65 protein-coding genes (2 of these 65 cut by a window edge) are annotated in these 57119 nt (G+C 43.6%); 9 read left to right on the top strand and 56 right to left on the bottom strand.

Translation table 11 applies throughout. The annotated features are described in order from the left end of the window. Positions 1–554, top strand: the final stretch of a protein-coding gene (locus tag NCY57_RS01720; protein WP_250789421.1) for an MATE family efflux transporter. It extends 832 nt beyond the left edge of the window; only the last 554 of its 1386 coding nucleotides appear in the window; its start codon lies beyond the left edge, outside the window; its stop codon occupies positions 552–554. 89 nt (positions 555–643) lie between these two features. Here the strand turns inward: NCY57_RS01720 and NCY57_RS01715 are convergent, their stop codons facing one another. The 4 genes from NCY57_RS01715 to NCY57_RS01700 form a co-directional block, all read right to left on the bottom strand. Further along, positions 644–1369, bottom strand: coding sequence for a GGDEF domain-containing protein (locus tag NCY57_RS01715; RefSeq protein WP_250789420.1), 726 nt, complete (start codon positions 1367–1369; stop codon positions 644–646). Further along, on the bottom strand, positions 1366–2109 hold the full coding sequence (locus tag NCY57_RS01710; RefSeq protein ID WP_250789418.1) for a cache domain-containing protein: 744 nt from the start codon (positions 2107–2109) through the stop codon (positions 1366–1368). The genes NCY57_RS01715 and NCY57_RS01710 overlap by 4 nt, the downstream gene beginning before the upstream one ends. Positions 2110–2302: 193 nt before the next feature. Further along, positions 2303–4039, bottom strand: a complete 1737-nt coding sequence (locus NCY57_RS01705; protein ID WP_059085490.1) for an adenine deaminase C-terminal domain-containing protein — start codon at positions 4037–4039, stop codon at positions 2303–2305. A gap of 15 nt (positions 4040–4054) precedes the next feature. Beyond that, positions 4055–5359 (bottom strand): NCS2 family permease, encoded by a 1305-nt coding sequence (locus NCY57_RS01700; protein ID WP_021650670.1) that lies wholly within the window; start codon positions 5357–5359, stop codon positions 4055–4057. 114 nt (positions 5360–5473) lie between these two features. Here NCY57_RS01700 and NCY57_RS01695 point away from each other — a divergent pair, with 114 nt between their 5' ends. Continuing rightward, a complete protein-coding gene (locus tag NCY57_RS01695) occupies positions 5474–6382 on the top strand; it encodes a LysR family transcriptional regulator (RefSeq protein ID WP_059085489.1) in 909 nt (302 codons plus the stop codon). A 216-nt stretch (positions 6383–6598) separates the two neighbouring features. After that, entirely contained in the window at positions 6599–7981 is a 1383-nt protein-coding gene (locus tag NCY57_RS01690) for an alanine/glycine:cation symporter family protein (RefSeq protein WP_021650672.1), read from the top strand. 107 nt (positions 7982–8088) lie between these two features. Here the strand turns inward: NCY57_RS01690 and NCY57_RS01685 are convergent, their stop codons facing one another. From NCY57_RS01685 to NCY57_RS01675, 3 genes are all read right to left on the bottom strand, one after another. Beyond that, complete coding sequence (locus tag NCY57_RS01685; RefSeq protein WP_059086860.1) at positions 8089–8592, bottom strand: gamma carbonic anhydrase family protein; 504 nt, start codon at positions 8590–8592, stop codon at positions 8089–8091. A 100-nt stretch (positions 8593–8692) separates the two neighbouring features. Further along, the gene (locus NCY57_RS01680; RefSeq protein ID WP_110102991.1) at positions 8693–9724 is read right to left on the bottom strand and encodes a LacI family DNA-binding transcriptional regulator; all 1032 of its coding nucleotides are present in this window, start codon (positions 9722–9724) and stop codon (positions 8693–8695) included. 225 nt (positions 9725–9949) lie between these two features. Further along, the gene (locus NCY57_RS01675) at positions 9950–11440 is read right to left on the bottom strand and encodes an AAA family ATPase (RefSeq protein WP_015524474.1); all 1491 of its coding nucleotides are present in this window, start codon (positions 11438–11440) and stop codon (positions 9950–9952) included. Between the two features lie 289 nt (positions 11441–11729). On the opposite strand from NCY57_RS01675, the gene NCY57_RS01670 reads away from it, so the two are divergent. Then, entirely contained in the window at positions 11730–13103 is a 1374-nt protein-coding gene (locus tag NCY57_RS01670; RefSeq protein ID WP_250789417.1) for an MATE family efflux transporter, read from the top strand. A 122-nt stretch (positions 13104–13225) separates the two neighbouring features. Here the strand turns inward: NCY57_RS01670 and NCY57_RS01665 are convergent, their stop codons facing one another. The 3 genes from NCY57_RS01665 to NCY57_RS01655 are packed head-to-tail and all read right to left on the bottom strand — an operon-like array spanning position 13226 to position 15623. Further along, a complete protein-coding gene (locus tag NCY57_RS01665) occupies positions 13226–13606 on the bottom strand; it encodes a prenylated flavin chaperone LpdD (protein ID WP_015524472.1) in 381 nt (126 codons plus the stop codon). Beyond that, the gene (locus NCY57_RS01660) at positions 13591–14160 is read right to left on the bottom strand and encodes a UbiX family flavin prenyltransferase (protein WP_044960990.1); all 570 of its coding nucleotides are present in this window, start codon (positions 14158–14160) and stop codon (positions 13591–13593) included. The genes NCY57_RS01665 and NCY57_RS01660 overlap by 16 nt, the downstream gene beginning before the upstream one ends. Beyond that, entirely contained in the window at positions 14157–15623 is a 1467-nt protein-coding gene (locus NCY57_RS01655; protein WP_118608922.1) for a UbiD family decarboxylase, read from the bottom strand. Before NCY57_RS01655 ends, NCY57_RS01660 begins: the two co-directional genes overlap by 4 nt. Before the next feature lie 171 nt (positions 15624–15794). Here NCY57_RS01655 and NCY57_RS01650 point away from each other — a divergent pair, with 171 nt between their 5' ends. Continuing rightward, positions 15795–16670 (top strand): LysR family transcriptional regulator, encoded by an 876-nt coding sequence (locus tag NCY57_RS01650; protein ID WP_118608921.1) that lies wholly within the window; start codon positions 15795–15797, stop codon positions 16668–16670. Positions 16671–16680: 10 nt separating this feature from the next. Here NCY57_RS01650 and feoB read toward each other — a convergent pair whose 3' ends face one another. The 31 genes from feoB to NCY57_RS01495 form a co-directional block, all read right to left on the bottom strand. Further along, the gene (gene feoB / locus NCY57_RS01645) at positions 16681–19059 is read right to left on the bottom strand and encodes a ferrous iron transport protein B (protein ID WP_173739524.1); all 2379 of its coding nucleotides are present in this window, start codon (positions 19057–19059) and stop codon (positions 16681–16683) included. A 410-nt stretch (positions 19060–19469) separates the two neighbouring features. Next, positions 19470–20915 carry a glycogen synthase GlgA gene (gene glgA, locus NCY57_RS01640; RefSeq protein ID WP_015524465.1) on the bottom strand — a complete coding sequence of 482 codons (1446 nt, stop codon included), beginning with the start codon at positions 20913–20915 and terminating at the stop codon, positions 19470–19472. A gap of 58 nt (positions 20916–20973) precedes the next feature. Beyond that, a complete protein-coding gene (gene spo0A / locus NCY57_RS01635) occupies positions 20974–21780 on the bottom strand; it encodes a sporulation transcription factor Spo0A (RefSeq protein ID WP_015524464.1) in 807 nt (268 codons plus the stop codon). Between the two features lie 324 nt (positions 21781–22104). Further along, positions 22105–23310, bottom strand: a complete 1206-nt coding sequence (spoIVB, locus tag NCY57_RS01630; protein WP_110102998.1) for a SpoIVB peptidase — start codon at positions 23308–23310, stop codon at positions 22105–22107. A 150-nt stretch (positions 23311–23460) separates the two neighbouring features. Continuing rightward, a complete protein-coding gene (recN, locus tag NCY57_RS01625; RefSeq protein WP_092070415.1) occupies positions 23461–25146 on the bottom strand; it encodes a DNA repair protein RecN in 1686 nt (561 codons plus the stop codon). 42 nt (positions 25147–25188) lie between these two features. Beyond that, positions 25189–25650: an arginine repressor gene (gene argR, locus NCY57_RS01620; RefSeq protein WP_021650687.1), complete on the bottom strand. Its 462-nt coding sequence runs from the start codon at positions 25648–25650 to the stop codon at positions 25189–25191. A gap of 16 nt (positions 25651–25666) precedes the next feature. Beyond that, positions 25667–26527, bottom strand: coding sequence for an NAD(+)/NADH kinase (locus tag NCY57_RS01615; RefSeq protein WP_173739525.1), 861 nt, complete (start codon positions 26525–26527; stop codon positions 25667–25669). Between the two features lie 23 nt (positions 26528–26550). Beyond that, complete coding sequence (locus NCY57_RS01610) at positions 26551–27360, bottom strand: TlyA family RNA methyltransferase (RefSeq protein ID WP_173739526.1); 810 nt, start codon at positions 27358–27360, stop codon at positions 26551–26553. Positions 27361–27444: 84 nt separating this feature from the next. Next, complete coding sequence (gene dxs, locus NCY57_RS01605) at positions 27445–29331, bottom strand: 1-deoxy-D-xylulose-5-phosphate synthase (RefSeq protein WP_173739527.1); 1887 nt, start codon at positions 29329–29331, stop codon at positions 27445–27447. Positions 29332–29353: 22 nt separating this feature from the next. Further along, the gene (locus NCY57_RS01600; protein WP_044960972.1) at positions 29354–30241 is read right to left on the bottom strand and encodes a polyprenyl synthetase family protein; all 888 of its coding nucleotides are present in this window, start codon (positions 30239–30241) and stop codon (positions 29354–29356) included. Then, entirely contained in the window at positions 30231–30449 is a 219-nt protein-coding gene (xseB, locus tag NCY57_RS01595; protein ID WP_021650691.1) for an exodeoxyribonuclease VII small subunit, read from the bottom strand. The genes NCY57_RS01600 and xseB overlap by 11 nt, the downstream gene beginning before the upstream one ends. Beyond that, the gene (xseA, locus tag NCY57_RS01590; RefSeq protein ID WP_173739528.1) at positions 30449–31654 is read right to left on the bottom strand and encodes an exodeoxyribonuclease VII large subunit; all 1206 of its coding nucleotides are present in this window, start codon (positions 31652–31654) and stop codon (positions 30449–30451) included. Before xseA ends, xseB begins: the two co-directional genes overlap by 1 nt. Then, complete coding sequence (gene nusB, locus NCY57_RS01585) at positions 31651–32127, bottom strand: transcription antitermination factor NusB (protein WP_015524454.1); 477 nt, start codon at positions 32125–32127, stop codon at positions 31651–31653. The genes xseA and nusB overlap by 4 nt, the downstream gene beginning before the upstream one ends. 32 nt (positions 32128–32159) lie before the next feature. After that, the gene (locus NCY57_RS01580; RefSeq protein WP_015524453.1) at positions 32160–32546 is read right to left on the bottom strand and encodes an Asp23/Gls24 family envelope stress response protein; all 387 of its coding nucleotides are present in this window, start codon (positions 32544–32546) and stop codon (positions 32160–32162) included. A gap of 80 nt (positions 32547–32626) precedes the next feature. Continuing rightward, the gene (locus NCY57_RS01575) at positions 32627–34216 is read right to left on the bottom strand and encodes a peptide chain release factor 3 (protein WP_022426368.1); all 1590 of its coding nucleotides are present in this window, start codon (positions 34214–34216) and stop codon (positions 32627–32629) included. Positions 34217–34303: 87 nt separating this feature from the next. Then, positions 34304–35128: a SpoIIIAH-like family protein gene (locus NCY57_RS01570; RefSeq protein WP_173739529.1), complete on the bottom strand. Its 825-nt coding sequence runs from the start codon at positions 35126–35128 to the stop codon at positions 34304–34306. 378 nt (positions 35129–35506) lie between these two features. After that, positions 35507–36058, bottom strand: a complete 552-nt coding sequence (locus NCY57_RS01565) for a peptidoglycan-binding domain-containing protein (protein WP_250789416.1) — start codon at positions 36056–36058, stop codon at positions 35507–35509. After that, on the bottom strand, positions 36003–36875 hold the full coding sequence (locus NCY57_RS01560; protein WP_250789415.1) for an AAA family ATPase: 873 nt from the start codon (positions 36873–36875) through the stop codon (positions 36003–36005). Before NCY57_RS01560 ends, NCY57_RS01565 begins: the two co-directional genes overlap by 56 nt. A 307-nt stretch (positions 36876–37182) precedes the next feature. Next, positions 37183–39141, bottom strand: coding sequence for a DUF927 domain-containing protein (locus tag NCY57_RS01555; protein WP_250789414.1), 1959 nt, complete (start codon positions 39139–39141; stop codon positions 37183–37185). Further along, positions 39098–39595 (bottom strand): CHC2 zinc finger domain-containing protein, encoded by a 498-nt coding sequence (locus NCY57_RS01550; RefSeq protein ID WP_250789413.1) that lies wholly within the window; start codon positions 39593–39595, stop codon positions 39098–39100. Before NCY57_RS01550 ends, NCY57_RS01555 begins: the two co-directional genes overlap by 44 nt. Continuing rightward, a complete protein-coding gene (locus NCY57_RS01545) occupies positions 39592–40089 on the bottom strand; it encodes an ERCC4 domain-containing protein (RefSeq protein WP_250789412.1) in 498 nt (165 codons plus the stop codon). Before NCY57_RS01545 ends, NCY57_RS01550 begins: the two co-directional genes overlap by 4 nt. After that, positions 40090–40710 (bottom strand): hypothetical protein, encoded by a 621-nt coding sequence (locus NCY57_RS01540; protein ID WP_250789411.1) that lies wholly within the window; start codon positions 40708–40710, stop codon positions 40090–40092. 15 nt (positions 40711–40725) lie between these two features. Then, entirely contained in the window at positions 40726–41337 is a 612-nt protein-coding gene (locus NCY57_RS01535; protein WP_250789410.1) for a hypothetical protein, read from the bottom strand. Positions 41338–41342: 5 nt separating this feature from the next. Continuing rightward, positions 41343–41777 (bottom strand): HNH endonuclease, encoded by a 435-nt coding sequence (locus NCY57_RS01530; protein WP_250789409.1) that lies wholly within the window; start codon positions 41775–41777, stop codon positions 41343–41345. A 77-nt stretch (positions 41778–41854) separates the two neighbouring features. Continuing rightward, positions 41855–42496, bottom strand: a complete 642-nt coding sequence (locus NCY57_RS01525) for an AAA family ATPase (RefSeq protein ID WP_250789408.1) — start codon at positions 42494–42496, stop codon at positions 41855–41857. Between the two features lie 2 nt (positions 42497–42498). Next, the gene (locus NCY57_RS01520; RefSeq protein WP_250789407.1) at positions 42499–42699 is read right to left on the bottom strand and encodes a hypothetical protein; all 201 of its coding nucleotides are present in this window, start codon (positions 42697–42699) and stop codon (positions 42499–42501) included. Continuing rightward, complete coding sequence (locus tag NCY57_RS01515; protein ID WP_250789406.1) at positions 42692–42862, bottom strand: hypothetical protein; 171 nt, start codon at positions 42860–42862, stop codon at positions 42692–42694. Before NCY57_RS01515 ends, NCY57_RS01520 begins: the two co-directional genes overlap by 8 nt. Then, positions 42846–43103 (bottom strand): hypothetical protein, encoded by a 258-nt coding sequence (locus tag NCY57_RS01510; protein WP_250789405.1) that lies wholly within the window; start codon positions 43101–43103, stop codon positions 42846–42848. Before NCY57_RS01510 ends, NCY57_RS01515 begins: the two co-directional genes overlap by 17 nt. A 269-nt stretch (positions 43104–43372) precedes the next feature. Continuing rightward, on the bottom strand, positions 43373–43555 hold the full coding sequence (locus tag NCY57_RS01505; RefSeq protein WP_250789404.1) for a hypothetical protein: 183 nt from the start codon (positions 43553–43555) through the stop codon (positions 43373–43375). Beyond that, positions 43548–43727: a hypothetical protein gene (locus NCY57_RS01500; protein ID WP_250789403.1), complete on the bottom strand. Its 180-nt coding sequence runs from the start codon at positions 43725–43727 to the stop codon at positions 43548–43550. Before NCY57_RS01500 ends, NCY57_RS01505 begins: the two co-directional genes overlap by 8 nt. A gap of 128 nt (positions 43728–43855) precedes the next feature. Continuing rightward, positions 43856–44185 (bottom strand): hypothetical protein, encoded by a 330-nt coding sequence (locus tag NCY57_RS01495; RefSeq protein WP_250789402.1) that lies wholly within the window; start codon positions 44183–44185, stop codon positions 43856–43858. A gap of 52 nt (positions 44186–44237) precedes the next feature. Between NCY57_RS01495 and NCY57_RS01490 the strand changes: the two genes are divergently transcribed. Beyond that, positions 44238–44426, top strand: a complete 189-nt coding sequence (locus tag NCY57_RS01490) for a hypothetical protein (RefSeq protein ID WP_250789401.1) — start codon at positions 44238–44240, stop codon at positions 44424–44426. 105 nt (positions 44427–44531) lie between these two features. On the opposite strand, the gene NCY57_RS01485 is transcribed toward NCY57_RS01490, so the two are convergent. Then, a complete protein-coding gene (locus tag NCY57_RS01485; protein ID WP_250789400.1) occupies positions 44532–44684 on the bottom strand; it encodes a hypothetical protein in 153 nt (50 codons plus the stop codon). Positions 44685–45269: 585 nt separating this feature from the next. Between NCY57_RS01485 and NCY57_RS01480 the strand changes: the two genes are divergently transcribed. Next, a complete protein-coding gene (locus tag NCY57_RS01480; RefSeq protein ID WP_250789399.1) occupies positions 45270–45632 on the top strand; it encodes a helix-turn-helix domain-containing protein in 363 nt (120 codons plus the stop codon). Between the two features lie 209 nt (positions 45633–45841). On the opposite strand, the gene NCY57_RS01475 is transcribed toward NCY57_RS01480, so the two are convergent. The 4 genes from NCY57_RS01475 to NCY57_RS01460 all read right to left on the bottom strand — a co-directional run bounded on the left by NCY57_RS01475 (position 45842) and on the right by NCY57_RS01460 (position 47663). After that, entirely contained in the window at positions 45842–46165 is a 324-nt protein-coding gene (locus NCY57_RS01475; protein ID WP_250789398.1) for a hypothetical protein, read from the bottom strand. 127 nt (positions 46166–46292) lie between these two features. Further along, positions 46293–47015, bottom strand: coding sequence for a Rha family transcriptional regulator (locus tag NCY57_RS01470; protein WP_250789397.1), 723 nt, complete (start codon positions 47013–47015; stop codon positions 46293–46295). Positions 47016–47133: 118 nt separating this feature from the next. Further along, positions 47134–47298 (bottom strand): hypothetical protein, encoded by a 165-nt coding sequence (locus NCY57_RS01465; protein WP_250789396.1) that lies wholly within the window; start codon positions 47296–47298, stop codon positions 47134–47136. A 119-nt stretch (positions 47299–47417) separates the two neighbouring features. Continuing rightward, positions 47418–47663, bottom strand: a complete 246-nt coding sequence (locus tag NCY57_RS01460; RefSeq protein WP_330638944.1) for a plasmid mobilization protein — start codon at positions 47661–47663, stop codon at positions 47418–47420. A 134-nt stretch (positions 47664–47797) separates the two neighbouring features. On the opposite strand from NCY57_RS01460, the gene NCY57_RS01455 reads away from it, so the two are divergent. Both NCY57_RS01455 and NCY57_RS01450 read left to right on the top strand, forming a co-directional pair. Continuing rightward, a complete protein-coding gene (locus NCY57_RS01455; RefSeq protein WP_250789394.1) occupies positions 47798–48361 on the top strand; it encodes an OB-fold putative lipoprotein in 564 nt (187 codons plus the stop codon). A 55-nt stretch (positions 48362–48416) separates the two neighbouring features. Beyond that, a complete protein-coding gene (locus NCY57_RS01450) occupies positions 48417–49592 on the top strand; it encodes a tyrosine-type recombinase/integrase (protein ID WP_250789393.1) in 1176 nt (391 codons plus the stop codon). Between the two features lie 86 nt (positions 49593–49678). Here NCY57_RS01450 and NCY57_RS01445 read toward each other — a convergent pair whose 3' ends face one another. The 10 genes from NCY57_RS01445 to NCY57_RS01400 form a co-directional block, all read right to left on the bottom strand. Beyond that, entirely contained in the window at positions 49679–50008 is a 330-nt protein-coding gene (locus NCY57_RS01445) for a hypothetical protein (protein WP_250789392.1), read from the bottom strand. Next, positions 49974–50546: a stage III sporulation protein AF gene (locus tag NCY57_RS01440; RefSeq protein ID WP_161206330.1), complete on the bottom strand. Its 573-nt coding sequence runs from the start codon at positions 50544–50546 to the stop codon at positions 49974–49976. Before NCY57_RS01440 ends, NCY57_RS01445 begins: the two co-directional genes overlap by 35 nt. Next, on the bottom strand, positions 50543–51685 hold the full coding sequence (locus NCY57_RS01435) for a stage III sporulation protein AE (RefSeq protein WP_059085478.1): 1143 nt from the start codon (positions 51683–51685) through the stop codon (positions 50543–50545). Before NCY57_RS01435 ends, NCY57_RS01440 begins: the two co-directional genes overlap by 4 nt. Next, positions 51682–52068, bottom strand: a complete 387-nt coding sequence (locus NCY57_RS01430; RefSeq protein WP_021650699.1) for a SpoIIIAC/SpoIIIAD family protein — start codon at positions 52066–52068, stop codon at positions 51682–51684. Before NCY57_RS01430 ends, NCY57_RS01435 begins: the two co-directional genes overlap by 4 nt. A gap of 15 nt (positions 52069–52083) precedes the next feature. Beyond that, positions 52084–52278, bottom strand: a complete 195-nt coding sequence (spoIIIAC, locus tag NCY57_RS01425; RefSeq protein WP_021650700.1) for a stage III sporulation protein AC — start codon at positions 52276–52278, stop codon at positions 52084–52086. A 58-nt stretch (positions 52279–52336) separates the two neighbouring features. Beyond that, positions 52337–52855 (bottom strand): stage III sporulation protein AB, encoded by a 519-nt coding sequence (locus tag NCY57_RS01420; protein ID WP_158526436.1) that lies wholly within the window; start codon positions 52853–52855, stop codon positions 52337–52339. Continuing rightward, entirely contained in the window at positions 52840–53772 is a 933-nt protein-coding gene (gene spoIIIAA, locus NCY57_RS01415) for a stage III sporulation protein AA (protein WP_015524435.1), read from the bottom strand. The genes NCY57_RS01420 and spoIIIAA overlap by 16 nt, the downstream gene beginning before the upstream one ends. 84 nt (positions 53773–53856) lie before the next feature. After that, on the bottom strand, positions 53857–55005 hold the full coding sequence (locus tag NCY57_RS01410; protein WP_022426373.1) for a YncE family protein: 1149 nt from the start codon (positions 55003–55005) through the stop codon (positions 53857–53859). 17 nt (positions 55006–55022) lie between these two features. After that, the gene (locus NCY57_RS01405) at positions 55023–55571 is read right to left on the bottom strand and encodes a 4'-phosphopantetheinyl transferase family protein (RefSeq protein ID WP_110103006.1); all 549 of its coding nucleotides are present in this window, start codon (positions 55569–55571) and stop codon (positions 55023–55025) included. After that, a protein-coding gene (locus NCY57_RS01400) for an ATP-dependent helicase (protein ID WP_330409222.1) crosses the window boundary here: on the bottom strand, positions 55568–57119 show its 3' portion. Its footprint extends 311 nt past the window's final position; the window shows 1552 of its 1863 coding nt (coding positions 312–1863); its start codon lies beyond the right edge, outside the window — the gene reads right to left on this strand; it ends in the stop codon at positions 55568–55570. The genes NCY57_RS01405 and NCY57_RS01400 overlap by 4 nt, the downstream gene beginning before the upstream one ends.

The following is a 57119-nucleotide window of genomic DNA, read 5'->3' as shown; positions in this document are numbered from 1 at the left end:
AGTTCACAGTCACTGCAACTGCAGTATTTGGTGTTTACTTCAAATTGCAGAGTTTTTTCTTCATGCCTGTATTTGGACTTAACAACGGCATTACACCGATCATTGCCTATAATTATGGTGCACGCCACAGAAAGCGTATGCTTAAAACTGTCAAAGTCAGCATGTCCATCGCATTCTGTTTTACATTCATTGGTTTCCTTGCCTTTGAATTTATTCCGAAAACATTGCTGGGACTGTTCAGTGCTTCCGAAGATATGCTTACCATCGGAATCCCTGCACTTCGTATCATAGGAATCCACTATCTGATCGCATGGTTCTGTATCATTGCGGGGACTGTATTCCAGGCACTCGGAAAAGCTGTATTCAGTATGATCGTGTCTATCATGCGTCAGCTGTTTGTCCTGATACCTGCAGCTTATATCCTTGCTTCCATCGGTGGACTTCACGCAGTATGGTGGTCTTTCCCCATTGCGGAGATCATTTCTCTGATCGTGTCCGTAACTTTCCTAGTTGTCATAAACAGAACGATCATTCAAAAAATTCCGGAAGCATAAGGATATCAAAGCTTCCCATTCCAATTTATACAAAAAATGACAGAAGATTTCCTTTTTTCTCTTCAGGATATCTTCTGTCTTTTTTATTGTTATTTATAGATCCTGTAGCCATTCCTTCCGGAGCGTTTCACCTGATAAAGGGCAAGATCTGCTTTTTGATACAGTTCCATAAAGGTATCTCCATCCTGTGGTGCAAAAGCAATTCCTGCACTAAAAGTAAATGTATACTCTCCCATTCCTTCCATTCGGATCTCCCTGAGCTTTTCATGAAGATTTTTTATTCTGCTCTCCATATTTTCCCGTGAACCGATATTACAGAGCAGGATCACAAACTCATCCCCGCCGATACGCCCGATCACATCCTGTTCCCGGAACTGCTCTTTAAGAAAACCTCCCAGCATCTTTAATACATTATCTCCCATGACATGTCCGTAAACATCATTCACTTCTTTAAAATGATCCATATCCAGGATCAGAAAGCCATGAAAGCCTTCCGGAGCTTTTTCTCTCAGAATAGCATCGATCACCTTCTGCGTATTCTCTCTGTTATAAACGCCTGTAAGCGCATCCTTCTGGGCAGAACGTACCAATTCTGCTTTCTCCTGATTATTTCTTACAACAATATACAGGAGCAGGAGAAGCACCAGAATACAGAAGCTTCCCATAAATAGGATTTCATAACCGGAAATGAATTCATAAGCCTGCTGTGCACTTTTTACAGGAATTGCATAACAGATCATCCAGTCGTTGTATCCAAGAGGCATATATGCCAGATACCGGTCCTCTTCTTTTCGCTCTTTGAGGCTAAGCTTCACCAGACCTCTTTCGCCAAATTTAAAATCTTCCTGAATATCCTGAAGAGTATTCTTTCCTTTGAGATTTTTTCTCCGTAATATTTAAAAAGATTGATTCCATATGTGATCTCCGTACCGGACGCCGAACCACTGTCAAAGGCAATGATCTCTCCATCACTTGTAGCCAGAAGACTGTTTCCCGCTCCGTCAAAAAGATCATTAAAAAGCATATGACTCAGCGCTGTAACATTACAGGATCCGCCCAGCACACCGATGACTTTATGATCTTTGTATATCGGCACGCCTAAAACCACCCTCACTTCATGGTCCACACTGCTCTCCAGGGGATCACTGATGGTCTGCTCTCCGCTGATGGCCTCCTGAAAATATCTGCGATGAGAAACATTCTTGGTTACTCCATTGTCGTAGTATGCATCTCCATTCTTATCAATAAGAGCAGCCCTCTCCAGGTCTGTTTTTTCATAAATGGATACCAGTCGTTCTTTATTTTCTTCTGAAAAAAGTTCTTCTGATTTTCCCATTGCAGAGGCAATCTCATTCAGATATTGATAATTAATATCCAGTATCGTCTGCAAGTGTTCACTTTGTCTCTGCACATTTATCTTCAATGTATTCTGAGAATTCACCTGTACAGCCCTCTGCACACACTCGAAAAAAATAAGAATCCCTGCTACAACCGCCAAAATAAAAACACCGGTTGCCATAACATAATTTTTTAATTCAAAGTGATTCTTTTTCATATGTTTTCTCCTAATTTGACCTTTTATATCATGTATTTTTATTTTACCATGATTTTTGTTTTTTCTCCATAACAAAAAATCTGCAGATTCCAATCATAAGATTGAAATCTGCAGATTTTTTTACAACGATATCTGATTATTATGCTGCCTTCCGCGACTCACGTCCGCTTATATTGCTGCAATAAGAACAATGTTATTTATTTTTCTTTGTGTTTACGATCAGCGGAACAATTTCTCCTTTTTTTACATCCACCAGTCCCTTATCAGTCAGCTTCAGTGCCGGGCTTACCGGTAATCCAAGTGTTGCCACTGACATGATCGGATTATTATGCACATATCCCAGATCTGTAAGGCTTTTTCTTACCGCCTTCAATGCAAGGCCATTCTCCCTGATTGATTTTTCGGATAAAAGCCCACATACCGGAAGTGCAAGTTCAGAAAGGATCCTTCCATCTTTTACTGTCAGAAATCCCCCCTGCAGTTCCCGGATCCTGTTTACAGCAAATAACATATCATCCGGAGAGCTTCCTGCCACAAAGAGATTATGATGATCATGAAAATATGTTGTTGCCACAGTTCCCTTTTTCAAGCAGGAGCCTGTAAGAAATCCATAGCCGATATTTCCGTTCTTCCCATGACGTTCCACCACCATAGCCAGAAGACATCCGCTGTTTTCCCAGCAGATCTTTCCAGCTTTCACCGGCATTTCCACCAGTTTTTCAGTAGTATGGGTACGATCCGAATTGATCTCTATCACACGAACCGTTGCATATCCTTCCTGAAAAGGAGCATTCACTTGAAAATCCTTCAGAAAAATCTCCGGAAGCTGTACACTCCGGTAAAAATCTGCCGGAAATTCATATGTGGAAGCAGACAGCGGCAACTGCGGTTCATCCTTTGCATAAATCGGAACACCATTTTTGAATACAGCTTCCGGTTTAAGAACGGACGGATCTTTAAGCAGCATAAAGTCCGCAAGTTTTCCCGGTGCGATAGCTCCTCTGTCATAAAAATGCATCCGCTGACATGGTGTATATGTGGCACAGTAGATTGCCTGTTCCATCGGAAATCCCATATCGATCGCTTTCTGTACCACTGCATTCAGCGGTCCCTGCTCATACAAAACATCTGCCATAGTATCATCTGTTACAAAGGAACAATACTCGTAGAGCTGGTTCTGGCAGATATATTCCAGGATTTCCGGTTTCAACATTTTATCCTGGATCTCAAAAAACATTCCGTTTTCGATCCGCTGCTTTACTTCCTCAAGAGTATGTTCTGTATGATCACCATTAATACCCAGATAAAGAAACTTTGCAAGATCCAGATCCAGTAATGACGGACAGTGTCCCTCGATCACATATCCCGGATGGTCTTTTTTCAGATATTCCAGAAACCGGCTGATCTCCAGATCATTTTCCCGGATGATCTGCCGGTAATTCATGATTTCGCCTACACATACCACATCTTTTTCTTCCAGCAGATGCTTCATTGCACTGCAGTCAATGATCCCGCCTGTTGTTTCCAGCTTTTCACTGGTTGACGGAACGCTGCTTGGAATCCCGTAAAAAATATCGATAGGTGCATTCTTTGCCGCAGAGATCATTTCCAGAATCCCTCGGATCCCTTTGACATTGGCCATTTCGTGAGGCTCTGAAACCACCGTCGTCACACCATTTTCTCCTGCACATTTTCCAAAAAAAGCCGGTGTGGCCATAGAACTCTCAATATGCATGTGAATATCTGTCAGTCCTGGAATCATGTATGATCCCTTTGCATCGATCACATTGTCAGTCTGAAGATCCGTATCCTGTTTTCTGTCTATGTAATAAAATTTTCCATCTTTCACCGCAACATTGGCAGATATGAATTTCTTAAGATAGGAATTAAATACCTTTGCGTTTTTGATCAGCAGATGAACCTGCTCCATACCATTTCACCATCCTTAGATAATTGAATAAAAATACAACAGACAGACTGCTACCAGTACATACATGACCGGTTCAACCTTTTTGATCTTTCCTGCTGCGATCTTCATAACGAGATAAGCCGGAAGCGCCACGCAGATACCATTTGCGATATTATTTGCAAAAATCGTAAAGGTTACACATAAAAATGCCGGAATATACTCTGTAATATCCGAATAATCAATATTTCTCATAGCACCAAGCATATTGATGCCGATATAGATCAGCACCGGACCGGTTGCCGCAGATGGGATCACAAGAGCCAGTGGTGCCAGAAACAGCGAAAGTCCGAAGAAAATGCTTGTAAAAATAACCGTAAGTCCCGTTTTTCCTCCTGCTTCTACGCCTGCAGATGACTCCAGATAAGTAGTAAGACTCGGCATTCCAAACAATGCTCCAAAGCTTGTTGCAATCGCATCTACCTTAAAGCATTTATCAATACCCGGAAGATTTCCATCCTTATCCAGATAGCCTGCCTTTGCTCCCACTCCCAGAACTGTTCCGAATGTAGAAAAGAAATCCGGTACAAACAGAGCGATCAGAAATGGAATATAAGCAAAATTCAGCGCTCCCATAAAATCAACTTTCAGGAACTGATGGCCGATACCTGCCGGAAATGCAAAAATGGATTCCGGAGCATGTGTAACACCGAAAGGAATTCCTGCCAGAGTGGTCAGCAGGATCGCAAGAATCATACCACCCGGTATATTTCGTACCTTGATCACCAGAAGGATCAGAAATCCGATCACTGCTACGATCACAGATGGAGATGCAAGATCTCCAAAGGAAAGACAGTTTTTTGCATCATTTGCCACAATCAGGCCACAGTTTTTTGCACCAAGAAGTGCGATAAACAGACCAATACCGGCACTAACCGCTTGTTTCAGGCTTACCGGGATCACACGTACCACGGCTTCTCTCAGACCAAAGAATGAAATTATGATAAAAAGAACACCACTCCAGAATATCACACCTGCTGCGATCGGCATACTTACGCCTTCATTGGTAATCATAGATGCAATAATTCCAACGCTTCCAAGTCCCGGAGCCAGAGCAAACGGTCGATTGGTAACCAATGCCATTGCACAGCTGGTCACAATGATCAGAATGATCATAGCTGTCAGAGTCGTGTGTTTATCATAACCGGCGCCTGCCAGAATATTTGGGATCGTAGCAAGCACATACGCCATAGTTACAAAAGTTGTCAGTCCTGCCAGAAGTTCTGTTTTTATATTTGTATTGAACTCAGACAGTCTGAACTGTTTTTCCAGCCAGTTTTTCATTTATTTTTTCCCCCTTGATATGATGATAGGATGTATTGTAAAATATGCATATCAGGAAGTCAAATTCATATTATACATAAAAATTATGCCAAAATGGAATAGTTGGAGGAAAACATGAACTATCATGAACTGAAGTACATTCTCTGCATTGCCAAATATCAGAATCTTACAAAAGCCGCACAGGAGCTTTATATTTCCCAGCCAACCCTGACCAAGCATCTCCAGAAACTGGAACGAGAAATGGGGACCAAGCTGTTCAGCCGCAGCGGAAACAGCTATACACCTACCTTTGCGGGCCGCAAATATATGGAGTATACCCGAAAGATCCTGCAGATACAACAGGACTGGGAAAAAGAGCTGAAAGATCTTACAGAAAATAATGAAGGAGAACTGAATGTTGCTTTCCCACTGATGAGGAGTACCTGTATGGTTCCTCAGATCATGACCTCTTTTTTTCAAAAATATCCTAAAGTAAAGGTCAATATCCTGGAAGAGGCATATTCTATCCAGGAAAAACTTCTGCTCAATGATCAGCTTGATTTTGGCATTTTCAATGAAGTACATAAACACCCCAAGCTGGAATACGAACTGCTGAAAAAAGAAGAAATCCTTCTGATCATGCCTCCGGAGCACCCATTGGCTGCTGCCGGCAGTGTATCCACTCACGGCATATACCCGAAGCTTGATCTCTCACTTCTGGCAGAAGAGCCTTTTATCCTGCATTTTCCGGAACAGACTACCGGACAGCTTTCGCTGGAAGCATTGAAAGCTGCCCATATCAAGCCTTATGTGCCAATACAGAGCCGCAACACAGAAACCTGTGTCAAACTCTGCATGCAAGGACTTGGTATGTGTTTCACCCCGGAAACCTATGTTCAAAATATGGACCTCCCTGTAAAACCAGCCTGTTTTTCCATTGGTGAAGATGGCGTCTTCAGCACACTGACAATTGCATACCGAAGAGGTACCTATCTCCCACAGTACGCCCGGGATTTTATATGTACTGCGAAGAAGGTCCTGTAGTGTTTTGATCAACATATATTGAAGCAAAAAATCTTCTGTTCAGAGGGAATATTTTTATTGCATTATTCTGAATATTCCTGTATAATTGACACAATAATCAAAACTTAAGAGCGTAACGTACAAGGGCGTACAGCACATATTTCCTGTGTCTGTACGCCTTTGTGTTATTTCTGCAGTCCTGCGGATATTTCGCTTTGAGAAAGGGAGGAGATTTCTATGATGAATGCAATCGGAAGTGTGATAAACCAGATCGACAGTCTGGTGTGGGGCTGGTGGATGATCATTTTACTTCTGGGCACCCATATTTTCATGACCATCCGTACCGGTGTGATCCAGCGTAAGATTGGTACCGCCATTCGCCTGTCTGTCACCAAAGATACCAATGCGGAAGGTGAAGTAAGCCAGTTTGGCGCCCTGACAACAGCCCTTGCTTCCACTATTGGAACCGGAAATATCATCGGTGTCGGTACTGCCATTGCTCTTGGCGGTCCCGGTGCAGTCCTCTGGTGCTGGCTTACCGGTGTCTTCGGAATCGCCACCAAATACAGTGAGTCTCTCATCGCTGTAAAATACCGCGTCAAAACCAAAGACGGCCGTATGCAGGGTGGTGCTATGTATGCCCTAGAGCGCGGATTAAATATGCGCTGGCTTGGTCTGATCTTTGCCTTTTTCGGTGGCTTTGCTTCCTTTGGAATCGGATGTGCTACCCAGGTCAATGCCATTGCAACGGTATGTAATGAGAACCTTCATATTTCGCCGGCAGCGATCGGCATTGCTGTGGCAGTTCTTACTGCCCTTGTTATTTTCGGCGGGATCAAATCCATCGCCAATGTATGTGAACGTCTTGTTCCGTTTATGGCATTTTTCTATGTGATCGGATGTATCATCATCCTGGGGATCAATTTCGATTTTATCATTCCCGCAGTAAAAACCATCTGCAAATTTGCTTTTACCCCTGGTGCTGCTGCAGGAGGTCTTGTAGGACGTGGTATCATGATGGCCATGCAGTATGGAATCGCAAGAGGACTTTTTTCCAATGAATCCGGTATGGGTTCTGCCCCCATCGCCGCTGCTGCCGCACAGACAAGAAATCCGGTTCGTCAGGCTCTCGTTTCCAGCACCGGTACATTCTGGGATACCGTTGTGGTATGTCTGATGACCGGTCTTGTTCTGGTAACCAGTATTATGAAAAATCCTTCGATCGACATGGGAAATATCACTGATGGCGGTGTTCTTACTACACTGGCTTTTCAGCAGATCCCGGTTCTTGGTCCTGTGATCCTTGTAGTGGGTATCATTTCCTTCGCATATTCTACAGTCCTTGGATGGGCATATTATGGCGAGCGGTGCGTGGAGTATTTCTCCGGCAAAAAGGGACTCATCCCCTATCGTGTGCTGTATATTGCGGTAGCTGCCATCTCCCCTGTTATTTCTCTGAACCTGGTATGGACCGTAGCGGATATCCTGAATGCACTGATGGCTATTCCAAACCTGATCGCAGTACTACTGCTTTCCAATGTGATCGTAAAAGAGACCAAAAAATATATCAACGATCTGGATGCACGGGATGACACACCGGTGGAAGTGATCGATAAATAAAAAAACGATAAATATAAGCATTTTATATAACAAAGTTACAGCTCCGACTGCTTCTCATATTACAAAGCAGTCGGAGCTGTCCGTTTACAAATGTCTTCTTCACTTTTTTATAATACATCCTGTGCTTTCATCTCTTCGGACACAGCAAGATATTCTTTGCTGTTTTCCACGATACCAAGCTTCTCTTCCCAGGTAAGATTTCGTTTGATCCTGGCCGGACTTCCCATTACCAGAGAACCATCCGGGATCACCGCATTTTTAGTCACAAGACTGCCGGCTCCTATGATACAGTCGTTTCCGATCTTTGCACCATCCAGGATCACGGCTCCCATTCCGATCAATGTCCGGTCTCCGATGGTACATCCATGGATCACCGCATTATGTCCCACAGTAACGTTGTTTCCGATATGGACCGGCATGTTGTGGCTCACATGAATGGTACAGTTTTCCTGGATATTTGTTTCTTCTCCGATCACTACCGGCGCATCATCTCCGCGGATCACCGCATAATATAATACACAGCTGTCACGGCCGATCGTTACATTTCCAAGGATCACAGACTGCTTTGCGATCCTGGCACCTTCTGCGATCTTTACATTTTTATAATTCATTTTTCCTCCTGAATCTGCTTTTTTTCTGTACAGAACCCTGATATATAATCTGACTATAGACTCCGTGCACAACAGCAATTTTAATGTTTATACTGACTTTTTAACCCATATTATATTTCGTCCGGATCACAATATCTGTATACTGGTATTCCTTTTCCGGTGCCTTGCTGTCAAAGAGAAGCTGGAACAAAATAATCACCGGAGAATGTCCCTGTACAGCCGCATCCTGACCGATAAGGAAATTGATCGTCCCCTCTTTCAGCCATTTCAGATTTTCTTCCAGGAAATCATTGGCGATCACATGCATAGTTTTATCCTTTCCAAGCTTCTGCAAGGTCTGGCAGACACCCTTTACACCATGACCCGTAATATAGATCCCGGTCAGCTCCGGATAAAGCTCCAGAAATTCTTCCACAATCTTGGATGCCACCCATTCGTCATCATAAGAATACCTTATATCCACGATCTCGATTCCCGGAAAGCTTTCTTTAATCTCTGTCGTAAATCCTTTCTGCCTGCTGATCAGACCAGGATTGGCAACCTGTCCGGAAATTATGGCAACCTGCCCGTTTCCGCCTGTCATCTCCCCCATCAGACCTGCTGCCGTACGACCGGCCTGAAAGGTATCCTGTCCCACAAAGCATAACCTTTTTGTATCTTCCAGATCCGCATTAAAGGTAACTACCGGAATTCCATACTCTTCCTGATACTGATTGATCCTCGCTCTCAAAAGCTGATCTTCTGATGGAGTCAGCGCGATTCCATTAAAGCCCTCTTCCCGGAGTTCTTCCATTGCAGCCATTACTTTTTCCGGTTCCACGCCCTCGATCTCATAGATCTTTACTGTTCCGCCAAAGCTCTCCACTTCTTCTTTTGCTTCCAGGACCCCATTTAAAACCTGCTGCATAAAAGGAGTCTCCATATACTGAAGGATCACACCGATACGGATCTTTCTCTTTGCCATGGCAAGGGCACGACCGGCACGGCTGGGCTGGTATCCCATCTCCCGGGCGATCCTTTTGATCCTTTCTTCTACTTCCGGGCGGATACGGCCTCTGTTGTTCAGTGCCCTGTCCACAGTGCCTCTTGAAACTCCTGCTGCTTCCGCAATCTGTTGTAATGTTACTGCCATATTTTACCCTCCAAAACCTCTCCTGTGTGCTTTGTGTTCACGCGCACGCTCTTTTATCTCATTATACACATTTACACTTTCTCAGGCAATCCCTGATTTCATTATTTTTATAATTTTCCTTTACGATCAGACAGGCCCGGCATAAACAGGTGCATTCCCTCAGCCAAAAATGCTTCCGAAAAAATCTCCGGAAGCATTTTTATCATTGCAAAACAGATCCCTTTGTCAGTCCAGAAGCTCCTGTACCATCTCGGGGGTAAAGGTTACAGCCTTCACATGATCCACCTCGATCTGATACAGAGCATTGGCCGCAATATGCTCCGCAGCCTGCTCCAGATCACGGATTCCTGTGGTATCTTCAAATTTCTTAATTACTGCGTCCAGCGCCTCATCCGTTACGATACATTCTTCCTGTTTCAGGCTCATACGTTTCAGAACCTTGGGAAGCGCAAATCTGGAAAAGATGATCTTCTTTTCCTCCGGTGTGTAATCCGGAATATCGATCACTGCAAAACGTGACATAAGCGGTGCGCTGATCTGTGCCTTATCATTGGCTGTGGCAATAGGATAGACACCAACTGTCGGAACCATACATTCCATATAGTTATCTGTAAAACCAAGGTTATCCAGCAGTGTCAGAAGCACGTCTGCCGGATTTCCGTTTCCTTTACCTGATGCAGCCTTGTCAAGCTCATTGATGATAAATACCAGATTGGATTCTCCTGCCATGGAAAAAGCCTCCATGATGATTCCAGGCTTGGCATTTGCATAAACACGAGAGCTTCCTGTAAGCTGTTCCGGATCATTGATCGAACTCATATCCAGGGTTGTCCACGGCATTTTCAGGATTCTTGCAACTGCATAAGCGATCTGAGATTTACCGGTACCTGCCGGTCCTACAAGAAGCAGTCCGTAAGCAGGAAGTGTATGAGTACGGTTGATCTGAATGATCGTCTCAATGATCCTCTGTTTTACACGCTCCATTCCATAAAGCTCCTCATCCAGGATACGACGTGCTTCCTTCGGATCAATAGACTCAAAATAATTATGCTTCCACTGAATATTCATCATGATGGAAAGTGCTCTCTGGGCATGGCGTCTTTCCTCCTGAGAAACCTCATGAGAACGGGCAACTGCCAGATTTCTTCTTGCCCAGAGACGGATATTATCCGGCATAGTCTTTCCGGCACAGTTCATAAAGTCGGTGATACTCTGAATACTGGTAAGCTTCATATCGTCACCGTCTTCTTCCTCCTCATCGTTCTCATTTTCTTCTGCCGGCGCACTGCTTGCAAACAGACGCTCGATCATAAACTGAAGAAATCCGTCCTCAGCAGAAAGCTTGGTGCCTCCGCCAAAAGCGATCTCGCGGATTTTGTAAACAGCATATCCTTCTTCTGTATTCTGTCCTGAAAGACGGATGTTGATATGATTTTCTCCGAGCCATTTGATCAGGCTTGTAAAACGGGAATCGATCTTCAGGATGTCTGCCGGAAAAACACCGTCCTCTTCCTTAAACTCAAATGCAGTCTGCTTCGCAGGATTGGAAAAATATCCGCAAGAATGATGTTTCCACTCTCTTTTGCTGTTATCCAGGATCAGCACCGGTTTCTCCGGTGTGGCTTTTGTTTCATTGGAACGAAACGTTGTATATGTGCACTGGCTTTTTGTCTCTTTTTTATCTGCCGGTGCTGCGCTGAAATCAAAAACTGGCATATTTTTTACTCCTCTTTCTCTGAAAAATATCTTCATTCAGTTTATCATGGATTGGAAATCTCAACAACTGCTGATATGGTTTTTTATGCATTTTTTATTCATTTTTTGTATTCGTCATTTTCCCGTAAGTTGTTTAAACAGTTCCACAGTTTGCTGATTGACACTGCCTGCAAACTATGTTATCGTGCAATCATGTCTGCTTTCATTTTTTACAAAAGCTGACACAGTTACCATGTATGTGATCTACTGTTTTTCACGTCATTGTAATTGTATTTTTTTGGAGGAGGAAATGAGAAATCAACTTTCACAGCAGGATGATTTTTATCCACAGATCGTTAAGCTTGTCATCCCCATCATCATTCAGAATCTGCTAAGTGCAGCGGTCAATTCCGCCGATGTTATCATGCTGAACTTTGTAGGTCAGTCATCCATCTCCGCAGTATCCCTGGCAGCGAATTATTCCAATGTCCTGTTTATGGTTTATTACGGTCTTGGTACGGGAGCCACCCTGCTTTGTGCCCAGTATTATGGAAAGGGAGATTACAAAGCCATTCAGATCATCGAGGGAATCGCTCTTCGTTTTTCCATGATCATCTCTGTTCTCGTGGCACTCGTTGCATTTACCATGCCACAGATGATGATGAGACTGTTCACCAACGATCCGGAGCTTCTGGCCATTGGTTCTTCCTATATCCGCATTATGGGTATCACCTATATCTGCTGGGGTATGACGGAGGTTTATCTGGCTGTCCTTCGAAGCATTGGCCGGGTAACTACCAGCATGGCGATGAATATGCTGGCATTTGGACTGAATATCCTTTTGAATGCGACTTTTATCTTCGGATTGTTCGGAGCACCCAAGCTTGGTGCTACCGGTGTGGCTATTGCTACTGCACTTTCCAGAATGATCGAGCTGATCGCCTGTTTTATTGTTTCTGCTTTCAGCAAAAATGTCCGACTGGATCTCCGATGTATGTTCACAAAAAACAAACTGCTGTTCAGTGATTTCGTGCGGCTTTCCCTGCCGGCTCTTGGCAATGATATTTCCTGGAGTATTGGTTTTTCCATGTACTCTGTGATCCTGGGGCATCTTGGTACGGATGCGGTTGCTGCCAATTCTCTGGTTGTAGTAGTCCGTAATATCGGCTCTGTTTTCTGTTTCGGTATTGCCAGTGCAGGAGGTATCCTTCTAGGCAATGTTATGGGGCAGGGCGATCTGGAACGTTCCAAGCGTTATGCTTCCAAAACACTGAAGCTTACTGTTATTGCAGGTTTTTTGGGCGGACTTATCGTTCTTGCCATCACACCGTTCGTAATGAGATTTGCGTCCCTGACACCCACTGCCATGCATTATCTGAAATATATGCTTCTGATCAACAGCTACTATATTATGGGGTCTGCCGTAAATACAACCCTGATCGCTGGTGTGTTCCGGGCAGGTGGTGATACAAAGTTTGGTCTGATCTGTGATACCATTGATATGTGGGTATATGCAGTACCCCTTGGATTCTTCGCTGCTTTTGTACTGAAGCTGCCGGTTATGTGGGTGTATTTTCTGCTCTGTACGGATGAATTTGTGAAGTGGCCATGGGTGATCAAAAGGTATCTCAGTGGGAAGTGGGCTAAGAATATTACCCGCGAGAATATATTTGAAAATAAATAGAATACAGAAACATTTTAGACGGCTGGAATCTGCGTTATTTTTCAAAAATTCGCTGTTTGAGCGAAGAAAGTTTCGGACTTTTGGAAAATAACTTTAGCAGGTTCCGGCCGTTCGTTACTCAACTACCGCTGCAGTCCTTCTATCACCATCTCTGTCAGACGCACAACACTTCCCTGCACCTCCCGGATCTCTTTCTCCGAAATACCATCCTTATGAAATCCCCCGGTGCAAACCACTCTCTTTCCCAGCTCTTTCGAAACCTTCTCCGCCATCCACCGGCAGATCACCTCGTCCTTATGTCCCGGAAAATTCAAAACTGAAGAAGTCGCACTCACAGAACCATCCCCTGTCAGAGACACTCTCGGTTCCGTCTGCACCACACATCCCAGATGAGGTCTCTCTCCGCCTTTCAGACAGATAAGCACATCCTCTCCGATAAATGCAGCACTGACCTCCAGCTCACAGCCTGCAGTCTCCACACACTCTTTTATAATCCATTCCATCTGCGATACTCCTTTGCTTCGATCCCAAACGGTTCCAAAAGCTTTGCCGCAATATGATACACCATATCATCAATGCTCTCCGGTTTATGATAAAACGTCAGCATCGGCGGAATGATCCGCACTCCCGGAAGCATGGAAAGCTCATAAAGATTTCGGAGATGAATCCCGCTTAACGGTGTTTCTCTGGCTGCCAGCACCAGTGTTCTCTGTTCCTTGACCGTCACATCTGCCGCACGCAGAATAAGATTATCCGCATAGCCACTGTGGATCCCCGCGATCGTCTTCATGCTGCAGGGCACGATCAGCATCCCCTCTGTTTTGAAAGAACCACTGGCCGGTTTTGCCCCAATTTCTCCCGGTGCACATACATGATCTGCCAATCGTTTCACATCCTCCGGTTCCAGCTCCGTCTCCTGGCGAAGAGTCAGCTCTGCACTGGAACTCATGATCAGATAAGACTCAAAATCCGGATTCTCCCGGATGATCTCCAGACATTTTACAAGGAGCGGCAGGCCGCTTGCACCTGTCGCACCAACTATAATTCTCTTTTTCATTTTTTCAGCCATTTCTCCGGATCCAGTTCCATAAAACGGGCTCTGTGAAAATCTTCCTTCAGATCATAAGGCACCGTACAGTCAAAAATAGTCTTGCATGCAATTCCATGATCACGGATACTTGGAGAAAATGCAGGATCATTGGACGGATCAAGAGGATGACAACGGACACCCGGAATGGTGATCACATCCACATCCCCCTGGAATCTCGTATTCATCGCCCAAAGTACGTCATTCATATCAAAGCAGTCCACATCTTCATCTACCAGAAATACATTTTTCAGCTCACTGAAGGCGGAAAATGCAAGAAGTGCAGCCTGACGCTGTCTTCCCTCATCACTTTGAGAAAGCTTTTTAAACTGAAGGACAGCCATATACTTTCCACCTCCGGCACTGCTGCAGTATACGTTCTGAAGTCTTCCAGGCATTGCTTTTTCCACCATGCCATAGATGCTGGCCTCTGTAGGGATTCCCGCCATGGATACGTGCTCCTCACTTGGCCCGATACAGGTCTGCATGATCGGATTTTCACGATGTGTCACTGCTGTAACCTTGATCAGCCAGCACTGATCACTTGCAGGCCCTGTATATCCCGGAAACTCCGGCATGGCGTATCCGGTATTGCTGTTCTGATCTTCCTTTACACGCACACCCGGAATCACTTCTCCCTCGATCACGTATTCCGCATTGGCGATGGCACGCTCGTTAACGGTTAAACATTTACAGAGTTTCACCGGCTCTTTGCGCAGTGCACCGGCTACAGACAGCTCATCATACCCCAGTGGTGTTGTAGGCGGCTCAAAACAGGAACCGATCTCAATAGCAGGATCAACTCCGATACTGATAGAAATCGGCAGCCTTTGTCCCAGCTCCTCAGCACGCTCTGCCATTGCTCCGATATGTCTGGCACCAGGTGTAAAGAAAATGGAAAGCTCATCTTTTCCCTGAATGCAAAGACGATGAATGGTCACATCGTGAACTCCAGTATCCGGGTGTGTGGCGTAGCACATGCCAAGTGTGATATACGGGCCCGCATCATCCGGTGTGTTCGTTGGCGCAGGAACCAGCTTATAGAGGTCAAAATCCGGATCTGCTGCCTTATGCACCACCTGCTGACACGGTGCATCACTTTCAAGATCGACCGGTGGAATTGGATTCTCCACGCTTTTGCAGAGCATCTTTCCAAGATTTTCCGGCTGAGTGTCAAGTAAAGCAGCAACCCTTTTTCTGCTTGCCAGAAGACCGATAGCTACTCTTGCATCCGGGTGTCCTTTTATACGATTAAAGATCATGGCAGGTCCTTCCTTTGTGGGACGCTTCACCGTTCCACCGGCTCCTACATAACGATATACCCCTGCAAGCTCTGCCATCGGATCAACTTCCACCTCTGTTTCGATCAGCTGATCTGGCATCTGCTCCAGAAGTGCCAGAGCACTTCTCAGATCTCTTACTTTTTCTGCCATAAAAAACCTCCTGCGTTATCTTTATATTACTGTTCACTCCGTTCTCAGTAACATCTTTATTTTCTTATGTTATTTTATCTCTTTTTTACATGGTGAATCAATTCTTTCTATGATATAATTGTTTCCAATATGGAATGATTTGTCACTATTTTCTAAAAGGCAGGTGTTACCATGACTCTTGAACAGATCGACTATTTTATCTGTGCAGCTCAATCCCGGACTTTTTTTGATGCTGCAGAAGCTATGCATATCTCCCAGTCCTCCCTTTCCAAGCAGATCATGAAACTGGAAAAAGAACTGGAGCTTACCTTATGGGACCGCAGCAAGCGTACTGCTGTGCTTACTCCTGAAGGAGAGTTTTTTTACAAAGAAGCACTTAAGATTTCCAGACAGTATCATCGTTCTCTGGAAGCAGTGTACCATTTTAAGGACAGTAAGCTCCAGGCACTTCATATTGGAACACTTCCTTTTCTTTCTCAGTACCATCTTACTTCTGTGATACACAGTTTTTGTGATACACACCCGGAGCTTTCTTTTTCTCTGAAGGAGGTAGAAGACGAAGAACTTCTTTCCGGTCTTGAAAAAGACTTTTTTAATCTGATCTTTGTACGAAAACACATGATAGACCCGGAGCTCTATACTTTTCATGCTCTCACAGCAGACCGTCTGGTTGCTGTTTTTCCTGAAGCTCATCCCTCTGCGTCCAAAAAATCGGTCTCTCTTTCCGAACTGAAAAAAGAATCTTTTATCCTGATGCCTCCGCACACCTCCATTTACCGTTTCTGTATGCAAAGTTTTCATAATGCAGGGATCCACCCTCAGCTTCTGCGTACTGCCCGCGCAGAATCTATTGTCAGCGCAGTGGAAATTGGCGAAGGGATCAGCCTTCTTACAGAAAGCAGCTTTCAGTTCTTTCGTCAGCCTTCGCTTGTTGCTGTCCCGGTTAATGGACTGAAAAAGCTATCTGTTGGAATTGCCCATAAAAAAAATATGGCTCTCACAACCTCTGCAGAATGTTTTCTGCAGTTTGTGAAAAGCCATATGTAAGGTATTTTTTCTATAATCCAAGCATCATTCCCACACCATGTACCGCAAACGCAACGATCCATGCAGTGGCACACTGTACTGCTACAATACCGGCGGCAGCTCTTACAGTTCCCATCTCCCGACGCACAGTTGCAATAGCTGCAACACAGGGTGTATAGAGCAAGGTAAAAATCAAAAATACGTAAGCAGTAAACGGTGTAAATAAAGTCTGAAGCAATGCCGTATTTCCGCCCAGAAGGACTGTCAGCGTAGACACAACGCTCTCTTTTGCCATAAAGCCCGTGATCAATGCGGTGGATACTCTCCAGTCACCAAAGCCCAGCGGAGCAAAAAGTGGTGCCACGATGCTTCCGATCTTTGCCAGAAGGCTCTGATCTGTGCTGGTAACAAGGTTAAGACCTGCATCAAAGTTCTGCAGGAACCACACGATCAGCGTTGCCGCAAAAATAATTGTAAACGCTTTCTGTATAAAGTCCTTCGCCTTTTCCCAGATCAGCTGTCCTACACTTTTTGCAGAAGGAAGCCGGTAATTGGGAAGCTCCATGACAAACGGAACCGGCTCTCCCTTATATTTCGTCTTTTTCAGGATCAGCGCATACAGGATCCCGCAGAGAATTCCTGCAAAATAAAGGCTGATCATCACAACTCCTCTCCACTGCTTCGGGAAAAATGCACTGGTGAGAAGTCCGTAGATTGGAAGCTTGGCACTGCAGCTCATAAACGGAGTAATCAGGATCGTCATTTTCCGGTCACGTTCACTGGATAATGTTCTGGTTGCCATAATGGCCGGCACCGAACAGCCGAATCCGATCAGCATCGGCACAAAGCTTCTTCCGGAAAGTCCAATCTTTCGAAGGAGCTTGTCCATAACAAAGGCTACACGAGCCATATATCCGGTATCTTCCAGGATTGACAGGAAGAAAAACAAAGTAACGATCGTAGGAAGAAATCCAATCACGCTTCCGATACCGCTTAAAATTCCATCCACAACCAGTGACTGCAGTACTGAGCTGACACCTGCCACCTCCAGTCCCCTGCCAATAAGTGCAATTACCCAGTTCACGACCATAGTCATTCCGTCTGAAAGCCAGGCTCCCAGATAATTAAACGTCATCACAAATACAATTGCCATAATTCCCACAAAACAGGGAATTGCTGTATATTTTCCGGTAAGGATACGATCTATGGCGACACTTCGTTTATGTTCACGGCTTTCTGCCGGTTTTACCACAGTTTTCTCACAAAGCTTTTCAATAAAATTGAAGCGCATGTTCGCAAGAGCTGCCTCACGGTCCAGACCGCCATCCTTCTCCATAACATGTACCAGCCCATCAAGAACCTTTTTTTCACCTTCAGGCAAAGCCAGACGTTTTTCGATCAGAGAATCTTTCTCTACGATCTTCGTAGCTGCAAAACGTACAGGAAGTCCTGCTTTTTTTGCATAGGGTTCGATCAGATGAACGGCTGCATGGATACATCTGTGAAGTGCGCCTACCGGATCCTTCGGTGACTGATTGTCAGTACAGAAATCAATTCTTCCTGGTGCTTCTCTGTATCTTGCAACATGGACTGCATGATCGATCAGCTCATCAATTCCTTCATTCTTCGCTGCTGAAATAGGTACAACCGGAATTCCTAAAATCTCCTCCAGTTCATTGATCCGAACAGAGCCTCCATTTGCCCTTACCTCATCCATCATATTTAAGGCCAGCACCATTGGGATTCCAAGCTCCATCAGCTGCATGGTAAGATAAAGATTTCTCTCAATATTGGAAGCATCTACAATATTAATGATTCCTGTCGGCTTCTCATTCAGCAGAAAATCTCTTGTTACGATCTCCTCGCTGGAATACGGGGAAAGTGAATAGATTCCAGGAAGATCCGTTACCGTTGCCTCCGGATGCCTCCGGATGCTTCCTTCTTTCTTGTCAACAGTTACACCTGGAAAGTTACCAACATGCTGATTGGAACCTGTCAGCTGATTAAAAAGAGTTGTCTTTCCACAGTTCTGATTACCTGCCAGTGCAAACGTGATCGGTTCCCCTTTGGGAATCGTATCACCGATCCGGTTCTTACGATAATCTCGAGCCTTTCCAAGTTCTCCCACACCAGGATGAGCAATCGGCTGATGCCGTTCATTTTCTTTCTTCGTTTCCGTCATGGATTCGATCGATACGATCTCAATCTTTGCAGCTTCCGCCAGCCGCAATGTCAGCTCATATCCGCGCAGCACAAGCTGTACCGGATCTCCCATAGGAGCTGTTTTACGAAGAGACACTTCTGTCCCCGGTGTAAGCCCCATATCCAGAAGATGATGTCTCAGCTCCCCCTCGCCACGAACACTGATGATTCTGCCACATTCTCCAGTCTTTAATTTGTCCAGTGTCATATTGTCACCTCATCATAAGTACAATTTACATGGTCAATACATATATCTGTATTATCCACTGGTACATCGTTTCGTAAATAACTATATCAATCAGATTCACAGACAAGTGAATGGTATAGTTATTTCAAAAACGATGCACTAATATAAATGTAACACAATTTAAGTTATTTGACAATAACTGATTATTCTGATAAGTTTCGTACAAATAATACCAATTCAAAAGTTATTTATCATTAACATTTATATTTTTTCTCACTTTAGCACAATTCCTGTTTGATAAACAAACATCTTCATATTTTTTTTTGCAGACATACAATAACATCCATGTATATTCCCGCAATAAAAAAGCGCAAACGACATATTATCTGTCGTCTGCGCCTTTTTATTGCGAGAACCGCTTCGGTGAATCCTTACTCACCAATTAACCAATTGTACATTTCCTCATACTGACGTGCGGAATTGTTCCAGGAAAAATCTGCAGCCATCGCGCGATCTACCATTTTATTCCATTCACGTTTCTTGTCATAATATACACTCTCTGCATAACGGATCGTAGCAAGCATTTCATGTGCATTGTAATTTACGAAGGAGAATCCTGTTCCGGTTCCCTCGAATTCATTGTACGGGACAACTGTATCCTTCAGACCACCGGTCTCTCTGACGATCGGAAGAGTTCCATAACGAAGGCTCATCAGCTGGCTTAAGCCACATGGCTCAAACAGTGACGGCATCAGAAATGCGTCAGATGCTGCATAAATTCTGTGAGACATTGCCTCATCATAGTAAATCTGTGCAGATACCTTGCCATGATACTTCCAGTCAAAATGACGGAACATATTCTCATAACGTTCCTCACCGGTACCAAGAGCAACGATCTGAACCGCATCCTGACACAGTTCGTCCATGATATAAGCGATCAGATCAAATCCCTTCTGATCTGTCAGGCGGGATACAATACCGATCATCATAGCTTTCGGATCCTGCTCAAGTCCAAGATCTTTCTGAAGCTGGATCTTGTTCTTGATCTTCTCCTTGCGGAAGTTCTTTGCATTGTAGTTCTTGGTGATATTCGGATCTGTCTCCGGATTGAATTCATTGTAATCAATACCATTTACAATACCACGCAGGCTGTTGGCTCTCGCATTGAGAAGTCCGTCCAGCTTCTCACCATAAAACGGTGTCTTGATCTCTTCTGCATAGGTATTACTTACTGTGGTAATGGCATCTGCAAATACCATACCGCCCTTCAGGAAGTTTGCGTCCTTGTATGCTTCCAGTTTATCCGGCGCAAAGTAGTAATCGGAAAGGCCTGTGATATCCTTAACAGTCTTAACATCCCATACACCCTGAAATTTCAGGTTATGTATTGTCATAACAGTCTTGATTCCACGGAAGAATTCATTCTCCTGGAAAGAATCGTGAAGGTAAACCGGAACAAGTCCTGTCTGCCAGTCATGACAGTGGATGATATCCGGTCTGAATCCGATCACCGGAAGAACCGATAACACAGCTTTGGAAAAGAAAGCAAATTTCTCAAGATCCCATGGTGCACTGTCATATGGTTTCGGACCGCTGAAATAATATTCATTGTCAATGAAGTAAAACTGGATCCCGTCATACTGCATCTGCATAATGCCTACATAGCAGTTCTTAAATCCCAGATCCATATAAAAATGGGTCACATACTCCATTTTGTCTTTCCATTCCTGTTTCATGCAGGCATATTTCGGTAAGATCACGCGTATATCAAAATATTTTTTGTCAAAGCACTTAGGCAGTGAGCCGGCAACATCAGCGAGTCCTCCTGTTTTGATAAAAGGTACTGCTTCTGATGTAGCAAACAGAATTTTTTTCATCTGTATTCCCCTCCCTGGGTACACCCGTTTTTATTTATGATTATACTCCAAAATTCATCTAATTTAAAGACCGATTTTTATATTCTAGTCTGATTTTATCTGCGATCAGTGCTATAAATTCAGAATTCGTGGGTTTCCCTTTTCCGGTGCTTACAGTATATCCAAACAATTCATCAATGGTATCCATCTTTCCCCGGCTCCATGCCACCTCGATCGCATGTCGGATCGCCCGCTCCACTCTGCTCGGTGTTGTCTGATGGCGTTTCGCAATGGTTGGATATAATACCTTAGTAATGGAATTGAGCATTTCCATGTCATTGACAGACAAAATGATCGCATCCCTTAAATACTGATACCCCTTGATGTGTGCCGGAACTCCGATCTCATGAATGATATTCGTCACATCGGTTTCCAGATTCCTCTCCGGCTGAGGCTTTTTGGTTTCTGTGATACCTGGCCTTGCAATCTCCCGCACTCTTCTGTCCCCAATCTTCCGAATATGTTTGATCCGGTTTAAAAGTGTGGTGTTGTCAAAAGGCTTCAAAACATAATAGTCTGCTCCAAGACTGAATGCATCCTCTGTAATCCTCTCCTGTCCAATTGCAGATAATACGATAAACACTGGAACTTTTTTGACATTTGCGTTATGGGAAAATTTCTCCATAACGGAAAGGCCGTCCATCTTCGGCATAATGATGTCGAGAATCACCACATCCGGCTCCTTATCTTTGATTATGTTACAGATTTCTTCTCCGTTGTGTGCTTTTCCGACCAGTTCAAGGTCTTTATCTTCTTCGATCATCTGACCGAGCATGTCTGTCATTTTCGCGTTATCATCAGCAATTGCAACATTTAATTTGTCCATGAGGACCCTCCTAACTTCTATCTCCTTGGGTTTCCAGACATACCCCCTGTCACCACGGCAGTAACCGACACTGTTAGCTGCCTGCGCTTTCCCCTTGCTGGCGACAAAATTATTATAGTGGAAATCCTGTAGTAAAATCAAGATAAAAGTAGTTATTTTATCACACTTTCGTACGATATTTTTCGACATTTTTTCTCTTATATATCACAAAATTCACTAAAATGCAGGTATTTCCATCTGTATCCGGCATTTTTCCCCATATAAAAAAGAGGCACTTTTCCCGGACTTTTTCCATGTTTTTGTGCCTCTTTCCTCAACTGCAGATTATGCATTGCCTGTCATATTTTCAATAAAAATCCCATATCCGCCGGTAGAATCCTGCACAAATACATGAGTCACAGCACCAAAGAGTTTTCCGTTCTGAAGCACAGGACTTCCAGACATTCCCTGAACGATCCCACCTGTTTTTTCCAGGAGTTCTTTATCTGTGATCTGGATCACGAAGCTCTTATTAGAATCCTCATGGTTCATATCGATCCTGGTGATCTCTGCGGCATATTCTTTTACTTCGCCGTCTGTGCAGCAGAGAACAGATGCGGGTCCAATTTTCAGATCCTGTTTGTAACCTACAGGAATCTTCTTCAGATCCAGATTTTTCACCTGATCAGCATCCACAGTTCCAAAAATGCCGTTTTTACTGTTTTCGGAAATCTCACCCAGGATATTGTCAGCTTCGTATCGGATCAGGCCAGATAGTTCTCCGGGATTTCCTTTTTCTCCTTTCCGGATCCCCAGGATCTGGGCGTTGTAAAGATTTCCATCTGCGATACTTAAAAGTTCGCCGGTATCCACATCGCTGATCCCGTGGCCAAGAGCACCGAACCCTCCATTTTCGTCCACATAAGTCAGGGTTCCGATTCCCTGTGTATCGTCCCTCACCCAGATTCCAAGCTTGTATTTTCCTTTTTCATCTTTCACAGGCGTTAGGGACAGGGGAATCGTCTCTTTTCCCCGGCGGACCTTCAGTGTTACAGATTCTCCGCAAAGATCTGCAAGATCCTCCAGAAGATCCTGCTTGCACTGGATCCGGTTCTGATCAAAAGCCACAATATAATCTCCCGGCTTTACAATGTCCCGGGCCGGTTCTTCCATCTCCCCACTTTCCGAAAGGATCTCGCCTGTATCAATGATCAGAACTCCTTTCGTCTGCATATAAATACCTACTGCATCTCCGCTTGCATATACTTCTTTTGCAGTTATATTTTTTACCTTCACATCCTTAAAAGGGATCACTCCCAAGAGTCTGCAGTGCAACTTATAGCTGTCTTTTCCTGAAACGGTGATCGCATCATCAAAGCTGATAAAAGGGCGTTTAAGAAGATTGGCTACTTCCCGGCTGTCCTCATGATCCACCAGGATCTGATCCGGGATCTTTCTGTCCAGAAGCCGGTAGCCCAGCCATCCCATCAGAATCAGATCCAGCGCAAGAAATACAAGGAGCCAACATCGATATTTTCTTTTTCTGTTCATCTTACGTCACATCCTTTGTAATTTTCTGATACAAGCAAATCCCCACCCACTGCTTATTGCTTTTCGCAACTGAAGCAGGGGACTGACTTGATTCGGTTAAAAAAGAGGACCGACCTTTCGGCCGTCCTCTCTTAGTATGTAACGTATAAATTATTTCAGTCTTGTATTTTTTTGTTGCTGTGCCAATTCCTTCATCTCTCTTGCATTTCCAAGAACAGCCGGCGTGATCTGGGCACCGCCCAGAAGTCTGGCAAGCTCACGAACAGATTCCTCTCCTTCCAGAGGATGGATCTGGGTGATGGTTTCTGTTCCTTCTACATGTTTCTCAATCTCAAAATGGGTATCTGCCATTGCTGCAATCTGTGGAAGATGTGTGATACAAAGCACCTGCCTGTGCTGTCCGATCACTGCCATTTTTTCAGAGACCTTCTGTGCAGTACGCCCACTGATCCCTGTATCGATCTCATCAAAGATCAGTGTATCGATCTGATCCTTATCTGCAAGGATCGCTTTGATGGCAAGCATGATCCTGGAAAGCTCACCACCGGATACAATCTGTCCCAGCGGTTTTCTGCTCTCACCTGGATTTGTGGAAATCTCATATTCCACCGCATCATAACCATTATCTGTATAATTTTTCCTGCGGTCAAAACGGATAGAAAAATCCACATCCTCAAAATTCAGTTCCTTCAATCCTTCGATAATCTTTTCATCCAGCTGTTTACTGTATTTTTTCCGGATCTCTGAAAGTTCATGCGAAGCTTCCTCAAGAATCTTTTCTGCCTGCATAAGTTTTTCTTTCAGTAACCGGAAATTTTCTTCGAATCTTTGAAGTTTTTCTAATTTTTCCTGCTGTTCCTTCTGATAAGACAAAATTTCATGGATCGTCTGTCCATACTTTGCCTTCAGACTATTGATCAGATCCAGTCTTTTTTCTGTTTCAAAAAAAGTTTCTTCGTCAAAAGTCAAACTATCCATATAAGAGGACAGATCACGGCAGAAGTCACTGAGAAGTGAATCGATTTCCACAAGAGCTTCCTGTAAAGGTGCAAGATCCTTATCGTAATCTGCAATTCTTGAAAACTCTTTCAGGGCATTTCCGGTCATATCTGCGGCGCCCTGTTCATATCCGGTCATCCCACGGACCATTTGTGCTGTTTCCATGATTCTTCTGGCATTGCTCAGCTTCCGGTAGCGATCCTCCAGTGTTTCGTCCTCTCCCGGAATAAGAGCTGCCTCCTCGATCTCATTGATCTCAAATTCCAGAAAGGCTTTTTCACGGTTGCGCTGTTCCTCATCCATATCCAGTGCTTTCAGCTGATCCACACAGTCCCGATACTCCTGATAAGCTTTCCGGACCTTCTCCCTGGCAGGAAGGATCTGTTCCTTTCCATATACATCCAAAATAGCCAGCTGGCGGTCTCCATAAAGAAGTGACTGATGCTCATGCTGTCCGTGAATGTCCAGAAGACAGGCTGCTGCTGCTTTCATCTGGCTGACAGTACTTGTCTCTCCGTTGATCTTGTTGATACTTCTGCCGTCCATGATCTTGCGGGACATCAGCACCTGTCCGTCTTCCGGATAGATGTCAAGCGCCGCAAGGGACTCTCTGGCTTTCGTGTTTTCAACCTGAAACAGCAACTCTACCAGGGCATAGGAAGCATTTTCACGAATCATGCTTCTGGAAGTTTTTCCACCCAGGATGAGCTGTATAGATCCTAACAGAATGGATTTTCCGGCTCCGGTCTCACCAGTTAAGATATTTAAGCCTGGTCCGAATTCCACCTCTGATTCCTCTATCAGTGCAAGATTTTTTACATGCAGATGTACTAACATTGATTTCCTTTCTGGCATAAAGCATTTACATATTCTGTCATTTTATTTTCCTCTGGATAAGATCCCGCCAAGCTTCTGAACTACACCCGGTGCCTGTTCAGAGGTTTTCACCACACACATAATGGTATCATCTCCGGCAATACATCCCAGGATTTCCGGCCATTTCATGGCATCAAGAGCTGCTGCTGCCGCCATGGCCATTCCCGGAATTGTTTTTACCACTACGATATTCTGTCCGATGTTCATAGCGATCACTGCATCTTTCAGAACTCTGGAATATTTATCACTTAACACATCCGGTGTATGTTCTTCCAGGATCGCATATCTGGACTTTCCGTTGCTGCCTGCAACCTTTGTCATTTTCAGAGCACGGATATCTCTGGATACGGTAGCCTGCGTAACCTTAAAACCGGCCTCATTCAGTCTTGCCGCAAGTTCTTCCTGTGTATCGATCTCGTACTGACGGATCAGTTCGATAATTTTTTCATGTCTTGCTACTTTCAAAATTGAACCTCCTGCATCAGCTGTTACTCATTTTCTGTCTCAGAACCTCCACAAAGCTCAGATGGTTCAGCTTGAGGATTTTTGTCCTGACTGTGGCTTTCCGGATCACGATCCGATCACCGGTGACCATGGATATCTGGGTATCCCCGTCGAAAGAGGCCACCGCTTTCTCAATAGTATTATGTCTTCCCTCACCGATCTCTACTGTAACTGCCTCTTCCCCGGAAAGAATGATACTTCGGGTGTTCATGGTATGGGGAGCGATGGGGGTCATGATCATCATACTGGCACTGGGAGAAACCACGGGACCTCCCGCTGACAGACTATATCCGGTAGAACCGGTCGGAGTGGAAATGATGATACCATCTGCATTGTATGAATTCATATATGCATCATTAACATAATTCTTGAAACGGATCACACGGAGATGTCCTTCTCTTCCGATCACAATATCATTTAATGCGATATCTTTTCCAATAAGTTCCTCTCCACGATAGATCTTTCCTTCCAGCATCATACGATCTTCCAGCTCATAGTCATCTGACAGAAGCCGATCCAGAGCCGGATACACGGAATTTTTATCCACCTCGGCAAGAAATCCCAGAGTTCCCAGATTGATTCCAAGAAGAGGGATATCCAGATGCACCACATCCCTTGCAGCCTGCAGAAGTGTTCCATCTCCACCCAGTACAATAATGCACTGTGTATCCTGCGGAATCCCATCCGGGTCCGTATAATGATACGGTCCTTCCATTTTTTCGGTGATCTTCTGCACATGACACTTGGCACCATGCTTCTCCAGATAGGCAATGATCCTATTAGAAAATGTCAGTTCCGGGTCCTTGGCACTGTTTGGAATTATATAAAATCTGTCCATATTGCTTCAGTCCTTTCCAAACATCAGTCCAGCTGTCCGTGGGCTTCCTTTACCACATCCTCTACGGATACGTCAAGACTCACAGGTACTTCTGTTCCTTCCGGATGTTTTTTCAGATGAAGGAGATATTCAATATTTCCTTCAGGTCCCTTGATGGGAGAAAAGGAAAGATGACAGGGCTCCATAAAAATGCTCATGGCATAATCTCTGACTTTCTCAATGACTTCTTCATGGACCTTCGGATCACGGACAACGCCTTTTTTTCCGACTTTTTCTCTGCCGGCCTCAAACTGAGGTTTGATGAGACATACGATCTCTCCGTCCTCTGTGAGAAGGTTTCTTACAGGAAGAAGCACTTTTGTAAGGGAGATAAAAGAAACATCGATCGAAGAAAATGCTGCCGGACCTTCCAGATCGTCCGGTACTACATAGCGGATATTTGTTTTTTCCATGCATACAACTCTTGGATCATTCCTGAGTTTCCAGTCCAGCTGTCCATATCCCACATCAATGGAATAGACTTTGACCGCTCCGTTCTGAAGCATACAATCTGTGAAACCGCCGGTGGATGCGCCTACATCCATGCACACCTTATCCTTCAGCGTCACGCCAAAATTTTTCATGGCTTTTTCCAGCTTCAGTCCGCCTCTGCTGACATAAGGAAGAGTCTTTCCTCTTACCTCCAGCTTGACAGTCTCAGCAAACATGGAGCCAGCCTTGTCTTCCTTCTGACCGTTGACATATACTTCCCCGGCCATGATATACGCTTTTGCTTTTTCGCGTGACGGTGCAAGTCCCTGTTCCACCATCATGATATCCAGTCTTTTTTTCATATTATCCTCCAACAGCCCGGCTCTTTATGTGCCGGGCTGTAAAATGCCTCACAGCTTCGTATTCTTCTGCAAAGGCTATGTCCTTTATTTTCTGTTATTCACAAGATTTTCCCAGCTCTGTTCTACCGCATCCAGGATTCCCTGTACATTTAAACCTATTTTCATTCGCTGACGGTCCACCGTTCCATGCTCAATAAAATGATCCGGTATTGCCAGTGGAAGAACTCTTACTTCCGGATGACAGGCTTCCATATAAGCAGATACATGTTCTCCGAACCCACCGCTTTTTACATTCTCCTCCACAGTGACCAAAAGACTGTGGTTCTGTGAAAGCCGATCAAGAAGCTCTGTATCCAGAGGCTTTACAAAACGGACATTGACAAACGTAGCTCCTGCTATTTTGTGATCTCTTATCTCTTCACAGACCTTCTGACAGACAGAAACCATGCTGCCAACCCCGAGAACTGCAATCTCACTGCCTGGAGTGATCACTTCACTTCTGCCCTTCTTAAGTGGCTCATGACATTCTTCCATATCGGTACATGCCGATCCTTTCGGATATCGGATCGCACAGGGACCATCCAGCTCTTCTACTGCAAATTTCAACATCTCCTCAAGCTCTTTTCCATTCTTGGGAGCCATAACTGTCATATTGGGAATCATGGACAGATAGGATAAATCAAAGCATCCATGATGTGTTTCACCATCTGCTCCGACAAATCCTGCCCTGTCAATGGCAAAGATCACATGAAGATCCTGCATACATACATCGTGAAGGATCTGATCGATTCCTCTCTGCAGGAACGAAGAATATACCGCAAAAACCGGGACCATTCCCCCAAGTGCCATGCCTGCCGCAAAGGTTACTGCATGTTCTTCCGCAATACCCACATCAAAAAAACGCTCCGGGAATTTCTTCCGGAATCGGTTCAGTCCGGTTCCATCTGGCATAGCAGCTGTAATAGCAACTACTTTTTTGTTCTTCTCTGCCAAAGAACATATTGCACCGGAAAAATGATCCGTATATGTCGGCGCTGTTTTTGCTGTAAGGGGTCTGCCACTCTGGATGTCAAAAGGACCTGTTCCGTGAAAACGCTCCGGATGGGAAGATGCCGGTCCATAGCCTCTGCCTTTTTCTGTAAGGACATGGACAACAACCGGTCCCTCCACTCTCTTTGCCTCATTAAAAAGCTTCATCATCTGGCGCATATTATGGCCATCTACCGGTCCAAGATAAGTCAGCCCCATATTTTCAAAAAGCATTCCGGGAATGATCAGCTGCTTGATGCTGCTCTTGGTCTTTCGGACCGTATCTACCACGGCGGTTCCAACATGGGGAATCTTTTTGAGTGTTTTTGTCACGCCGATCTTCATTCCTGTATAAGTCTCAGCTGTACGCAGAGCGCTTAAATAGGTGGACATTCCTCCTACGTTCTTGGAAATAGACATGTTATTATCATTGATGATAATAATAAAATTAGTCTTCAGTTCAGCCGCATTGTTCAATGCTTCATAAGCCATCCCACCGGTAAGCGCACCATCTCCGATCACGGAAACCACATGGTATTTCTCTCCCATCAGGTCTCTGGCACGGACATAGCCAAGTCCTGCGGAAATGGAATTGGAACTGTGTCCGGTATCAAACGAATCACAGTTACTTTCATTCCTTTTTGGAAAACCGCTTAAACCTCCTTCTTTACGAAGATCCTTAAAGCCGTCTTTTCTTCCTGTAAGGATTTTATGTGTATAAGCCTGATGTCCCACATCCCAGATCAGCTTATCCTGTGGAAGATCAAGCGCATTATGCAGAGCAAGAGTCAGCTCCACCACACCCAGATTGGATGCCAGATGGCCACCTGTCTCACTTACACTCTGGATCAAAAAGCTCCTGATTTCCTCAGCAAGGCGCGGAAAATCCTCCAATGAAACTTTATGAATATCATTTGGCTTTTTAATTTTTTCCAGAATCATTTGTACCCTTCCTTTGTTCTTTCTATTTCCTGCGGCTGACAAGACTTTCCACAAGAAGATCCAGAAATCCGTTCTTCCTGTCAAGGTCGTCTAAAAGTTCTACCGCATGGTCAGAAAGTTCTTTAACCCTGCTGGCTGCTGCCGGGGCTCCAACAAGGCTTACATAGGTAACCTTGTTGTTTTTTTCATCACTGTGGATCGGTTTTCCCAGTTCCTCCTGGGTACTGGTCACATCAAGGATATCATCCTGGATCTGAAAAGCCAGCCCGATGTTTTCTGCAGCCTGCTCCACAACCTTAAGTTCTTTCTCAGATGCCCCTGCCAGCACAGCACCGGTCATCATGGAAGCCTCGATCAATGCGGAGGTCTTGTTTTTGTAAATATAATCCAGCATCTTGTGTTCCAGAGGTTTCCCATCATTCTCCACATCAACACTCTGTCCACCAAGCATACCGTTGATGCCGGTCTTATCTGCAATGATCCGCATGGCGGCTATCACACGGTCTTTATCCTCGGTCAGATCAAAGGCGGAAAGCATTACTTCATAAGCTCTGTTAAGGAGTGCCACACCGCTTAAAACGCCCATGGCCTCTCCGTATACTTTATGTGTGGTCAGCCTTCCCCTTCGGTAATCATCGTTATCCAGTGCAGGGAGATCATCATGGATCAACGAATGTGTATGGATCATCTCCATAGCCGCCATAAAAGGCTCACAAAGCTTATCCTTTCCTCCAAACAGCTCGTAGGTTTCCCTGATCAGGATCGGGCGGAGTCTCTTTCCACCTGCCGTCATACTGTAATTCATAGCCTCTGCCATGGTTTTTGCAAAACCGGATTCTTCCGGAAGATATTCCCGGATCACATGTTCTGCTTCTTCTGTTCTTCTTTTCAGTTCTTCTTTAAAATTCACGAAATGTCCCATCCTCATTCATCTGAAGCATCTTTTTTTCTACAGTATCCAGTCTTCCGTTCAGATCCTTTAGGAGCTCCATTCCCTGTCTGTAAAGGCGGAAAGACTCCTCAAGAGGTGTTTCTTTATCCTCCAGCTTCCGGGCAAGCAGATCAAGCTCCCCAAAAGTATCTTCTATGGATTTCTCTTCTTTCTTTGCTTCTGCCATTATCGCTCTTCCTTCCTGATGCGATCCGCAACTGCTTCTATGACTCCATCGGTTACTGCAATGGAGATCCTGTCACCTTTTTTTATCTGACTGATCTCTGTCACCGCATGTCCGCCTAAGTCGGACACAAATGCATATCCTCCATTTAGCTTTCTTAATGGAGAAAGTCCCTCAAACCGCTGGATCCATATTGCCAGTTCATGTCTTTTCTCTGTAAGCTTTTGTTTCATGGAAGAACACAGGCATTCCTCCAGCTCCGATGCATACTGACGTTTTTCACGTAGCATGGACTCCGGACTTAGATACTGGAATCTGTTCTCATAGGCCTTAAGTTTTGCGGCAAAAAGTTCTGTCTTACTGTTCATGGCACGCTGCAGACGGTCTCCGTACATATGAAAGCTCTCCAGAACACTGCGAAAATCATCCACTGCCAGCTCTGCTGCAGCAGATGGTGTAGGTGCCCGCAGGTCTGCTACAAAATCCGCAATGGTAAAATCCGTCTCATGTCCCACTGCCGAGATCACCGGTGTCCTGCACTCAAAAATAGCACGGGCAACGCTCTCCTCGTTAAAGGCCCAGAGATCTTCAATAGAGCCACCTCCACGGCCGACGATGATCACGTCCACCCCTGCTTCATCCAGCATCCGGATTCCCTTTACGATACTCTGCGCCGCTCCCTCTCCCTGCACAAGTGCCGGATAAAGGATCACCTGCAGATATGGATTCCTTCTGCCTGCAATATTGCGGATATCCTGTACTGCTGCACCAGTAGGTGCTGTCACCACGCCAAGGGTATGAATAAAATGAGGAATGGGCTGCTTATATTCCTGGGCAAACATCCCCATATCCTCAAGTTCCTGTTTCAGTGCCAGATACCGCTCATAGAGGGCACCAGCACCCTCCAGTGTGATCTCTTTTGCATAAAGCTGATAACGCCCGTCTCTCTCATATACGTCTACAATTCCGCCTGCAACTACCTTATCCCCGTCCTTCATGCGAAAAGCAAGACCCCTACGGTGTCCCGCAAACATCACACAGCTTAATGTGCCTGTTTCATCCTTCAGGGAAAAATAAATATGTCCGCTGGTATGGTATTTACAGTTGGATACCTCTCCCTTTACATAGACTTTCCGGAGAAAGTAATCCTGGGTAAACATATTTTTGACATAATGGTTTACCTGACCGACAGAATAGACATTTCTCATGCGTTCTCTTCCGGGGCTTCTGCTGCCTTCTCTTCTGTGTCAGCAGTCTCCTCCTCGTTTTTCTTTTCATCCTTCTCAGATGCGATCTTACCCAGTACTCCATTTACAAAGGAGCCGGAAGCATCTCCGCCAAATCTTTTGGCAAGTTCTACCGCTTCGTTGATAGCTACTCCTGTCGGTACGTCTGCATCATATTCCATCTCATATACTGCCAGACGAAGTGCCGCAAGATCCACACGGCTCATACGCTTTGTCTTCCATCCACGGCTTGCACTGTTCAGCTGTGCATCGATCTCTTCCAGATGTTCTTTCACATGTGCGTACTTCTTCTTCATATATTCCTGGTCCTGTTCTGAAAGTTCTCCAAGACCTTCAAAATAAAGAGAGAGCTGTTCTGTCATCTCTTCTTCTGAATTAAACTCTGTCATAAACATAAGTTTAAATACATGTTCTCTCTGTTCTCTTCTTCTCATAATTTCCTCCTAAGACGGAAAAAAGGAAAGGTTTACTTTCCTTTTTCGTTCTCCATATCCACGCTGGCAATATGAATATTTACATCTGCAACCTCAAGTCCTGTCATATTCTCAATAGCGGATTTAACCTTCTCCTGAACCTTCTTGCTTGTCTCAAGAATGTTTCTGCCATACTCGATATTCAGTGACAGATCCACGGTAACGACTCCTTCCAGAATGGTTACTCTCACGCCCTTGGACAGATTCTTCTTTCCAAGTTTACTTACCAGCTCATTGGTGATATTTCCTGCCATGGAAGCAACTCCATCCACATCTGTTGCTGCAAGTCCTGCAACGATCGCAACAACTTCATCTGCAATGTGAACTTCACCGATTCCGCCCAAATCCTGTATCTTATATGTTGTTCTTTTTTCTGCCATGGGAAACCCTCCTACGGATATAATATTTTTGTTCGTAATTTTATACTATTATATCAAAAAAAGTTATGAAATAAAAGGGCTTATTTACTGAATTCTGTCAGTACCAGATCAGGGTTTCTGTCCTCAACCATGCCAACACTCCATGCATTGACAAAGAGCAGCAACGGATTTCCCTTAAGGTCTGTGACTTTCTTCATATCAGAAGTTCCCACGATCTTATCTACTTTTACAGTCTCCTTGTTGGCAATCCAGCGGATATGCTCATATGGAAGTGTTTCCAGGCGGATATCTACATTGTACTCATTCTCCAGACGGTATTTCAGGACATCAAACTGCAGGATACCGACAACACCCACAATAATCTCCTCCATACCGGTGTTAAACTCCTGGAATATCTGGATCGCACCTTCCTGAGCGATCTGGTTGATACCTTTTACAAACTGTTTTCTCTTCATGGTATCGATCTGACGCACACGTGCGAAATGCTCCGGCGCGAAGGTCGGGATCCCCTCAAAGGCAAATTTCTTTCCAGGTGCGCAGATGGTATCTCCAATAGAAAAAATACCCGGGTCAAAGACACCGATGATATCACCTGCATAAGCCTCCTCCACAACATGACGGGATTCTGCCATCATCTGCTGCGGCTGAAGAAGTCGCATCTTCTTGTCTCCCTGCACATGATAAACCTCTTTGGTCGCATCAAACTTGCCTGAACAGATCCTCATAAATGCGATACGGTCTCTGTGAGCCTTGTTCATATTCGCCTGAATCTTAAATACAAAGGCTGAAAAATCATCACTCATAGGATCTACCGGTCCGCAGTCTGCAGTTCTCGGAAGCGGAGAAGTGGTCATCTTCAGGAAATGCTCCAGAAATGTTTCCACACCAAAGTTGGTAAGAGCAGAACCGAAAAATACCGGTGTCAGCTGTCCTTTGCTGACCTCTTCCTGAGAAAACTCCGCGCTTGCGCCATCCAGAAGCTCGATTTCTTCCATCAGCTGCTCTTTCTGCTCAGGATCCATGACCTCATCTGCACGGGGATCATTAATATCAATCTCTTCTATCACACCTTCCTTGGTGCCCTTCTGTGTATCGGAAAAGGTAAGGATCTTCTTTGTATTACGATCAAACACACCCCGGAATTTCTTACCGGAGCCGATTGGCCAGTTGATCGGACAGGTTGCAATACCAAGCTCTTTTTCGATCTCATCCAGAAGATCAAAAGTATCGTTGGCATCTCTGTCCATCTTATTGATAAAAGTAAAGATCGGAATGTGTCTCATAACACAGACCTTGAAAAGCTTACGGGTCTGTGCCTCAACACCCTTGGATCCATCGATGACCATAACTGCTGAATCCGCAGCCATCAATGTACGGTAGGTATCCTCGGAGAAATCCTGATGTCCAGGTGTATCCAGAATGTTTATACAATATCCGTCATAATGGAACTGAAGAACGGATGAAGTAACGGAAATACCTCTTTCCTTCTCGATCTCCATCCAGTCTGATACTGCATGGCGGGCCGTAGCCTTACCCTTTACACTTCCGGCCAGATTGATGGCCCCTCCATACAGCAGAAATTTTTCTGTTAATGTTGTTTTACCAGCATCCGGATGAGAGATGATGGCAAATGTTCTTCTTTTTTCTATTTCTTTCGTATACTTCGACACGTGAGCCTCCTGTATATTCTCTGATATCTCTATTTTACTATAACCTTTCCTATTCTAGTATAGACAAGGCTTTGCTGTCAAGGCAATTCAGTCGTAAATTCCCTCTGTATCAATAGTCTGATCGTTCTGGATATCTGCAGCCGTCTCTGCGTCCTCAGATGTTTGATCCGCCGGATCGCTTTCCACAGATGCAGCGGTATCCTGCACCTCATCACCTGTACTTTCCGCATTATCCTCTGCACCTCCCGTATTTTTTTCAGCTTCATCTGCAGTATTTATGACATCCGATGCATTTTTACTTTGACTCAGAGGCGTGATCACAATGCTCTCTGCTGCCACACCGGTTTTCCTCTTTACAATATCCTCGATCTGTGCACGTTTTGCATCCTCCAGATCTGCATCCGGCACCACAACATCCGCAGTTTCACCCGTCAGATTTACGATCACATTTTCAAAGCCCTTCGCCTCCAGAAGAAGCTCTGCAGCCGCCTCTTTTTCTGTAAGATCTGTCATGGAAACCATTGTGTTAATGGCATTCTGTTTTTCCTCATCACTGATGTCTTTATTACTGATGATTGCCTGCAGGTCCGCTTTGTTCTGGGAACGCACCTGCTCCCTGCTGACTTTTGCCTGTGCTGCAAAATCCGAAGCACCGGTAAGTACGGCCTCGCCCGGGGATGCGGTATCCATCACCTCCGACTGGGTTGTGCCATCTGCCCCGTTCTCATCCAGAAGGGCTGTTTCATCGGTCAGATCATAATCCATGTCATCCAGGATACTGCTGCTGTCTGTACTCGTCTCCTTATCCTTAAATCCCAGATCCACATCTGCGAAATTCAGATATCCGGCCACAGCAATGAGAATGGCCAGCGAGGTGATGATTACCTGATTTTTCTTCATGATCTTTTTCACTTCTACTCTCCTCATTTCATTTTCATTATTCTAATTTTAATGAAAATCTTCAAGAATCCTTTGTTTATGCGGGTTTCAGGACTTCGTTTGTGACTAATTTGTGACTAACCGTGTAAATCTATATCTGTTCACAACATCGTAATTTGACGTAAAAAAAAGAGAGTCGGGTTTTTAGGCCCAACTCTTTTCTGACTGTCCGCTCGTGCCGCTGCTAACAGCCCCCGAATTGGGACATACAGCTCTTCCGTTCATGCACGGTGGAATCAGTCTGCACTCTTCACTTGTGCGTAGCCACACAGGATATTATACATCATAAGTTCAACCCCTGTGCGGCTGTTGATAGTATACCTTGTTCTGAAGGAAAAATCAATCAGAACGTTATTTCGTATTCGCCTTCATGTGCTCAATCACTTTCTTCCAGGTATCAATGCCGCAAGTTCCATTTGCCTTTACGCCAACATTTTTCTGGAAAACTTTGAGGGAATTATATGTGTCGTCCCCAAACTGTCCGTCAACTTCCACTCCCAGCATCGCCTGAAGCATTGCCACAGCTGTACCGGAACTGCCCTTTCTCAGAATCGGAAGTCTTGTCTGGAAGGTACCGGTAAGCGTGGTTGAAGGCGTACTTACTTTTGCACCGGTGGTAACAGCAATAGCCACGTGGTGATTATCGTTCAGGAGGATATCTCCTGCCTTTAAATAGTCACCAGATGTCAGATACTTACTATCCGTCAGTACTTTCGCACCAGCAGCCTTCATTGCGGCTCTCATGTTCCGTGTCGTCAGATAGATACTGACTGCCTTGAGTTTTGCGTTATTTAAGCGATACCCAGCCCCCTTGACGATAGCTGCTGTGCTCGCACTGCAATCGGATTCACAAGCTACCGTGATCTGCGCCGGATCGTAGTTGCTCGCCGTCAACTGCTGCATGAAACACTTTTTCGGTCTTTTTATCCAACTTGCCAAGGAAAGTATTGTTAATTCTGTCAGCTTCTGCATTAGTGCCAACCAAGAACGGTGCTTCCGGTATAACCTTGTCTGATTCGTTGTTCTCCAGATATGCAATGGATTTTCTAATATTGTTGCCATATTTAATATCATTCAGCACATACTTAAATCCCTCATCATTCTGCCTGCATACTTCATCAAGCTTAATATATTCGAATGACATATCTTTCCAGTATTCAGACATGAAGGCATATCCGTGTTCGTACTTTCCGCCCTTTCCATAATCAGATCCATACATCCGGCAGAGAATTTTGCGGTCATCTGTCGTGATAACTGGGGGAAGCTGGTAGAAATCGCCTATCACGATTAACTGAATGTCTTCTTTGTCCTCTCCGATTAGAAGTCTGTCAACTGCTCTATCTTCATTCTCCGTGATGATCGTCTTTGCAATCATATTGAACAAATCGAACCGGCACATGCTGATTTCATCAATGATAAGAACATCTGCTTCTTTCAGAAGTTCAGCTCTGGATTTCACCTTTTTCTTATAGTCCTCAAATTTAATTGAAATATTCAATGCCCGGTGTACGGTAGTTGCCCCATATCCGATATTATCCGCTGCAATTCCAGTAGTGGCGGATACCAGAACATTTTTACCAGCTTTTTCCGCCTCATCGATGAACGTTTGAATAACCGTTGTCTTGCCTGTTCCTGCGTCACCTGTCAGAAAAACATTGCTGCCAGACAGCATCGTATCTAATGCATATCTCTGCTTTTTATTGAGATCGTCTTTTTTCATTTTGTAACCACTCCTTGTAATAATTATGTCAACTAAATATTTTTGTAATATTCAATTAATTTTGCTATAATAAATCTAATTGTATATGCTTTTTAATTTTGTAACCAACGTGTAACCGACTTTTTCGACCTATTGGTTACGCCAAAAACCCTTATTTTATGCGGGTTTCAGAGGTATGTAACCGTGTAACCAATGTAACCAAGGTTTTCATATAGGAGAATCACTAGAGTATATGTTTTTTATACACTCTCAAACTTTCTCCTATAGGACGTTTTTTTCCGTGTTACAACGGTTACATGGTTACAAATTACGAAAACGGAACATTCGCTCCTTCGTTGGTGGGTGTGAGATCAGCTTCAACTGATCCACTTTCTTTCTCATTCTCAAGGTCCTTTATGTTAATGACCTTCACTGCGATAAGTCTCATCACGCTTCCTCCGTCCCTTTTTAATACCGTATCTCTTTTTCCTGTATGCTTAATCAATTCTCGATTAATTGCCCAGGCAGAAAAGGCTTTTCTGGAGAATCCATTGTTCTTCAAAAGGTTTTCAAGAGGTTTCGGATAAAAATATACATATACATCTCCATATTCATCTGGCGTTTCCTTGAATCCCCACTGATCACAGCTAAATTGCGCATCAAAGTGCTGCCCGTACACTGAGAGACTTTCAAGAATGAATTCATAGCATCTCTGACCTTCTGATACATCTTTCTTGCGTGTAGGTATGTCTACAACGTCCTCGACCGTCAGCTCACGTCCATCCTTAAATATGAAATCTGTAGCTAATTTGTCAGCCAGCAGAAGTGTAGATATTGCCATTACCTGCTTTGCTGGAAAGTCATATCCGTCAAAACCTTTCTCAATTTCGGCTTTCATTTCTTTCAGATCATCCGATGTGAACTGCTTGAGATTTCCAACGAACACTCTTCCAGCAAAACCATAGTTCTTCACGACAATGCCGTTAATCTCTGCCGGATTCTCATAAATATCCTCGCAACACTCAATCTCAATAATTCTGTTGATAGCTCCGCCGGAGTCTGCAAATTCCGAAATAGGGTTCTCACCGTTGCAAATAGTCACATTGCTCCATATATTCTCCTTAGCTGCTCCGAGGTCCTTATTTGAACGTGCTTTTCCCTTACCAGAACAAAGGTTATATATAAGCGTTTCGTAGTTATCTCGGATATACTGAGAAGCGTTCTTTGAATCATCCAGAATCATCGGAAAGTTATTGAGCATATCTGCCCTGGTCTCCAATGATGTATCTGTTGACCGAAAGTTTCCAACGTAAGCTCCCGGTGCCGGGTTTCCCCAAACCGATGCCGCTATATTGATCGTTACTGTCTTTCCACCGCCTGTCTGCCCGTAGAAATCTACGATGAACGGCAATACATCAAGTGGCTGTATAAGAACACTTGCAAAAGATGCCGCCAGCGCTATTCGTGGCTCTAATCGTCCGCATGACCGCAGCTGTTTAGCTAGAGTCACCCACTTGAAGTAATCTCCGCTTTCCTGTATACTCTGGAATAGTGCTTTAAAGCGGTATTCCCCGTCAAAAACGATCGAAAGGTCGTAAGGTACAAACACATCGCCATGCCACCCTAACTTGCTTGTAGAGTGCTGTATGTCAATCATATCGGCATTGTACATTTCAACATCTGCCAGATACTTTACGAGAAGCCTTGCATTCTCTGAATTGACCTGCACCCCGAACCTTGCAAGATTAGTTATTGCCCTGGAAGTCACAATGTCGATTTTCGGAACAGTTATTTCCGTCCAATATCCATCCCTTTTAAAAGCCACTGTGATCTGTTCTTCACCTGTTTCAATGTTTTTCAGTCGGCGTATCGGCATGATCGGGTGGTGACATACAAGTTCTCTCGCCTTAGATGTTTCAGAAGAAAATATTCCATTCTCTGTAGCTATCCAGCTGCCACAAGCCATATTAGGATACTCCTTATCAACAGAATCAGGATAAAAGTTTGTGATGTTTTCAACCAGCTGCATGGAACGATTTGCTTTTTCTTCTTTTTCTTTTTCCTGCTCTGCTTTTTGAAATTCCTTTATAAACTCTTCTGCTATATGTTTCGCTTTCACACTTTTTGCCCGGTCCATCAGTTTGAATTTGATTTCTGAGCGGTCGATTTTACTTTTTATCGCAAAAAGCTCTTCATACAACTGCTTCTCCATAAAGTCTTGTGCCTGTAAATTTTCAATATTTTCAAGAATTTTTCTCACCTCCTGACTTAACAGACAGCAATTCATATCTGCTTTTTTCTTTCTCGAGATTAAATTGGCACATATACCACTCTTCTGAATCAGGAGGGAACGTTTTTAGTGCTGTTTCGTACATAAGTATATTCTTTTCTATCTGTTCAAGTTCACTATGATCCTGAACGGGATTGTATCTTTTTGCTTTGATATCTCGCACTTCATGCCTGATCTGGTTACGACTTTTACCTTTTTTTGATATATAAGTGCCGCCCAGCTCAATAAACGCAGTACTAAAAGGGACGGATTCGTATTGCATTACGAAATCAAACACATCGCCACCGGTTCCACAGCCGAAACAGTAAAAGGAATCATCGTAGATTTTGCAGGATGCTGACTTTTCCTTATGAAAAGGGCAACATATAAATCCTGCTCTATTCGGCCTTAGTCCGTATCTGGAAAGAATTTCCGACATTTTCACTGACTGTTTGATTTCTTCTTTCGTCATGTCAATAACTCCACGATTCTCCGCCCGGTTTCTTCTTTCGTGCAGAATTCAAATCGGACTCCGTATTTATCTCTGATTGTGCAGAGAGATTTATATAACTGGCAGCCATCAACAGCCTTATCAGAAATTACAGTCTTTACTCTCTTACCGTTTATCGTCTTCCAGATAACTTTGTGTTTTCTTGGGTTCTCCCAAAAATACACATCACCAACGGACTTAATATCTGGCCCATGTTCACATAGGATAATCAACTGAATACCTGCTTCACGCGCTCTGATAAGCTCTGCTTTGAATCTTTCATGCTGCTGGCAGACATTTCCGCAAAGCTCTTGCAAATCCTTTTTACGGTCAATACAGAGTTTTGCATTGTCCAGTGATTGATAATCACCGCAATACAATTTAGAGCGAAAATACTGCACTCCAAGGCTATCAAACTGATTCTGAATCCGTTCCCATTCGTTTTTATGTTCACGTGTATCACATTGTATGACCAATCAGATCACATCCTTCTTGTATTTGTATTTTCCAAAGAATTCACTATACTGTTTTATAATCTCCCAACGATTTTCGTAACGATTCCACTTACTATTCTCTCCTACTCCTATTTGCGTTTTTCCGATGGTTGAACAGGAAGGAATTATTAATACCTTCCGATATGTTTCATCATCATTCAAACAATATAAAAGGAAGATGTCGCAAGTCGGATTTTTCTTTTCGAGGTTGAATGTAAATGCCTTTGAATTACAATTGTTTGTAAATTCCTTAGATACTTTTACGTCTATTTTTACACTGTTATCAGTAAGCAAATCATAAGGATGCCTTGAGCTTGTTTGAACACTATTCAATCCGACATTCTCGTAAATATCTGAAATTGCTTTTATTTCATATTTGTTTCCAAAAGTTGTATCAGAATATTTAAGAGGCAGTCCAAGTTTTTCAGCCCAATATACAGTCCCTTTATGCTTTGCAATCTTGCAAGCAAGGCTTTTGTTTCCAAAAACTTCTATCATTTCGGAATGAGTTGGAAAATGATCTAAATTCAATTTCTCAACAACTATCATGATATTTTCTTTGATAAGATCGTCGTTCCATGGTATTCCATGTGTATATCCCATTAACTCACCTCTATATTAATTGAACGGAAGGACATCATCTGCTACGCTATCTGGAATACTCATAAAGTCCGTACCTGCTGGACTTGCTCCCATGATAGCTTCTTCCTTCAGATGATCGTCATAGGCCTTTGTGGTACGCTCTTCCGGAATATCTGCATCTTTGATTCCTTCCACGCTGCGGAACCATGCAAGTTTGTGACGTTTTACTTCTTTATTGTCGTACCAGTCTCTCTCCAGACGGAAGATGCCGCCGATCAGTTTTCCCTTAAACTGCTGCCCGAAATTATCGCCCCACTTAACGGCAAATCCCGGATTTGACTTTTCTACGCATGTGATAAATGTTTTAAGGTTACGGACACCATACTCTACACTCTCGTCAATAACCATATAATTAGTACCGGCATTCGGATATTTTTTATCTGGACGGATATCATTTTCGAATTGCTTCATAAAGTATCCCGCCTGTTCGTCTCCTTCTGCGAAATCAAACAAGATAACGAGCATATCAAGTCCACCCTGGGATTTTTTCTCTGATACCTGCTTAATTACCATCTTGTGACCACCAAGTTTAATTTTTTCATAATCGCCAGCGGCACTTGTTGAATCATAATTTTGAGGTTTGTTCATTTTATTTACTCCTTATATTTGAATACATATTTTCTTGGTTTCTTTGTTTTGCCATTTAATATAAGCTTTATGGTGCTTTTTGCTATATTAGTGTTTTTTGCGGCTTGTATGATATTTTTGTGAAGTGCAATGAAATTTCCATCTAAATCATATTGAATAACAGGTTTTTCATATCCATTACGACATGACTTTCCCATATTATTTTTTGATATTCTTTCTTTTACTGTTCCATAGTTCATGTTGTATTTATGAGAACACCATTCGAGATTATCAACGCAATTATTACTCGGATTTTCGTCTTTATGATTAACTTCTGGAAGATTCTGCGGATTTGGTAAGAAAGCTGTTGCAACAAGTCTATGTATTTTAAAATGTTTTCTTTTCCCATTACATAAAACTTTTACACTTTCATAACCTAATGAGTTAAATTCTGTATACATAATATTTCCTCTGTATTTAACTCTCCCAAGATTGCTTACTTCATGATTTTTATCAATACATGGTTTCCAGATTTCTTCTATGATTCTTCTTCCTTTCCTAATCCATAATAATCTCTAATAACCTTATCCACCTCTGCAAGGTCGTTATCAATAGTTAAACTGCCAAACATCCCGATTGGGGACTTGCTTACCGCTCCCTGACTGGACTGAGTGACAAATAAGTGTTTTCCACTCTCTTCGATGCATCGAAGAACGATGGTAAACATGCCCTCGATGCAAACTTTTTCGTCCAGAAGCTTACCAATTGTCTTAGGTTTTACTTCCCCGGAATCGTCCTTTTCTTCATGCATCATAAGGTAAACAATTTTATTCTGCGGTACTTTTGTTACAATGAACTGGATAAGATTCCAGAAATAGTCTCCAATATCATTGTACAGAGCGAATACTGCATTGCCTTTTCCGGCAGAAGCATGTCCTTTCATGAAATGATTCGTAATAAGATAACCTGCATCATCAATTACGATTGACTCCGCTTTTGATGCGATCAGGCACTTCATTACCTGCTGGTAATCATCTGTAAACCATCCGTCAATCTTGCCTTTAAACGGAAGTGGTTTATTTAATACTCTAATAAGATTCCAGTGTTCATTCTGGCAGTTTCTAAGACTGGTGCTCTTGCCAGAACCAGATTTTCCAATAATTAATACTGGTGTTGCCATTGCTATTCCTCCTTGTCATAAACCACATGCTTGCTGCCCTCAACGATCAGTAAACTTGCGATATCTTTCATGGATAAAGTTGATTCATTATAGATTTCAACCAGTGCGTTGTATGCGCCTGGTGAAACTTTCACAACCGGATTGTCCTTATCGGTTGCCGGCTGCTTCTTCCTTGCCGGAATACGGATTTCAAATTCACTCACCGATATTTTCCTTATACGATTTCTGAGCCGTTAAAAGCCCATTCAGAGCTTGTACGTAGCTCGCCAGCGTCCTCGCCTTGTATGAACTCTCGATGTAGTTATCAGCTACAAGGGAAAGTTGCTCGTCTATCAGGGCAAGGATTTCATCAATTCTCTCCTGCATCTTTTCTCACCTCGCTAAAGAAACAGTAAACATTGTCAGATCCATCTCCTCTCGCCGGATTCTGCTCGCCGCTTGGAAAGATTCCACCAGCGCAATGATACTCAAGATGATTCAGATACATGTCCGGATTTTCCCAGTCAAGAATGTACTGCTTCCGTCTGCTCAGCTCCTCCAGAAGTTCGTTCACTGTCGCTGTCAGCTCCATTGTCGGCAGGAGCTTCAGCTCTGTCTGATTCAGCATTTAACGGGCACCCCCCATCTATCAGAAGTTCCAGCAAGAAAGCTTTGATTTTATTGAGACTTTCACGACTTTCTTTTTCGTAAAACGGATCAAAAGATACACTCTGATACAAATCCCATTTAAATTTTCCTTCGGGAAGACTGACATCTTCCTTCCTTTTAAGTCCACATACACTCATGCCATAAATCGAATAATTGAACGAGGCGCTTGCTGTCGGAACTTCATTTGCAACTCTTTTACAGAGTTCGTAAATTTCGTCAATCTCTTTCTTATACATTTTCATTCTCCTTTCCCTCTGTCGTATCAATATCCCAGAGAATTCCATATACGATTATTGTATTCATCACCGCCGCAAAAAGCTGTCTGCCCGATCCGCCCCATTGCCAGAACGGAAGGAACGTGGAAAAGCTCCCGATCAGTGCGGCACAGATGATATTTTTCAAGTTATTCACTGATACCTCCTATGATCCACGCAAGGTTGCTCGCCACAAGTGCGGCGGCTGTCACAATCCATACCGTGAACCATCTTTTTGACTTTTTTTTACTTTCTTCGACAATTTCAGTAGCAAGTGCTACTTCGATGTCAGCCCATGTTGGCTGATTTTCGTTTTTAATTTCACTCATATCGTGCTAATTTCTCCTTATTTGTCTTTACAATTAGCAGATAGAGGCTTATAATTAACCTGTATCCACTAATGTGCTTTAGTGGGTGCAAAGCTCCGGGGTGGAGGTTTCAGCTCCCTCCGGGGCACCTACTTATTAAGAGCAGCCTTGCCTTTCCAGACATGACCAGTTACTTCATAGACTTTTCTGGGGCTTATGATGTATGTGATCCTGCCACCGGAAAGGCTTTTTGCTGGCTTGTTATTCTGGATAGCAGTCCCGATCGGCAGCCATCCGTATACAATTCCTGCTCGGATTGATGTTACAGGAAGTCCGATCAGCTTGCTTGCATCAGATACGCTCATACTCTCTGATGAGAACTCTGGCATCTGTGGAATGCCTGATATGATTCTCGCTACCTCTGCGGCGAACTGATGAACTTCTGCATTTTCTTTGATGTAAGTATCAACTTCGCTCATTTCATGCTCCTTTCTTGTGATATACTCCCTATAGATGGGAGGTGATAATAATATGAAACCGAATATGGCAAACGGCTCCATAGTTCCGCACAGCGTGCTTGAACAGCAAATAAAAGAAGCTAAAGAAAAAGAATTACGGAAACAGCAATGGCGGCATGATTTCCGAGTAGCTTTATTTAGCGCTGTTATTGGCGGATTTACTGGATTCCTGGCTACTGTAATCACTCAGATGTTACTTTAGCATCCACTGTGCGAGTAGGCTTCCAAGTGCTCCGCAGGTAGCCGAAAGCACAAAACAAAGAATCCAGAATGCGATTCTGTTTTTCAATTTGTTTTCACCTCCAAGTTAAGAACTTTCTTTCTGTTCCTTACCAGAATCATCTGGCTTATTCTCAGAAAAACTTTCCGTCTTACCAAGAATGTATCCCTTGTCAAACTCTGACATATTAGGAATCGCTTCTTTCAGCTTTTCAATGATTCTTTTTTCTTTTTCAGACATATACTCACCTCTTTTCTTGTGATATACTCTCCTATGAGAGGAGATTAAAATGAAAAATATTGACTTTTCTAACATTGAGTTATCCTTTAGTGAGCGAATAACTCTCCACTTGTTGCCGATTATCAAATCTAATCGTTTCTTTAGATACCAGACACTAGACTATCTGAACCGCCTAGGTCTGCTTGATCGAGATCACGGAGTTTATACCGTGAACCGAAATTGCAAAATGTACTTTCGAATCAAGCGTAAAGAACGAGTTAGATTTATAATCCCAGCAGCAATATCAACCGTTGCCCTATTTGCTGGATATGACGTATACAAGATTCCACTTCTGGACGAAATATTATCAACAGTAAAGACACTATTGATACATATAATGGAAAGTTTGGGAATTTTCCGATAAACCATTCCAGCAACGTTTTCCTTGGCTCGAAAAAATACCAGTGGAAAAACTTTTTTATTTGGCTCGTTGTTTTCACCTCCTTGCTTTGTGAGTTTATAATATCACGATGTGAGTTATATGTCAACGCTAAATATTGACTTTGTGAGTTTTTTATGATATATTATCATTGGAGGTGAGGAAAAGTGAAAGACAGAATCAAACAAGTGCGCAAATCCCAGAATCTCACTCAGACAGCATTTGGAGACATAATTGGAGTAAAGGGAAATACCATTACTAATTATGAAACTGGTTTAAGAAATCCAACAGATGCTGTTATCAAATCTATATGCAGAGAGTTTGGAGTGAGTGAAGAATGGCTCAGAACAGGAAAAGGAAATATGTTTGTACCCGGAATTAAAGACAAACAAATTTCTGCCATGCTTGCAGACGTAATGAAATCTGGAGAAGATTCTTTCCGACACCGTCTCGTGTCTGCATTAGCCAGATTGGATGATGAGGGATGGGACAATTTAGAAAAACTTATTGACATGATTTCTAATAAGTAAAAAGAAAGACAAGGGCAATGCGCAAACCCTTGTCTTTTTTAATGTTATCCGATTAGCCTTTTCACAAATATATAAATCACTTCTATCCAATGATTATTCGTGCATTTTTCAACCATCTCAATAATTTCCTTTTTGTAATCCATTTTCCGTCCCTCCAATATCACGCAAGCAAGAACATTTGTTCTCTTTTATTCCATTATACCCTCTTCTCAGCGATATAGAACGGACTGGATCATACTTCTTGCCCTCTGCTTAAAAAGTGTTCCCTCCATTTGTCTTGAACGATTGAAAAAGAAATGACATGTACATTCCGCAGAAATATTGTTGCTTTTCTTCACAACAAATGACTGCTGCTCTGCTTCAGATACAACCGCCTGTGTATAATTATGTATCACATATTGATTGTTGGCACTTGTCTTAATAATCACTTCGGAATCTGTTGGATCAATACTCTCACATAGCGGCGCATGCACAGAAAATGTGAGCATTATTCCGAACAGAAAAAATATAACCAGCTTTTTTATTCCTTTCATAAAATTCCTCCCAAATTAGTTTATATTATATCTCAATATAACAATTATACAATATCTCAATCTTGCACAAATTTTCTTACATTAATGCTGTATTTGACGAAAATCGAGAAAATTCTACTTTTTTCGTTCAGTCGTCCCAGATTGAGCGCTGTCCGTTTATCATATAGATTTCGTCCTGGAGATACAGGGGTGCGTCATATCGTGCGATCACGTTCAAGGCAGAGTCACACTGGTTTCGCTTGATTGACTTGTAGGAGCGCACACGGAAGTTCGCTTTTAAGTCTGCATAGATGTTACTGTATACTCGCTGCCTCATTGACCTGTCTTGGTATGCGTTCGAGCCTTTTCCACCTAGGATATCCACGCCACGCTTGCGGACTGCTTCCGTGATACGATCAGCTTCGATCGGGAGAATTGGCAAATCAAATTCCAGGCGTTCAAGTTCCTGCCGGACAATATCCACTTTCTTCTCAACCTGGGTTACTCTCTTGTCTACTACGATAACAGCCTGTAATTCCTTGGAAATGCCAGAAAGAGGATTCTCGATTGCGTCCTCCATGTCGTGAAAACGGTTGATATATCTAGCTGTAAAAACGGCACCTTTAGCACCTGTCAGCTTATTTGCGATAAATTCACAGCCTTTCTTTGTAACATCAAAACAAGGTCTGCTTTGATTATTTGTGTCAAGATATGTGTTTTCTGTGAAAAAGTCGCCCAATCCAATTTTGGCTTCGGATAATTGTGCAGCATAATTTCTGATGTCTCTAAGTAATTTGCTGTGGTCTTTTCCAATCATTTCAGCCACTTCCATAGATGTGATAATATTTGTCTTTTCAATAATTTCGTTCATAATTTTTTATCCTTTCTATAAAAAAATATTGATTTTTTACAGAAAGTGTGTTATCATGTACACGCTTCCGAAAAGCAATGTATAAAATAACACAACTTTCCATAATGGCATATTGGGTCTATGCCTTGGTAAGTTTTGCTTGTTCGACAATTCCACGGCGCACAATTTCGGCTTTAGATACGCCATGTTTGTGCGCTGTGGTAACAAGCAAATCATAAATTTCCTGTTTCATTCTGATTTGGAAGTATGTGTTTTTTGTAATCTCTTTTTTAGGTCTACCCATAGTTTTCCTTTCTGTCGTAAATTCCATTTTATTGTAATGATAAATAAATGTCAATTTACTCTAAGTATATAAATTATTGTAATTGGTTAGGTGCCCGCTTTTATGCAGGCACCATTTTCTTATTTCATGCTCTTTTCAAGCATATTCTTGATTTCGATAATTTCCTGCAAAATTCTATCTTCCTTATCTGCACGAATGTCTCCATCAATTAATCTTCGGATATAGTCGTTTTTGCTCACCCCCATTTCCTTTGCCTTTTCACCAACAAAATCAATTTGTTCCTCTGTGAGTCTTAACGTAAATGTTTTGATACTCATTGGTTTCTCCTTTCTTTTTGTGAAGTCGTATTGACTTCTTATGTTCAATATAGCATGAAGTCATTTAGAAGTCAAGTATTATTTTTGTCGAAATCTGTCAAGTTGTTATAAATTATTATGTTTTATTTTGTTTTGTGCTGTGGTACAATCAGATAAAATAAACCATATGAGGAGGATTTTCTATGGAAAAGACCAAAAAGTGCAAATATTGCAAAACAGAGATTCCGGCAGACGCTAAAGTGTGTCCGCAGTGCCGGAAGAAATTAAAAGGCGGAAAGCTTAAATGGGTTGTACTGATAATCCTTGTCGGAGCTATCATCGGAGCTGTAGCTGGCGAAAGTGATTCAGAATCAGATAAAAGCGCAGCAACCGCTACTTCTTCAGAAAAGAAAGAAACTGCTGCTAAATCAAAAGAAGAAGCTGCGCCGATCGAGTATACTGCTGTTTCCGTTAATGATATGATGTCCGATCTTGATAGCAACGCCATGGGTGCATCTGATAAATACAAAGGTAAATATCTTGAGATCACCGGAAAACTTACTAATATTGATGCTTCTGGTGAATACATAAATCTTACGGCAGATGGCGATTTTGAAATCATTGGCGTACAGTGCAATATCAAAAATGACGAGCAAAAATCAAAGGTAGCATCTCTTACCAAAGGCGATAAAGTAACATTAAAAGGAAAATGCACAGATGTTGGAGAAGTCCTTGGATATTCTTTTGACATTGACGAGATTGAGTAAACCAGACTAGCTCCTGCTTAACGGCAGGGGCTGTTTTTATACAAGGAGGAAAATCATGGCAAAAAGAAAGAAATATCCGAAATTGCCAAACAGTTTCGGCTCTATCCGCTATCTCGGCAAGGGTCGAAGAAACTGCTATGCAGTGCACCCACCGGCAACACTGGACGCAACAGGAAAAGCGATCCGTCCACCTGCGATCTGCTACGTTGACGACTATCTGAAAGGATTTGCAGTCCTGACAGCTTACAAAGCCGGGACGTACAAGCCAGGCATGGAAAAAGAGCTTGAGATTGCCCCTACAACGGACGCAGATGCCCTTATAGGCCGTATCTTGTCGGACTACAATACATTCAAGGGTACAGAGGAAAAGCACCCGGAAACGCACAAATTGACGTTCTCAGAGGTATATGAGCAATTCTACGCATGGAAATTTCCAGGCGGAACAAAAGCGTCTTATAGTTCGATGGAATCATACAAAACAGCTTACTCAAACTGTAAAGCATTGCACAATCGCACATTTGAAAATTTAAAAGCCCCCGACTTGCAAGACGTAATAGACAAATGCACTCTTAAGAAGCAAAGCAAAGCAATTATATTAACCCTCTTTAAACAGATGTATAAGTATGCCATTTATTCAGAAATTGTGTCGGAAAACAAGGCTTTATATGTAAAAGTTAACGCAAATGATGATACGGAGCATGGCACACCTTTTTCGGATGAGGAATTGCAAATTCTCTGGAATAACACCGATGATCCAGAAGTACAGCTCATTCTGATCATGTGCTACTCCGGCTGGCGAATTGGCGAGGTCCTGAAGCTTACGACAAATCTTGAAGAAAGATATTTCCAGGGCGGAATCAAGACCGCAGCCGGAAAAGACAGGATCGTTCCAATCCATCCGGCCATATATGAGTTTGCAAAGAACAAGGTCCTGACGCAAAACGGTAAACTCTGCATCTATTCCCAGACGCAGCACCGAAACGCTCTGTTCTACCCTACACTGGAACGCTTGAAAATAACCGGCAACCCGAAGCACACGCCGCATGATTGTCGACACACCTTTTCTGCCCTATGCGAAAAATACGGCGTACGGGAGAACGACCGGAAGAGGATGTTGGGGCACTCATTTGGGAATGACGTCACCAACGCTGTGTACGGTCACAGAACCCTGGAAGAACTCCGGGCAGAGATTGAAAAGATAAAAGTTCCGTTTGTGACTAACTGTGACTAACCGTTCCTATTTTTATCTTTTTTAAACTGTCTTAATCGCTCTAACAAAAGTCCGCAAAGCCTTGATTTTACTAGCTTTTCCGCATTTTACAAGGGATTTCGCAAAGACATTTTCTTTAATCTAATTTTATTAGCGTCGATCTGAAATAATGCCATAATTGCCTGCTGAATATTCTGGACTGTCACTGCGCTGCCTGCTCCCTGGGCCGCCACCAGTACACCGGTAACTTCATTTTTGCTGCTTATGGAAAAGTTTTCCGTATTTCCCTCATCCCCGGTCATAATGATCACTTCCACTTCTCCGACTCCTTCCACATTGGAAAGCAGTTCCTCAAGGCGGCTCTCCAGGCGGGTTTTCTCCGCATTCTGATCCTCTGCTGTTTTACTGTTCTTTCGGGTTACCGGAAGTCCTGCCACCAGAAGAAGGATTCCCAGAAGAAGGAAAACTCCCCACTCCTTCCATCCCATCCTCAGAAGCCAGGATCTGATACTGTCCTTTCCTGAGTCCGCAGATTCTTTCGAGCTCATTTTTCACCGCCTCCCTCTGTTTTTCTGTGACTGTTCCATAAAGTGTTATGGTCAGCTGAAGCTCTTTCTCCAGATCTACTTCTGTTTTTGCCGAAAAAACCCCTTCTTTCCTGAGGATACCCTGAACCTGATCCTTCAACTCCTGTTCATATGCTCCTTTAAGAAATGTTTCCCTTATTCCTTCTGCTTCTGTCTCCATACGTACCTGTTCTTCTCTCCCATAATTATTGCTGAATCCGGACAGAAGTTCTTCACTTTTTCCCACTACGGCAAATATAGGTGTACAGATCAAAAGCACCAACAGAAGCCCCATAAACAGCCGTATATACTGCTCATAACGCTTATCAGGCAGAATATGCAGAAGTGCTGTAGTAAGTACATGAAAAAAAGCCAGGCTTTTCATCCACTGATAAAGTTCTGTTCTCATCCCAAGCCTCCTCCTGCCATCAGGATCAGAAATGTAAGCATACATAAAATTTCCGCAGTAAACAGGATTCTCATCAGAAGTGCACATCCCTCTGCCATGGTACCAAAGGCTTCTACCAGCCGTTTGTCTGATACAGGCTGCGCCGCAGCCGCCAGAAAGCGATAGGTCAGTGACAAAAGTCCATATCGGACCAATGGCCCCGCCCCCACCGCCAGGATCACCAGTAAAAGCGCAATGCCCAGACTGTTTCTTACAAGAACAGCTGTGGTAAGGACCAGTTCCGTAACTGCATTTACCGCGCTCCCGATCCCAGGAAGAGCACCGGCAGTTTTTCCCACAGCACTCCGCTTCAGAGAATCCATTACCGGAGCTACAAGCCCACGCACCACCTGCAGTCCTGCTGCCACTCCAAGTAATGTCCGAAGCCCCCAGGAGATCACCGTCTCGATCAGCTCAGCCATTTTTCCCAGCATTTCTTCCCTGGAAAGATGATTTACAAATCTCAGAAGAATATATAAACTCACTCCGGGAAGCAGTACTCGTTCCAGGATCCATTGAAAAAGCCACACCAGAAGCAGTACTCCCTGATAAAAAGCAGCTGCACTGGATGCACCTGACGCTGCTGCCACTGCCATAAAATACACCGGTGAGAGTTCCTTCATAAACTCCGTGATCCACGCAAGTATTGAAAGCAGTGATGCACTCAAACCGGAAAAACTGTTCATCAGAAGAGTAAAAACAAGAAGATACACCACATAAAAACTGATCTCTCCCACCTGCCCGTTATCAAAGGCACCGGCAAACCCGGAAAAAACGGCAGCGAACAACAGCAGAAGCAGTAACTTCACGATCAGCTCTTTTTCTCTTTCAATGCCATAAAAAAGGAGACTGTGCAAAAATTCCCGCACACTCTCCTCCGAAAGCACCTCTTCCCCTGACAACAGTCTGTGAAACGCTTCTGTAACAGAAAATGTTTTTTCTCCAAGCATCTCATCTACCATGGACTGCAGGTTGGTAAGCTCCATCTGATCTGTGATCTGTTGTTCCGCCGAAGAAGCATAAACGATCACACCGCCAAAACAGTTTATAACTACAGCCAGAAACAGGGCTGCACAAATCTCTGACCAATATCTTTTCATGCAAGAAATCCCTGTATAGTATCCAGCAGTGCCAGAAGAACCGGCATACTTAAAACCATTACAGATAACCGGCAGAACAGTTCGATCTGTGCACCAGTGGAGGAATATCCTGCATCTCTGCATATACCGGATGAAAATTGTCCGATATAGGTGATCCCGATCATCTTCAGCAAAGTAGTGATATAGCTTCCATCAATCGGGAGACTCTGTTTCAGTCTCTCCAGGGACTGGAACAGATAGCTGATCTTCCCTACCGCTAATCCCAGTATCACAAGACCTATTCCCATCGTAACAAGGCTTACATACTCCGGTGCGCGGTCTTTCAGAAGAATCCCCAGAAGAACCCCTGCCGCTCCCAGAACAGAAATCTTCAGAATATCCACGGTTCTTTCCCTCCCCTACAGTACAAAAAGCTGCTGGATATTTTTAAAAAGTTCATAAATATACGGCACGATCCAGAACAGTACTAAAAGAAGTCCTGAAAAACTCACCAGAAAAGCCTGTTCCTCCCTTCCGCTATGTTTCAGGATCTGAGAAAGAACAGAGACCAGGATCCCTACTGCACCGATCTTAAATATGATACTGACCTCCAAATGATCCCTCCTTTTCTTCTGAAAGCCTGTCCTTCTTACTACTGTCTGATAAACAATACTATACCAGGAGAACCGCAAGCAGCAGGCCTCCAAGAATCCCAATTCCCTGGTACAGTTTTTTCTTTCCGGAAACCTCCGCTTTCCGCTTCAATATCTCTGCTTCCAGATTATTTTCATACAGGGAAAGCTGTCGCATCTGCATTTCCAGATCCATATAGCCCAGATATTCTCCGAAAGAAAAAAAAGCGTCCTTTTCCCCATGGGTAAGGCAGCTTTTTTTCAGGGCGCTTTCCGCACATTCCCTGCATATCTGTGAAAGTTTTTCTCCTGTTCCCGCTTTCATCCTGTCCGCGGCACTGATGAGAAACTCTCTGTATTTTCCATTCATTCTTCCTGCTGCTCCATAAAAAGCATCCGGCAGTGATGCATTCCCGCAGCGGATCTCGCCTTTCAGGCAGATCACCATCTGAAGCAGTTTTTCCAGTATACGGATCTGCTCCGAAAGTCTCATACTTCCGGAAAATCCCATTCCGGCTCCTGCAACCACTACCAGAATACATCCTACAATCCGGTACATAGGCATTTCCCATTTTCATCATAGATTCCTTCCACGATTCCTGCACGTTCATGCTTTCCCAGAAAAATATATCTCTGGAAAACCCGCGCTTCCCACAATTTCCGGAAAAACGGCTGGGATAATGTTTCTTCCATGGAAGCTCCATGTGCAGTTGCGATCAGACGACATCCACAGTGGATAACTGATTCCACAGCCTTGAAATCTTCTTCTTTTCCAAGTTCATCCACAGCAACCACAACCGGCGACATTGACCGGATCAGCATCTGCATCCCTTCTGCTTTCGGACAGCCGTCCAGGATATCCGTACGCATTCCAAGGTCATTCTGAGGGATCCCCTGATAGCATCCGGCCAGCTCACTGCGCTCATCGACTACTCCTACCGTAACACCGGAAATATTTCCCCATCCATTACTCATCTGCCGGATGATATCCCGAAGAAGCGTGGTCTTCCCACATCTGGGCGGAGAGACGATCAAGGTATGCATGATCTGCTCTCTTGTCTGGATATATGGCAGCACTTCTTCTGCACATCCCTGGATCTCATGTGCCAGACGGACATTGATGCAGGAAATATATTTCATCCCACGGATACGGTTTCCGTCCAGGATCACCTTTCCGGTAACTCCTACACGGTGCCCACCCTGTACACTCAAAAACCCCTGGCGAATCTCATCTTCATAAGCATACAGGGAATAACCGCTGACATACTCCAGTGTTTCCTTAAGATCTTCCCGCGTAACCAGATAAGGTTCTGTATCTTTTTGCCGGAGGAAACATTCTCCCCCATCATAAGTGAGGAACAGAGGTCTTCCTACGCGGAGACGTATCTCATATAATTTATCATAATCAAGGTCTGCATCCACCAGAAGCTGGCGGACATTACTGGCAAACAGGTTCTGGATCTGGTTTGCGTCCATGTTTTCACCTCTTACACTTAAATATATTGCGGACATGCCGGATTTAGTACCTGTTGTCTTTTTTGATGCTCTCTCGTTTTTTCTTTATTCCGACAGAAAAAAAAGACTTTCTTCTTCGTCATAGGTCTCCATCTTCGAAAGATTCAGCTTCAGGACCCGATCCACAATATTTACGGAGGACGCACGGTATGCATAGGCACAGGATTCAAACATCACATAAAGACTGTCACCCTCCACCACGATCTGTTCCAGTCGTTCCGGAAAACGATAAGTTCTGGCAGAATTCTCGTTTACATACAAACGCTTATCGGATTGTTCATAAAATACCAGCCTGGATGGCAGGATTCCAAAAGAATGAGAGATCAAAAGCTTATCATTATAAAAAGCAATTCCCTGAACCTGCTCCGATATGGTGGAATAATCCAACGGAACTGCCATTTCAAAATCCATGCCCAGTTTCTCGTCCATGGTATTGATCAGTTTTCCCTCTTCGTCAACTCCGTATCGTGCAATTACACTTTCGTTATATTTTTCAAAGCAGCCTACATACAGACACCCCTCATAAAAGGTCATAAAAGAATCTCTCACGATCCCATAAAGACTGACTATCTGGAAAGTATCCACCGGCAGATGGCTGTCATCATAATCGTAGGCTTCTATTGTATCCATCTTTATACTCACTGCCTGTGCGATCCCGTTGATATTGGAGGAATACCATAATAACTTATGCTCCGGGTCATAGGCAAGTCCTCCCACATGAGGCTGTCCAGGCAGTATCACTTCTTTAATAAAATTATGCTTTTCCTTATCGATCACATAAATGACCGAATTATGTTTCTGTGTGCTGCAGTAAGCGCTGACCAGCACATAATCCTCTGTAACCGCCAGTCCCTGAGGCGTCATGGATGTACACATGGCAGGAGTGGCACCTTTTTTTGTGAGCAGCGTCCTGGTATTCTTCAGCCCGGGAATGACATATGTTCCATATTCCTTCTCTTTTTCTCTCCCATCAAAGGCAAAATAAGAAAAATCCTCTTTCTGGGAAAGCATCTGTTTCTGTCCCCGCAGTGTATACACTGCAGCACCTCGGTTTGTCACCACAGCTTTTGTGGGCAGCTCAGTTTTTGCACGGTAAACAAATGCATATAAAAAATAACATATGCACAGCACAAAAACAACTGCCAGGATCTTCAGAATGAAAATCCTGAAGCTGTGTTTCATCTCTTTGTTCATTTCATCGTCTCTATTTGCTATCTCAAAATGATGTCTTCGTATTCAAATCGTAATTCCAGGCTGTCTCTGGACCAGATCGCACCACTGTATCCCGGTTCCAGCTCCAGCATTATGTAATTTCCCTTATCCATGGAAATCGTACGCAGATCCCTGGACAGTCCCTCTCCGGTCCATTTGATATATGCCTCTCTCAAAACCCACTGGGCAAAAAAGGCTTTCTCCATATCATCTGCATCCAGGATTTCCCGTATCATATCTGCCGGCACCATTCTTTCAAGGAGCCGTTCGTAATTTACCTTCTTGTGGATCTGCACATCAATGCCCACCTCTTCTCCGGCAAACAGACACATCACATATTTTCCGGAATGTGTGATATTATAATGAATTCTTGGAAGCAGGGTAAAAAACGGTTTCCCATGTTCCCCCTTTGACCGAGGCTCAAAAGCAAGCTTCCGTCCAAATTCCCGCTCAAGTCCGATTTCCAGAAGCTTTTCCCCGATCATATGCTCCATGTTCTTGCTGTTATATTCATCTCTGATCTTCGTATAATAAATAATCCCATTCATAATCCGGCCTCCTCAAGAAAACGGGACGGTTCCCGTTCCTTCTCATACTGCTGTCTTACATAATACAGGCAGAGTTTCTTCTTTGCCCGTGTCATACCAACGTAGAAAAGCCTCCGTTCTTCCTCCAGATGTGCCTCCAGGACTGCCTTCCGATAAGGCATGCTGCCTTCATTTACATTCATGATATATACATTGTCATATTCCAGACCTTTGACCGCATGAAGAGTGGATATCACCACTCCTTCCCGTTTCACATCCTGTTTCTTCGCCTGTTCTTCCAGCTTTCTGGTATACTCGTCCATATAGGCCATCCATTCTTCCAATGTTTTCATTCCTCTGGCACTTTCATGGATCCGGTTCAGGGTTTCCATAAGCTCTTCCGGTTTTATTTTACGATACCTTGCATATTCCTGCAAGTATTCTTCGTATCCCATGCCATTCCGGATAAAATTAATGGCTGCATAAGGGGCCATAGTCTTTAAGATCCGAAGATGTGTCTCCATCGTTGTGATCCTGTCACACATCCAGTCCTTGTCTTTGTAAAACTCTCCCAATGCTTTAAAATCAATGTTTTTTTCTGTCAGAGCGTCTCTGGCTATGTATCGGTTTGGCCGGTTCATGATCTCCAGAAATGTACTGCGGCTCCGGTCTCCTTCTGCCATTTTCAAATAAGCGATCATATTCCGGCAGATCCAGTGTCGGAACAGGTTGGGCAGTTTTTCCTTCATAGTGAAAGGAACCCCATACTCCATCAACGCAGCGACCAGTCCTTCGGCTTCCTGATTAGTCCTGAAAAGCAGCGCTGTATCTTCAATATTATCCCCTTCTTCCATCCGATTCCGCAGCAGGCCTGCAACTGCCATATATTCGTCTCTGGGATTTCGAAATTCTTTTATCTGCACCGGCTCTCCCGGTTCATTTGGTGTGGAAAGTTTTTTCACATAACGGTTTTCATTATGATCGATCACCTTCATGGCTGTATCCAAGATATTTCCACTGCACCGGTAATTGATATTCAGGATCACCGTCTCCGCATTTTTAAAATCTTCCGGGAAATTCAGCATGATCTCCGGGTGAGCGCCACGGAAATGATAGATAGACTGATCATCGTCTCCCACCACAAACAGATTGTTCTCCGGTGCTGCCAGCATCTTCACGATATCATACTGAAGATGATTGATATCCTGAAACTCATCCACCAGAATATAGTGAAACTTCTTCTGCCATGCAGATAGGATATCTTTTCGCTTTTTCAGAAGTTCATAACAGCTTAACAGCATATCATCAAAGTCAAGTTTTCTTCTTTCATTCAGGACTTTTCGATATCCCTGAAAAATCTGTCGGAATACTTCATCCGGGCAGCAGGAAGAATAATAATGTTCCAGAGAGATCCTTCCACCTTTTACAACACTGATCTCCTTGGCAATATCTTCCACAAAATCCCCTTCCTGGGACTGTTCTGCAGCACAGTTTACCACCAGTTCTCTTAAGATCGCATATTTTTCTTCTTCTGACAGGATATTTCCTCCATTCAGACCATAAGCCTGT

The organism is Blautia sp. MB18-30 (genome assembly GCF_023669475.1).
GTDB lineage: Bacteria > Bacillota > Clostridia > Lachnospirales > Lachnospiraceae > Blautia_A > Blautia_A fusiformis.
This window is presented reverse-complemented; position numbering and strand designations above follow the sequence as displayed.

Excerpts from the sequence above, each read along its gene's own strand:
- NCY57_RS01405 (WP_110103006.1), bottom strand. The coding sequence starts at position 55,571 with ATGAATGGGATTATTTATTATACGAAGATCAGAGATGAATATAACAGC.
- NCY57_RS01580 (WP_015524453.1), bottom strand. The coding sequence starts at position 32,546 with ATGGCAGAAAAAAGAACAACATATAAGATACAGGATTTGGGCGGAATC.
- NCY57_RS01685 (WP_059086860.1), bottom strand. The coding sequence starts at position 8,592 with ATGAATTATAAAAATGTAAAGATCGCAGAAGGTGCCAGGATCGCAAAG.
- NCY57_RS01420 (WP_158526436.1), bottom strand. The coding sequence starts at position 52,855 with ATGTACCGGATTGTAGGATGTATTCTGGTAGTGGTTGCAGGAGCCGGA.
- NCY57_RS01705 (WP_059085490.1), bottom strand. The coding sequence starts at position 4,039 with ATGGAGCAGGTTCATCTGCTGATCAAAAACGCAAAGGTATTTAATTCC.
- NCY57_RS01450 (WP_250789393.1), top strand. The coding sequence starts at position 48,417 with ATGGCAAAAAGAAAGAAATATCCGAAATTGCCAAACAGTTTCGGCTCT.
- nusB (WP_015524454.1), bottom strand. The coding sequence starts at position 32,127 with ATGAGAAGAAGAGAACAGAGAGAACATGTATTTAAACTTATGTTTATG.
- NCY57_RS01565 (WP_250789416.1), bottom strand. The coding sequence starts at position 36,058 with ATGCAGCAGTTGACGGCGAGCAACTACGATCCGGCGCAGATCACGGTA.
- glgA (WP_015524465.1), bottom strand. The coding sequence starts at position 20,915 with ATGAAAAAAATTCTGTTTGCTACATCAGAAGCAGTACCTTTTATCAAA.
- xseB (WP_021650691.1), bottom strand. The coding sequence starts at position 30,449 with ATGGCAGAAGCAAAGAAAGAAGAGAAATCCATAGAAGATACTTTTGGG.
- NCY57_RS01455 (WP_250789394.1), top strand. The coding sequence starts at position 47,798 with ATGGAAAAGACCAAAAAGTGCAAATATTGCAAAACAGAGATTCCGGCA.
- NCY57_RS01475 (WP_250789398.1), bottom strand. The coding sequence starts at position 46,165 with ATGAAAGGAATAAAAAAGCTGGTTATATTTTTTCTGTTCGGAATAATG.
- NCY57_RS01500 (WP_250789403.1), bottom strand. The coding sequence starts at position 43,727 with ATGAGTGAAATTAAAAACGAAAATCAGCCAACATGGGCTGACATCGAA.
- NCY57_RS01550 (WP_250789413.1), bottom strand. The coding sequence starts at position 39,595 with ATGACGAAAGAAGAAATCAAACAGTCAGTGAAAATGTCGGAAATTCTT.
- NCY57_RS01525 (WP_250789408.1), bottom strand. The coding sequence starts at position 42,496 with ATGGCAACACCAGTATTAATTATTGGAAAATCTGGTTCTGGCAAGAGC.
- spo0A (WP_015524464.1), bottom strand. The coding sequence starts at position 21,780 with ATGGACAAATTAAATGTTGCAATTGCTGATGATAACGCGAAAATGACA.
- NCY57_RS01615 (WP_173739525.1), bottom strand. The coding sequence starts at position 26,527 with ATGGACAGATTTTATATAATTCCAAACAGTGCCAAGGACCCGGAACTG.
- NCY57_RS01655 (WP_118608922.1), bottom strand. The coding sequence starts at position 15,623 with ATGGCAGAAAAAGTAAGAGATCTGAGAAGTGCTCTGGCACTTCTGGAG.
- NCY57_RS01665 (WP_015524472.1), bottom strand. The coding sequence starts at position 13,606 with ATGGAATGGATTATAAAAGAGTGTGTGGAGACTGCAGGCTGTGAGCTG.
- spoIVB (WP_110102998.1), bottom strand. The coding sequence starts at position 23,310 with ATGAACAGAAAAAGAAAATATCGATGTTGGCTCCTTGTATTTCTTGCG.
- NCY57_RS01675 (WP_015524474.1), bottom strand. The coding sequence starts at position 11,440 with ATGCCAGTTTTTGATTTCAGCGCAGCACCGGCAGATAAAAAAGAGACA.
- NCY57_RS01660 (WP_044960990.1), bottom strand. The coding sequence starts at position 14,160 with ATGAAAAAGAGAATTATAGTTGGTGCGACAGGTGCAAGCGGCCTGCCG.
- feoB (WP_173739524.1), bottom strand. The coding sequence starts at position 19,059 with ATGACACTGGACAAATTAAAGACTGGAGAATGTGGCAGAATCATCAGT.
- NCY57_RS01555 (WP_250789414.1), bottom strand. The coding sequence starts at position 39,141 with ATGAATTGCTGTCTGTTAAGTCAGGAGGTGAGAAAAATTCTTGAAAAT.
- xseA (WP_173739528.1), bottom strand. The coding sequence starts at position 31,654 with ATGAGAAATGTCTATTCTGTCGGTCAGGTAAACCATTATGTCAAAAAT.
- NCY57_RS01690 (WP_021650672.1), top strand. The coding sequence starts at position 6,599 with ATGATGAATGCAATCGGAAGTGTGATAAACCAGATCGACAGTCTGGTG.
- NCY57_RS01470 (WP_250789397.1), bottom strand. The coding sequence starts at position 47,015 with ATGAACGAAATTATTGAAAAGACAAATATTATCACATCTATGGAAGTG.
- NCY57_RS01410 (WP_022426373.1), bottom strand. The coding sequence starts at position 55,005 with ATGAACAAAGAGATGAAACACAGCTTCAGGATTTTCATTCTGAAGATC.
- NCY57_RS01440 (WP_161206330.1), bottom strand. The coding sequence starts at position 50,546 with ATGAGAACAGAACTTTATCAGTGGATGAAAAGCCTGGCTTTTTTTCAT.
- NCY57_RS01695 (WP_059085489.1), top strand. The coding sequence starts at position 5,474 with ATGAACTATCATGAACTGAAGTACATTCTCTGCATTGCCAAATATCAG.
- dxs (WP_173739527.1), bottom strand. The coding sequence starts at position 29,331 with ATGATTCTGGAAAAAATTAAAAAGCCAAATGATATTCATAAAGTTTCA.
- NCY57_RS01680 (WP_110102991.1), bottom strand. The coding sequence starts at position 9,724 with ATGGCAGTAACATTACAACAGATTGCGGAAGCAGCAGGAGTTTCAAGA.
- NCY57_RS01530 (WP_250789409.1), bottom strand. The coding sequence starts at position 41,777 with ATGTATACAGAATTTAACTCATTAGGTTATGAAAGTGTAAAAGTTTTA.
- NCY57_RS01495 (WP_250789402.1), bottom strand. The coding sequence starts at position 44,185 with ATGAGCGAAGTTGATACTTACATCAAAGAAAATGCAGAAGTTCATCAG.
- NCY57_RS01560 (WP_250789415.1), bottom strand. The coding sequence starts at position 36,875 with ATGAAAAAAGACGATCTCAATAAAAAGCAGAGATATGCATTAGATACG.
- NCY57_RS01650 (WP_118608921.1), top strand. The coding sequence starts at position 15,795 with ATGACTCTTGAACAGATCGACTATTTTATCTGTGCAGCTCAATCCCGG.
- NCY57_RS01535 (WP_250789410.1), bottom strand. The coding sequence starts at position 41,337 with ATGAACAAACCTCAAAATTATGATTCAACAAGTGCCGCTGGCGATTAT.
- NCY57_RS01670 (WP_250789417.1), top strand. The coding sequence starts at position 11,730 with ATGAGAAATCAACTTTCACAGCAGGATGATTTTTATCCACAGATCGTT.
- NCY57_RS01490 (WP_250789401.1), top strand. The coding sequence starts at position 44,238 with ATGAAACCGAATATGGCAAACGGCTCCATAGTTCCGCACAGCGTGCTT.
- NCY57_RS01485 (WP_250789400.1), bottom strand. The coding sequence starts at position 44,684 with ATGTCTGAAAAAGAAAAAAGAATCATTGAAAAGCTGAAAGAAGCGATT.
- recN (WP_092070415.1), bottom strand. The coding sequence starts at position 25,146 with ATGTTAGTACATCTGCATGTAAAAAATCTTGCACTGATAGAGGAATCA.
- NCY57_RS01710 (WP_250789418.1), bottom strand. The coding sequence starts at position 2,109 with ATGAAAAAGAATCACTTTGAATTAAAAAATTATGTTATGGCAACCGGT.
- NCY57_RS01515 (WP_250789406.1), bottom strand. The coding sequence starts at position 42,862 with ATGCAGGAGAGAATTGATGAAATCCTTGCCCTGATAGACGAGCAACTT.
- NCY57_RS01540 (WP_250789411.1), bottom strand. The coding sequence starts at position 40,710 with ATGGGATATACACATGGAATACCATGGAACGACGATCTTATCAAAGAA.
- NCY57_RS01610 (WP_173739526.1), bottom strand. The coding sequence starts at position 27,360 with ATGAAAAAAAGACTGGATATCATGATGGTGGAACAGGGACTTGCACCG.
- NCY57_RS01435 (WP_059085478.1), bottom strand. The coding sequence starts at position 51,685 with ATGAAAAGATATTGGTCAGAGATTTGTGCAGCCCTGTTTCTGGCTGTA.
- NCY57_RS01465 (WP_250789396.1), bottom strand. The coding sequence starts at position 47,298 with ATGGGTAGACCTAAAAAAGAGATTACAAAAAACACATACTTCCAAATC.
- NCY57_RS01700 (WP_021650670.1), bottom strand. The coding sequence starts at position 5,359 with ATGAAAAACTGGCTGGAAAAACAGTTCAGACTGTCTGAGTTCAATACA.
- NCY57_RS01510 (WP_250789405.1), bottom strand. The coding sequence starts at position 43,103 with ATGCTGAATCAGACAGAGCTGAAGCTCCTGCCGACAATGGAGCTGACA.
- spoIIIAA (WP_015524435.1), bottom strand. The coding sequence starts at position 53,772 with ATGGACGCAAACCAGATCCAGAACCTGTTTGCCAGTAATGTCCGCCAG.